This window comes from Streptomyces sp. NPDC047085, assembly GCF_040643735.1.
Classification (GTDB): Bacteria; Actinomycetota; Actinomycetes; order Streptomycetales; family Streptomycetaceae; genus Streptomyces.
This window is the reverse complement of the sequence record NZ_JBEYUW010000005.1, coordinates 336,759-394,055: the sequence shown is the minus strand read 5'-3', so window position 1 is coordinate 394,055 and position 57,297 is coordinate 336,759. Positions and strand designations below refer to the sequence as shown.

The following is a 57,297-nucleotide window of genomic DNA, read 5'->3' as shown; positions in this document are numbered from 1 at the left end:
CACTCGCCCGTGCACGCCCTGCCGCCGCACACCAAGCTGGCCGCCGCGTTCGCCTTCGTCGTGGTCGTGGTGTCGACCCCGCGCGAGGCGATGTGGGCGTTCGCGGCGTACGCCCTCCTGCTCGCGTACGTCGCCCACCGCGCGCGCGTGCCCGCCGGTTTCCTGCTCAGGAGGCTGCTGATCGAGGTGCCGTTCGTCGCGTTCGCGGTGCTCATGCCGTTCGTGGCGGAGGGCGAGAAAGTCCATGTCCTCGGCCTGTCGCTGAGCGTGAGCGGCCTGTGGGGCGCCTGGAACGTGCTTGCCAAGGGCACCCTCGGCGTGGCCGCTTCCGTTCTGCTGGCCGCCACCACCGAGCTGCGTGAGCTGCTGCTCGGGCTGCAGCGGCTGAAGCTGCCGCCGCTGCTCGTGCAGATCGCCTCCTTCATGATCCGCTACGGCGACGTCATCACCGACGAGATGCGCCGGATGCGGATCGCCCGTGAGTCGCGCGGCTTCGAGGCGCGGGGCGTACGGCACTGGGGGGTGCTCGCCAAGTCCGCCGGCGCGCTGTTCATCCGCTCCTACGAGCGCGGGGAGCGCGTGCACCTGGCCATGGTGAGCCGGGGGTACGCCGGTTCGATGCCGGTCATCGACGAGGTGACCGCGTCCCGGGCGCAGTGGTCGTACGCCCTCGCCCTCCCCTGTGCCGCCCTCGTCGTCTGTCTGCTGGGATGGTTCCTGTGACCGCTGTGACCCCCGTGCCCCCTGTGACCGCACCCGCTTCCCTCGAGGTCTCCGGCCTCGCCTTCGCCTACCCCGACGGCCACCAGGCCCTGTTCGGCGTGGACTTCTCGATCGCGCGCGGCGAACGGGTCGCCCTGCTCGGCCCGAACGGCGCCGGCAAGACCACCCTCGTGCTGCACCTCAACGGCATCCTGGGCGGGGGCACCGGCAGCGTGACCGTGGCCGGGCTGCCCGTCGGCAAGCGGCACATGGCGGAGATCCGGCAGAAGGTCGGCATCGTCTTCCAGGACCCCGACGACCAGCTGTTCATGCCGACCGTGCGCGAGGACGTGGCGTTCGGCCCGGCGGCGGCCGGGATCAAGGGAGCCGCGCTGGAGGAGCGGGTGCGCACCGCGCTGGAGCGGGTCGGCATGCGGGAGTTCGCCGACCGGCCGCCGCATCACCTCTCCTTCGGTCAGCGCCGCCGGGTCGCCGTCGCGACCGTGCTCGCGATGGAGCCGGAGATCCTCGTCCTGGACGAGCCGTCCTCCAACCTGGACCCGGCCTCCCGGCGCGAACTCGCCGACATCCTGCGCTCGTTGGACGTGACGGTCCTCATGGTCACGCACGACCTGCCGTACGCCCTGGAGCTGTGCCCGCGCTCGCTGATCCTCAGCGACGGAGTGATCGCGGCGGACGGCCCGACCGGCGAGCTGCTCTCCGACGACACCCTGATGCGGGCGCACCGGCTGGAGCTGCCGTTCGGATTCGACCCGCGGTCCGTGACAATGGGCGCGTGACGCGTCAAGACGAACGGGACGAGAGCCTGGACGAGAACCGGGACGAGCCCCGGCACGAGGACGGGGCCGCCGCGGGGTCGCTGCGACTGGACGACCAGCTGTGCTTCGCGCTCTACGCCGCCCAGCGCGCCGTGACCGCCGCCTACCGTCCGCTCCTCGACGACCTAGGGCTCACCTACCCGCAGTACCTGGTGCTGCTGGTCCTCTGGGAGCGCGGCGAGACCAGCGTGAAGGAGCTGGCGGGTGCGCTGCGTCTGGACTACGGCACCGTTTCGCCGCTGCTGAAGCGGCTGGAGGCGGCGGGTCTGGTGAGCAGGGAGCGCGCGGCGGACGACGAGCGCTCGGTGCTCGTCGCCTGCACCGGGCGCGGGGAGCAGCTCAGGGAGCGCGCGGCGCGCGTGCCGGGCGCCCTGCTCACCACCACGGGGCTCGATGTGCAGGAGATCGCGCGGTTGCGCGAGGAGCTGTGGAGGCTCACCGAACGCGCCCACACGGCGGCCGACCGCCGCTGATCTCGGGTTACCCGCGGTTGCCACCCCTGCCGCCGGAGGCCGACCGACCGGCCAGTACCTTGTGCGCGATGTACTTGTGCACCACTTGATCTGGGAAGGCCGGCCATGCCCGACACCGCAGCTGTCGACACCACCGTGGACACCCGTCCGACGAAGATCATGTACGTCGCCGAGGCCACCGCCCACGGCGGCCGCGACGGCCATGTCACCAGTCAGGACGGACAGCTCGGGCTGAAGGTCGCGATGCCCCCGGAGCTGGGCGGCGACGGCAACGGCACCAACCCGGAGCAGCTGTTCGCGGCCGGCTACAGCTCCTGCTTCCACAACGCGCTGATCCTCGTCGGCAACCGCGCGGGCTACGACCTGACCGGCTCCACGGTGGCCGCGAAGGTCGGCATCGGCCCCAACAGGCAGCGCGGCTACGGCCTGGCGGTCGCCCTCAGCGTCTCCCTGCCGGTCCTGGACCGGGACATCGCGGCGAAGCTGGTGGACGCGGCGCACGAGGTGTGCCCGTACTCGAACGCCACCCGAGGCAACATCGACGTAACGATCGTGCTCGGCTGATCCCACCGAGGAATCGCAGGCGCGGAGCCGGTGTTCCAGGCACTGTCGCAGGCACTCGGAAGGGACGACGGACGTGGACGTGAACGGCACTGTGACCGAGGGCTTCGAGCCGGTCAGGGAGGCGTTCGCAGCGAACTTCGCGCTGCTCGGCGAGCGCGGGGCGGCCGTCGCCGTGTACCGGGACGGCCGCAAGGTCGTGGACCTGTGGGCCGGCACCCGGGACGTCGAGGGCACCGCGCCCTGGGAGCCCGGCACCGCACAGATCGTGCGCTCCGCGACCAAGGGCGTCGCCGCCGCCGCGCTCCTGCTGCTGCACCAGCGCGGTGAGCTGGACCTGGACGCCCCCGTGGGCACCTACTGGCCCGAGTACAAGGCGGCCGGCAAGGAGCACACCCTCGTCCGGCACCTGCTCGCGCACCGCGCCGGTGTGCCGGTGCTGGACCGCCCCCTGACCCCCGAGGAGGCCGTCGACCCGGACCTCGGCGCCGCGGCCGTCGCGGCACAGGCGCCGGTGTGGGAGCCGGGCACGGACCACGGCTACCACGCGCAGACCTACAGCTGGCTCACCGGGGAACTGGTCCGGCGGATCACCGGGCGGCCGGTCGGCGAGTGGATCGCCACCGAGATCGCCGCGCCCGTCGGCGCCGACCTGTGGCTCGGACTGCCCGACGCCGAGCAGGCGCGTGCGGGCCGCGTCGGCGCTGTGGAGCCGCCGGAGACCTCCGGCGCCCTGAGGACCCGCCCCAAGCGTGCGGTCGCCGAGGCCTACGCCGACCCGGGCTCCCTCACCCGCCGCGCCTTCGCCGCGATCACGCCGCTCCCGGACGAGAACGCACCCCTCTATCGCGCCGCCGCGCTGCCCGCCTCCAACGGCATCGCCACCGCCGACGGCCTGGCCCGCTTCTACGCCTCGCTCATCGGCGAGGTGGACGGCGGCACCCGCCTGTTCACCCCGGCGACCATGGAACTCGCCCGCGCCGAGCGGTCCGCCGGACCGGACCGGGTGCTCGTCGTGGGCACCCGGTTCGGCCTCGGCTACATGCTGCACGGCAGCGCGTCCCCGCTGCTCTCCCCCGGCTCCTTCGGCCACCCGGGCCGGGGCGGCGCCCTCGCCTTCGCCGACCCGGAGTCGGGCATCGCCTTCGGCTATGTCACCAACGGCTTCCGCAAGAGCGTGACGGCGGACCCGCGGGCGCAGGCCCTGGTGCGCGCGGTGCGTGCGGCACTCGCGTGACGTGTGCGCGTGACGTATGAGGGCGGCCCCGCGACGGGCCGCCGCGTCACACGTTGATCGGGTGTGAGATCCGTCCGGACGCCGCGTCGATCTCCCCGTGGGCCTTGGTCAGCAGTTGCATGGCCAGTTCGTTGAGGGCGCGGGCGCCCGCTATCTCCTCGCCGACGCGGGGCTGGTTCTCGTCGACGCGGTGACGGCTCGCGTGCCCGTGGGCCCGGACCTCGGTGCCGTCGGGCAAGCGCAACAGGGCGACGGCACGCGTGTGCGTCTCGTCCTCCTTGAACTCCATCTCGACATGCCATCCCACAGCGGTGTGCATCATCTCGATCACCTCCGGAGAACCGCTGATTCCAGGGTCTCTCCGCACGCGGGGAACGTCATGTCGATCGGGGCGCCAATGCCGGCCGGATTCTCGGTTCCTCAGTTACCGGGCTCGGACTTCTCGTCGAAGCTGGCGAAGTAGGCCGCGGCCATGTCCTCCTGGGCGTGGCCCTGGGCGGCGGCCCGGGCGAAGCGTTCGGCGGCCGCCGCGGCGACGTCGAGCCGTACGCCGCCGCGCTCGCCCGCCGCCACGATCAGCCGGGCGTCCTTCTCGGCGGTGGCCACGGCGAACGAGGCCGGGGTCAGCTTCCCGTCGAGCACCAGCGCGGCCTTGCCCCGCAGGTACCCCATGTCCAGCGGGCCGCCCTCGATGAGATCGAAGAAGTCCTGCGGGTCGACGTCGAGGGCCTTGGCGAGGGCGAGCACCTCACCGGCCGCCGCGGTGGCCGCGAGGACCCAGCTGTTGGCGACCAGCTTCAGCCGGCTCGCGCTGCCCGCGGCCCCGTCGTCGCCGGTCCACAGGGTCTTGGCGCCGACCGCGTCGAACACCGGGGTGACGGTCCCCCGGCCCTCCTCGGGCCCGGCGGCCAGCACGGTCAGCTGACCGGCCTCGGCGGGCTGGCGGGTGCCGAGGACGGGGGCGTCGTAGAAGACCAGCCCGTGCTCGCCCGCGAAGCCGGCCAGGTCGCCGACCAGCTCGATCCCGGCGGTGGTGCACTGCGCCCACACCATGCCGGGGCGCAGCGCCCGGGCCGCCTCGCGCAGGACGTCCAGGACGGTGTTGCCGTCGTACAGCATGGTCAGCACGACGTCGGCGCCGTCGACGGCCTCGGCGGGCGTGTCGGTGACCCGGATCCCGTCGGCGGCCAGCGGCTCGGCCTTCGCGCGGGTACGGTTCCAGGCCCTGACGTCGAGTCCGGCGCGGGCGAGGTTGCGGGCCATGGCGGCACCCATGATGCCGGTGCCCAGGACACTGACGGTCGGCTTGTCGGTCATTGACGGCTCCCTGTCGTACGGTTCCTGCCCTTGTCGTCCGAGATCATCTTCGTACGGACGAGGTCAGCTCCGTTGGAAGAACTCCACCTCCGCCAGCGCGAGGTGACGGCCGGGGGTCAGGCCCACGGGCGAGCGGAGGACCAGGCGCACCGTCCTCACGTCGCTGATCCCGGTGGGGATCGTCTGGGGGCCCGGTTTGTCGCTGAGGGTGACCTTCTTGTGATGCTCCTCGCCGTCCTGTGTCGTCACCTCCATGTCCAGCTGGAGTGCGCGTGCCTGGCGGGCGTACTCCTCCGGGGACGAGGACGCGCCGTTGGTGATGATCACGTCGACCAGCCGAAACGGGTCGCGGAAGGTGTAGGTCACCGAGGCGCCCGGCCCGGGCGCGCCCCAGTAGCGGTTGGTCAGCCCGTCCATGGTGTCCGTCGCCGGGTGCCCGCGCACCTCGGCGCTCGCCCTGACGCCGGCCGGGGTCACCGGCTTGGCCTTGCCCAGTTTGTCCCGGGTGTCCTCGAACAGGGCGCGTCCGGCCGGCAGCAGCAGGAAGGCGCCCGTGCACAGGGCCAGCACCACGGACAGGATCACGAAGAACCGGAACGCCCGGCCCGAGCCCGCCCGGGTCCGGCGGCGCAGCGGCCATACCGTCCGCCACCACGGCAGCGGTGCGGGCTTCGCCGCGGGCGTCAGCTCGGCCGCGCAGCGCCGGCAGAACCGGCGTCCCGGCTGATTGAGCGTCCCGCAGGCGGGGCAGGGCCGCCCCGCCCCTTCGTCCGGCGCCGCCACGGGTCGTACGACGGGGCGGGGGGCCACGGGCTTCGCGGGGCGTACGGGTCCGATGGGGTCCGGTGCCGGTGCCGGTGCCTGCGGCGTGCGGGCAGGGATGGTCGGTGCCGGTGCGGTGGGGGGTACGGCGGCCTCGGCTTCGCCTTCGGCCGGGTTGTTCCCACCCGCACCACCCGTGCGGATTTCGTCGTCGGGTGCGGGTGGCCCCTGTGGGGCGTCCTCGCCGTCGGCGGCCATCGGTTCGTTCGTCGTGGCAGCGGCGGGGTCGCGGGTTGCGGGCGGTTCGTTCGCGGCGGACTGGGGCGGTGGGGTGGTCTCGGTGCGGCCGGGGGCGGCGCCGGAGCCTGAGCCCCCGGTATCCGGTGCGCTCGGCTCCCTCTGCTCGCCGCGGCCGCGGCCAGTCAGCCGGTCGCGCAACGATGAGGTGCGGGTGCGCGCGGCGGGCGCCGGGGTGGGCGTGGAGGCGGGCGCGGGCGCGGAGGCGGGCGCGGACGCGGAGGCGGACTCGGACGCGGAGGCGGACTCGGACGGAGGCTCCGAGGACGGGGGCGACGGCTCCGGCGGGGCAGGTGTACCCGAGGCCGACGGCCCCAGTGCCGCACGCGTACCCGAAGCCGACGGCCCCGGCGCTGGAGATGTGTTCGGCGCGGACGGCTCCGGGGCCGCCGGCGAGGGTGAGCTGGAGTCGGACCAGCCCAGGTATGCGCCGCAGTTGCCGCAGAAGTCGTCCGTGGGGCCGTTGGACGCCCCGCACGCGGGACACGCGCGCATGACGTCACCTCCGTTCGTCGTCGGCGGGCGGGCCGGGCAGGACCTCCACCCGGAAGGCCGTGTGCACCGGGCACATGGCCCGGACGATCTCGCGGACCCTGACCACGTCCACCCGCGCCTCGCGGGCCGGCCACACCCGGACCAGGACCTCGGCGCCCGGATCCGGCGGTAGCCCGGCACCGGCGCTGCTCGACCAGGTCGCGCCGCCGTCGCCGGTCACCTCGGCGTGCACGCCGAGCGCGAGGTGCAGGGCCTCGACCAGGCCACGCCTGGTGCCGCGCCACCGGTGCAGCTCCACCGCGCGGACGACCGCCTCGCGGCGCAGTTCCACGGGCCACCGCGGGTCGTCCGCGGCGCCCACCCACGACGCCAGCCAGGCCAGGAAGTCGGCCGGGGCCACCCGCGGGTCGAGGTAGGCGGGCAGGTTGTCGAGGGTCGCGAACACCGGGGCGAGGACGGTGTCCAGACCGGCGGTGAAGCGCTGCGCGAAGTCGTCGTCGGCGTACAGGGCGGGCAGCTGCTCGCCGATCGGGTACCTGCTCGGCAGGCCGGGCACGGCGGCGCGGCTCATCCCCGTGCCTCCGGATCGACGGCCGTGACGACCACCTGGTGCTGGTAGGAGAAGACCAGCGCGCCCGGGGCCACGTCGATGCGGTCCGACGGGGTGCCGCGCCGGCCGGTGACCGGGTCGGCGGGGAACAGCCGGATCTCCTCCACCAGCGCGTTGCCGGTGGCGCGCTGCAGGACGCCGAAGACGTCGCCGTACTGCACCGGCCGACCGAACGGCCACCCGGTGCCGTCCGGACCGCCGTTCAGCGGGTTGAGGTGCCGGAACAGCGCGTCGAGCGCCGCGTCGCGCACCCGGTCGGTGTCGCCCGGCGCCGCCGCGAGCCGGGCCACCACGGTGACGCCCTGGTACACCGGCGGCTCCACCACGAGGCGGGTGCCGATCAGGCGCCGCTCGTCGAGGCTCGTGGTGATCGCCTCGAGCACCTGGTCCGAGGGGATCAGTTGCTCGAAGCGGAGCCGGTCGTCGCCCTCGTCGGCCACCGCGTCCGGGACCACGAGGACCCGTACCGCGCCCGGACCGTCCGCGGCGGGCAGACAGCGGACCCGGCGTACCGAGGGCGCGGCCTGGCGGCTGATGATCTCGTAGTCCTCGGCGGTCACCGCGCGCTCCTGCATCCGCAGCGCCTCCGGCGCCCGCAGCTTGGCGTTGGCGACGGTCTCCCCGGCGACGCCGCCCCGGGCCGCCTCCCGGTTGGTGACCTGGGCCACGTACGGAACGGAGCTGCGCAGCACGGAGATCGCGCCGCGGGCGACGTTGCCCGCCGGGCCGCCGCCGGTGCGGTAGCGGGCCACCCGTATGTGGGCGCCCTTGGGCGGTACGGCGCCGCACTGCCGCAGCGTGCCGTCGGGTTCGCGCAGCGCCGGGGGGAAGGTGAACTCCCCGGTGGTGGCGTCCACGCGGACGTGCCGGTCGGTGGGACCGGAGCGGCCGAAGTGCTCCACCACCTCCCAGCGCTGCCACCCCTCGGCCGAGGACACCTCCACCACGGGGGGCTCGCCGTCGAGGAGGACCGGCGGGCGGCCGAGCCGGAAGATCTGCCCCGAGACCCCTTCCGAGGTGCCGAGCGGCACATTGGTCACGGTCTCCGCGTGCTCGACGGACATGGTGCCGCCCACGGTGAACACGGCCGCCTCGCGCACCGTCGGGGACTCCGAGTAGAACGGCTGGCCCGGCTCCGCCTCGGTCACCCGGCAGCGCAGCCAGCCGGCCCGGGTCCCGCCGATCACCGACGCCGTGTGCCCGGCCGGTACGTACACGATGACCTCGCCGGGCCGGTTCAGCCCGCCGGTGGTGTCGGTGCCGGTCTCGCACCGCTGCCAGCCGCCGCCGTCCCAGGCCTCCCACACGAGCGGGGGCTGGCGCGGGTCCACGCCGACGCCCTCCACGCGGCTGTCCAGGCGCACCGCGACGACACAGCGCGGCACCGCCGTCGGCAGCCCGAACAGCACCGCGTCGCCCGGCTCCGGTGCCGCCTGGAAGCAGGGGATGTCGTGGCCCTCGGCGAGCACGGCGGTCCGGTCGGTCTGCTGGCCGGACCGGTGTGCGGTCAGCAGGCGGATCAACTCGCTGGGGACGATGCGCAGTTCGTCGGTGGTCGTGAACACCACGGCCTCGTCGGTCTCGCCGCCCGCGGTGGTCACCTCGGTGCCCGGGGGCAGCGCGACCGTGTCGGGCTGCGGTGCCGAGAGCCAGAAGTCGACGTCGGCGCCGGCTGCGGTCGGCGGGAACAGACGGATGCCCAACAGGTCCAGGAACGCGGTGTAGTTCTTGTCCGGGACCCGGTTCAGCCGGTACAGCAGCTGGTCCACGAGGTAGGCGAACGTCTCGATCAGGGTGACGCCCGGGTCGGAGACGTTGTGGTCGGTCCACTCCGGGGCGCGCTGCTGCACGTACCGCTTCGCCTCGTCGACGAGTTGCTGGAAGCGCCGGTCGTCCAGGTTCGGGGAGGGCAGGGCCATCAGTCAGCGCCCGCTTCCTCGGCCCCCTCCTCGGAGGGGATCGTGTAGAAGGGAAAGACCAGGTTGCGCCGGTCGTTGGTGGAACGCACGGTGTAGTGCACGTCGATGTAGAGGGTCCCGTCCTCGACCGCGTCGAAGGCGACCACCACCTCGTCCACCGCGATGCGCGGCTCCCACCGTTCCAGGGCCTCGCGCACCTGCTGCGCGATGCGTCCGGCGGTGGCGCCGTCACCGGGGGCGAAGACGTAGTCGTGGATGCCGCAGCCGAACTCGGGACGCATGGGGCGCTCGCCGGGCGCGGTGCCGAGCACCAGGCGGATCGCCTCCTCGATCTCCCGCTCCCGTTCGACCATGGCGATGCCGCCGGTCGGCCCGACCCGCAGCGGGAACGCCCAGCCACGGCCGATGAACCGCTCGCTCATCACACACCGCCGATCTCGACGTTCGGGGCGCCGGTCACGATCATGGCGCCGCACGTCGTCCGGTCGCGTGCCCGCGCGGCCGGCAACCCGCCGATGAGGACGGTGCCGGTGGTGGCCGCGGCCGGGTTGGGCATGATCACGTTGCCCGGTCCCAGGGCCGCGTGCGGCGGTACCACGCAGGTGTGCACGCTGCCCACGACGGCGGCGGGGCGGCCGCCGATCAGCACGGTCGCCACCGCCCTGGCGGCGGCGGGCGGCGGGGTGGCGATCACCCCGCCGTGGTTGGTGGGGTCGCCGGTACGGGCTGCGGCCGGCATGCGGCGCTCCTTTCGGAAGGTGGGGGGACAGAGGTCAGTTGATCCGGATGAGCTTGGCCTTGAGGACACCGAGCAGCCCGCCGTCGACGGTGACGTTCGAGCTGCCGGTGACGCTCACCCTGCGGCCGCCGATCTTCACCCCGACCCTGCCGTTGATGTCCACGTTCGTGCCGGACACGCTCACGTTCCCCCGCCCCGCGTCCAGGGTGATTCCCTTCCGGTCGAGCAGGACGGAGGTGAGGGGTTGTCGGCTGCCCCTCCCGGCGTACACCTTCAGCTCGATGCGGTCCCGCCGGTCGTCCAGGAACACTTCGAGCCGCTCGTCAGCGGTCATCAGCCGCACCCCGGAACGACCGGGTGCCCGCGCGTCCAGCAGCTCCACCCGGTGACCCGAACGCGACACGATGGACCGGCGGTTGACCTTCCCGGTGGTCTTGTCGATCAGCGGGACGTCGTGCTTCGACGGCTTGTCCACGCCGTTGTAGAGCCCGCCGATGACGTACGGGCTGTCCAGCAGGCCCTGTTCGAAGCCCACCAGGACCTCGTCGTTCACCTCCGGGCTCACCACGCCTCCGCCGCCCTTGCCGCCCCACTGCACGGTGCGCACCCAGTCGGTGACGTACGTGTCGTCCAGCCAGGGGAACTTCAGCTTCACGGCACCGCGCTCGGAGCCGCCCGGCTCGCGTACGTCCGTCACCACGCCGATCGCCAGTCCTGGCATGCGCGGGCCGCGAGAGGGCGCGTTGGCGCCGGTGACCAGGCCGGTGAGGGAGCGGTCCGGGCTGGCGCTCACCCACACCGTGGTCCGGTACCCGCCCTGCGGTTCGAGGACGTGCTGCACCGCCGTCGCCGTGTACTTGCCGGAGAACGCCTGCCCGACGTTGCCGAGTGCCACGGGCTTGCCCGCCCGCAGCCTGGGGTTGCCCTCGGCCACCGCCTCCAGCTCGCCGAAGCCCGCGCCGACCTGAGCGGCCACCGCGTCCGCGACGGCGGTCGTCTCGGCCTGGGTGCGGTACGGGGTGTCGGTGACGGTGAGCTTCGACGCCTTGCCGAACCGGGCGGCGAACGCCGGACTCAGGCCCGGCACCACCGTGTCACTGTTCACCGACGGCTGCCGGGACACCAGCGGCCGCTTCGATGTGACGTCCCAGCCGCGCACCTCCACCTGCTGGGCGCCGTCCGCGGCCGACAGCGAGGCCCGCAGCGCCAGCAGGTTCCGCCCGTACTCCAGCACCATCGGGTTCCGGGTGGCCGAGGTCGACGGCGCGGGTGCGCCGGACGCCTTCTGCGGCTTGGTGAACTGGAGCAGCCCCTTGTCGTCGACGCGCACGTGCGCACCGCTCTCGGCTGCCAGGAACTGCAGGAAGTCCCAGTCGGACACGTTCGCCTGGGAGAGCTGCTTGTAGGTGACGGGCGCGGCCTGCACGGTTCCGCAGGCCAGTCCGGCCCCGGCGGCCACCTTGCGGACGATGGCGGCGGCGGTCATGTTCCGGTACGCAACGACCTTCCGGCCGCGCTGGAGGCGGTGCGCCTTGGAGTAGGCGCGGACCACCGTGAACGAGCCCGTGCCGTCCCGGTCCAGCTCCAGCGCCGTCACCTCGCCGTTGAACAGTCGCTCGCGTGCCTGCCCGGTCACGGTGACCACCGACACCCTCAGCGGGGTGCCGATGGTGATGCCGGTCGCCTTCAGGAACTCGTGGTCGGGGTCGCGGAAGGTGAGCACGGCCGCGTCCGGCAGGCCCACGTTCTCGTCCACCACGCAACTCACCAGCTGGGCGGCCCATATCGGCGGCAGTTCGCCGGGCGTCTCGATGACGGGGTCCGCCGCGAACGACCGGCCGCCCCGTTCGGCAGCTGTGGTCACCGCTCCTCCTCACTGCCCTCGCCGCGCATGCCCGGCACGACCAGTTCGGTGCCGGGTACGAGCGCCATCGGGTCGTCGATCTCGTTCGCCTCCGCGATGGCCCGCCAGGCCGTCGCGTCGCCGTACTCCCGCCAGGCCAGCAGGGCCAGGCTGTCGCCCGCCACGACGGTGTGCGTACTGCGGCCGGTGCGCGCGCCGGACGTCGGGTTCTGGCCCGGCGGGTCGACGCTCGCCTCCTCGATCGACAGCGCGCAGGTGGCCCGCAGCGGCTTGCCGTCCACGTCGAAGAGCGTGTACGTCACCGACAGGCTGGAGAGCACCCCGTCGAACGAGGTCGTCCGAGCGGTGCCCCACTCGAACCGCACCCACGGGCTGGCCGGCTTCTTGCGGCCGAGGCTCGCCGGGGTCGGCACGCACGCCTTCATCAGCTTCTCCACCGCCAGTTCCACGGAGTTGTCGTGGGTGGCGGTGGCGTCCAGGAACACCTCGAGACTCAGTTCGCGCGGGCCGCTGCCGACGAACTCGGGCAGCGCCGACTGCCCCGCCATCCGGGACGGGGAGCGCCGCCACTCGGTGGTCTTGCGCAGCTGAAGGGTGGAGGGGTTGAACTGGAGGTTCAGCCGCGCGATCGTCCCGCCGGGCTTCGCGCCGACGGAGGCCGGGGGCTCCTTCAGCGTCAGCTGGGCCCTGGCCCGACTGGAGCGGGACGCTGGGGACATGCCGGGACTTCCTTTCCGGGACGAGGGGCGAACACCGAGGAGTCGGAACCTGGTTGAGGGCTCGTCAGGAAGGGCGAAGCCCCTCGTGGGCGATCTCCAGGGTCTCCACCGCGGCCTGCGAGCTGTTGGGGTCGAAGGACGGGCCCTGCCAGCGCACCGGGACGATCCCGAACACCTGCCAGCTGATGATGCGGGTCAGGTCCGGCCTCAGCGCCACGATCTCGCCGTCCTTGGGCTCCACCCGCCTCAGCGTCTGGTCGAGCCAGCGGGCGATCTTCGCCGTGTCGGCGGTGACCGGCCGGGTGAGCGTGATGTTCGACCAGGTCACGCGGCCGGGAAGCTGCCAGGTGAAGTCGTTGTTGCCGCCCTCCGCGTAGCTCTCCATCTCGACCTCGGCGCCCATGCCGGAGCAGGTGTGGAAGGCGCCCAGGTCGTTGCCGCCGATCGCGAGCCGGAAGAACACGCTCGTCGCGAAGATGTTGTCCGTCATTCGTACGTCATCCGTCCGATCCGTTCCGTGCCCTCAGCGGCGTCCGTCGTAGGGGCGACCCGTGCGTTCCCGGCCGCGCCGCAGCTCGGTGCGCAGCAGCCGGGCCATCGGGTCCAGCAGGCGGCGCGCCAGGTCGTCCAGGTCGATGCCGGGGTCCTGCGGTGCCTCGGCGCGGTGGGCCACGCGCTTGCCGGAGGCGGAAGACGTGGACGTTGTCGAGGACGTGGTGGGCGTGCCGGACGGGTGCTGCCTGCCGCGCGCCGGCGCCGGCTCGGCCGGTACGCCCTTGGACACGGTCTTCCCGGCGCCGGAGACCTCGCGCTGAACCGGGGGTGCCGTCGGGCTGTTCCCTCCGCCGCTCGCCGCCGATCGGGGGCCTGGCGCGACGTTCCTCGGCCGGACCACGGGAACGGTCCCGTCCGGTGCCGGTGCCGACGTGGCCGGCGGGCGGTCCGGGGGCGGCGGCACCTGCGGGGCGGTCACGGGCAGGGGGCGCCCCGGTACGGCGGCGGAGAGCTCCCGGGCGAGCGCCCTGGCGGTCTCCGGCCCTGGAGGTGCAGGCCGTACGACCGGGACGCGCTGGACGTTCCCCGGGGAACCGCTGCCTCGCAGCCCCGAGTTCTCCGGCCCGTACGCGGCCGCGCTCCGCTGTGCCTGAGGCGTGGCCGGGGAACCGGTGCTTCGTACCACCGAGTTCCCCGGTCCGGGCGCGGCCGCGCTCCGCTGCACCTGAGGCGTGGCCGGGGTGCCTGCGGACGGGCTCGGGTTCCGGGACGGCCGCGCGGATGCCCCGGTGGGCGGCTCGGGCTCGCTCTGCGGGGCAACCGGCGCGCCGGGCCAGCGCACGGCCACCACGGGACGGCCGCCGGTGCGGGAGGCAGCGGGCGGTGCCACCCCTTCCGGGGCGCGGGTGTTCACGGTGAGCGGGCGCGCGTGGAGCAACTGGAGGGTGCGGGGTGCCGCGGGGGCGGCGTGCGTTCCTGAGCCGGTCGCGGTGAGAACACGCGGGTCGGCCGCGCCGGAGGGCCGGTCGCCCGCGGTGCCGAGGGAGCGGGGTGCGGACGGCGGCCCGGCGGCAGGGATCCGGCTGCCTTGGGTGCCTTCGGTGCCTTTGCTGCGTTCGGTGCGTTCGGTGCGTTCGGTGCCTGCGTCGGCGAGGGCCCGGGCCACGACGACCGGGCCCGGGGCGCCGGCGTCCTGGGGCCGTTGCCCACCCGGGACCGGTCCGCCGGAGGTCACACCGGAGGGTGGCGCGTTCCCTGCCGGGCCTGCTGAGCCCGCCGTACCTGCTGCGCCTGCCGGCGCCGTGGCCCTGGACGGCGTCACCAGCGGTGTGGCCGGCCCGTCTCCATGGCCGGTGGGGCGGGGTGAGGTGGCGCCCCCGGTGGTGGGCTGGTCCGCGAGGCTGCGCTGGACGTCGACGGCCCCCAGCAGCGGCGCGTCCGGTCCGCTCTCACCCCGCCGAAGGGGTGCGGCCTCGCGGGGCGTCCGGTCGCGATCCGTGGCGGATGGTGCCGGCGCGGCTGCGGCACCCCTGTCCTGGTGGACCGGGGTGCGCTGGACGTCCGGGCCGGGCACCGGACGAGCGGCGCGGGCGCCGGACGCGGTTGAACCGGGCAGGTCGGCGCTCGGCGGCAACGCGGGCAGCGGCGCGCCCAGACCGCCCCGCGCACGTGCGCCGCTCCGGCCCGGGCCGGGCGTCCGGCGCGACTCGTCGGCGCCGTCCGGGGTGCCGTGGCCCGTCCCTTGCCCTCCGCTGTCGCCCGGGCGCGGAGCACCGCGATTCGTCCCCTTGACGCCGCCGTCGGCACGGCCCGGGGCGCCGTGGTTCGTCCCGCTCGCGCCGCTGTCGCCCGAGCGCGAGGCCCCCTGCTTCGTCCCGCTCGCACCACCGTCAGCACGGCGCGAGGCGCCCTGCTTCGTCTCCCTTGCGCCACCATTGGCACGGCGCGAGGCGCCGTGGTTCGTCGTCTTTGCGCCGCCGTCGGCCGAGCGCGTGACGCCCTGCTTCGTCCCGCTCGCACCATCGTCGGCCAAGCGCGAGGCACCGGCTGCGCCTTGCGCTGTGCCTTCGGTGTGCCGCTGGACGACGGGAAGCGCCCGACCGGACACGGATCCGGATCCGGCGCCGGGCGGGGGCTGTGGGGCGGGAGCGGCCTGCGTCGACGGAACGGCCGTGGCGGGCAGTTCGCTCAGCGGGGCGCCGAGGGGTGCGCGGCTCGCCGTGCGGGGGGCGGCACGCTGTACGGGGGCGGTCGAGGGCACCGCCGTACCGGCCGGTTCGGTCGTGGCGGAGGCGGGAGCGGGCGCGTCGGGGGCGGTACCGCCTGCGGTCGCCGGGGTGACGGTGGGCCGCAGGGCGGGGATGCGGCGCGCGGGTCCGGCCGGACGCCGGGCGACGGTCAGCCGAGTCCCCACCGGTCCGAGTCGCACGGCAGGGCGGGACACCTCGGCGCCGGAGGCGCGGGTCGCCTCCGGCCGTCCACCTCCCTGGGCGGACTGCGCCCCGGTCGTCCCCGTTGCCCCCGTCTCACCGCGTCGGGCGGCGGGGCCGGAAGGCGTACGGCCTCCCGGTCCGGCCGACGGCCGGGATGCCCTCCCGGAGTCACGCTCGGGCGTGCCGACCCGTGTCGCCGCGGCGGTCCCGTCGGAGGCGGACCGTGCCACGCCCCCGTCGGCGGCTGCGCCCGGGAGCACCGACACGCGTCGTACCAGCGGAATCTCCCGGACGGCCGCCGGGCGGCCGGTGTCGGCGGGGGTCACGACCGGGGCCGTGCCCGGCGCAGTGGCACGTTGGACAGAGGGAGGTGACGAGGAGAGCACGGCCGGGGAATCCCCTGACGCGAGGCCACGGGTCCGCGGAGCGCCGCTCGAACGCACCTCTCCCGCCCCGCTGTTGCCGCCAGGACGCGCCACCACGGGCTCCGGGCCCGGACCCGCTTCCGCCGCTCCCGTACCGCCGGAGCCGCCAGGGGTGGGCCGCACGGCGGATGCGGAGTCGGAGGGCGGCGGGCCGGGCGGGACCGGACCGGACGGCTCCGACACCGACGGCGCGGGCCCTGACGCCCGCACCCCCGCACGCGCCCGGCGCCGGGCCTGCGGTGTCCGGCCGTCCGGGGTCCGGGCATCCGGAGTCCCGTCGCCCTGCGGCCCCTCCGCCTTCTCCGCCCCCTCCGGGCGCACTGCCCGAAGCAGCAGCGGTCCCCCGCCGGTGTGGGTGGGCCGCGCGGCGGCCGGGCGCGTGACGCCCCGTACGAGGCCGGTCGGGGCCGTGGGGTGCAGGGCGTGCCCGAGGCCGGTGTCGAACGACGGGTTCTGCCAGGCGGCGAGGCCCGCGCGGAAGGTGAGGCCGTCACTGACGCCGAGCGGAGCCCGGGAGAGGGTCAGTTCGGGCGCGGCGGTACGGCGCCAGCCACCGTCCCAGTCGTGCGGCACGGAGGGAACCGGCGCGGAGGGAACCGGCGCGATGGAACCCGAGCCGCCGGGCATGCTCGGGGCCGGGCCCTCGCCGGACGGACCTGCCGCCGGGTCACCGGTGCGCCCCGCGCGCCGCGGACGCTCCGCTGTGTCCGGTCGTCCGGCGGCCCGGCGGCGCAGCCTGTCCCGCCATGCCATGTGCTCAACCGCCTTCGTTCATGCGGGTGTTGATGCGGGCGATCTCGGCCACCCACTGTTGGCGCTCGCCGTGGGTCAGGTCGAGGATCTCCTCGCGTTGCCAGTGGAAGTGGTAGGCGATGTACGCGATCTCCTCCCGGAGCCGGGGAAGGGCGTACGTCACGATTCCCCCAGGCGCCCACCCGAGAGGTCGACCTCGAAGCCGCCGTCGCAGTGCGGGCAGGTCACCGCCGCGCGGGTGTGGCCCTCGCTGTTGACGCGGCGGTAGAAGTCCTGGAGGAAGGCGACGTCGGTGGCGTACATCCGTTCCACGATCCCGGCGTGCACGTCGGTGATGCTGCCGAGCCGGGTGATCACCTGGCTCAGCAGCACGACGCTCAGGTACGCCGGGTTCTCCTTGACCCGCAGGTCGATCTGGGGCCGCAGCTCGTCCCGGGCCGTGGCCAGGCGCATCGCGCCATGGCGATGCACCGTGCCCGCCTCGTCGACGTAACCGCGCGGCAGCTCGAACTCGAACTCGGTGCGCAGACCGTGGTCCTCCCGGGGCGCCGGGGCGGGGGCGGCCGGGGCTGCCGCCGCCTGCTCCGGCGCCGCGGCGGGTGCCGTGACCTGGAGTATCTCCTCCAGGTTGCCCGCCGTCACCGTACGACGCCTCATTCGACGACGATCTCCTCGAACACGATCGTGACGGTCTCGGTGGCCGGGGACGACTCGCCCGCCTTCAAGGACGGGCCTTCCCACCGGGAGGCCCAGCCCTGCATGAGCTGGATGCGGCGGACCGTGTTGCCCTCGGTGTCCTTGATCTCGATGGTGAGGTTCTGCCGCGCGGAGTTCACGGCCCCGTTGTTCAGGGTCTCCTTGATCCACTTGGTGAACTCGCTGCTCTGGTCGAGTCCCCGCGTGATCGTGATCTCGCCGGCCTGCCGGGCGCCCGGCTGCTTGCGGATGATCTGCTTGCCCTCCGAGGTCACCTGCTTGACCTCGACGACATCCTCTTCGACGGTGAACCCGCTGATCTCCTGGATCGACTCGACCAGGTAGCCGCCGAGCTGCACGCCGAAGACATGGGTGGAAAGAGCATCGCCCGTTGCCATGACTGTCCGTCAACCTTTCCTTGCAGACCCGCGGGTCACTCGTCGATGAGGCTGGTGCTGTCGGAGAACTGGGCCAGCCGGAAGACCACGAACTCGGCGGGCTTGACCGGCGAGACGCCGATCTCACAGACGACCCGGCCCTGGTCGATGGACTCCTGCGGGTTGTTGTCGCGGTCGCACTTCACGTAGAAGGCCTCTTCGGCGGTGCGGCCGAACAGGGCGCCCCGGCGCCACTCCTCGCTGAGGAACGCCGTGACGTTGCGCCGGATGCTCGACCACAGCCGGTCGTCGTTCGGCTCGAAGACGACCCACTGGGTGCCCAGGAGGATCGACTCCTCCAGGTAGTTGAAGAGACGGCGCACGTTCAGGTAGCGCCAGGCCGGGTCGGAGGAGAGGGTGCGGGCGCCCCAGATCCGGATGCCCCGGCCGGGGAAGGCCCGGATGCAGTTCACGCCGATCGGGTTCAGCAGGTCCTGCTCGCCCTTGCTGAGCCGGAGCTCCAGGTCGACCGCGCCGCGGATCACCTCGTTGGCGGGCGCCTTGTGCACGCCGCGCTCGGCGTCGCTGCGCGCCCACACACCGGCGACGTGACCGCTCGGCGGGACGACGGTGTTGCGTCCGGCGGCCGGGTCGAAGACCCGCACCCACGGGTAGTAGAGGGTGGCGTACCGGGAGTCGTAGCCCGCCTCGTCGTTGCGCCAGGTGCGCACCTGCTGGGCGGAGAGCCCGGGCGGGGCGTCCAGGACGGCGACCCGGTCGCCCATCTGCTCGCAGTGCGAGATCACGGCGAGCTGCACGGTGCGCACGCCCTCGGCGTCGATGTCGCCGCGCTGGTAGGCGCTCATCAGGTCCGGCACCGCGACCATGGTGATCTCGTCGATGGTCTCCAGGCCGCCGAACCCGGTGCGGGCCCCGGCGTCACCGACGTACTCGGCCGGGTCGAGGCGGGACACCGCGCCGGAGCCGGACGCGGCCGGCGCGGCCGGGGCGTCGGCCAGCGCCACGGTCTGGTTGGCGGGCCTGCTCTGGGTGGCACCGCGCTGTTCGGTGACCTCGATCAGCTTGGAGGCGCGGGCCTGGGTGACCAGGTAGCCCTTGACGTTCTTGCGGGCGGAGGCCTCGTACGTCTCCGCCACCTGGTCGCCCTGTCGGACCAGGATCTTGAAGCGGTCCTCCGGCGGGTTCTCGCCGTCCGCGTCGGCGACCTCCACCGACACCCCGGTGGCGCCGGGCCTGGCCGCGATCAGGAAGCCGCCGAACTCCGCCGGCTCCACGGCCTTGGTCTCCTGTCGCTTTGCGCCCTGGGCCACCGGCGCTGCGGCGCCCTCGGCGGATCCGCCGATCCGCACGATGTACGCGGCGCCGCCGCCGTTGGCGAAGTAGCCGTAGACCGCGTGGGGCAGGTAGGCGCCCTCGGTGAAGCCACCGAACAGCTGGGTGTACTGATCCCAGCCGGTGACCAGCGTCGGCGCGTGGAACGGGCCGGTCTCGGCGAAGCCCACGAACGCGGCGACGGCGGTGCCGACCCCTTCGATCGGCCGGGCACCGGACTGCACCTCCTCCACGTACACGCCCGGGGTGAGGTACGTCGGCATGCTCGCTCCTTCGCGTCCTACGGGTCTGTCAGCTGTGTCCAGGCCGAGTCTGTGCGGGAGGTCCGCCGGGGCGACAGGGACGCGTAGACCTGGCCAAGGGCAAGATCGCTGCCTTTGGCTGCCCACTCGGGCGGTCCGGCCGCCGCCCGGACTTGCCCTCGTTCTGCCCGTACGGGCCTGGACGTCCCGGTCGCCCGGGCGGTCCACTGGGGGGCCGGAGCAGGGGTGCGGCCGACGAGGAGGCAGCGAAGTGCGGACGTCCGGGGCGCACACAGAGCAGACCGAGATCCGGCAGGCCACGCGCGGCCCGGCCGCCGCTGCCCGCCGGGAGACGTCCTCGGGCGGCGCCGCCACGCCGCCGCCGCTCACCACCGACGCGCTCCGGGCGGCGCAGCGCGGCGCGGGCAACGCCGCGGTCACCGCCATGATCGCCCGGCGCGCCCGGCGCGCGCCCGCCCAGGAGCAGCTGGACGCCCAGGAACAGCCGGACGCCGGGGTGCACGAGGACCCTCGCTCGGTGCATCAGCACGCCGGGGGACACGACCGGGAAGCCGCGGCGCAGCCAGGCGCCGCCGACGCGGTGAACTCCGTGGTGCGCTCCACCGGCAGCCGGCTGCCCGCCTCGCTGCAGCGGGAGATGGAAGCCCGCTTCTCGGGCGAGGACTTCTCCGACGTCGCGATCCACACCGGCGCCGCTGCCCGGCGTTCCGCCGAGGCGGTCGGGGCCGAGGCGTACACCACCGGCACCCGTCACATCGTGTTCCGCGGCACGATCGACAAGAAGACCCTCGCGCACGAACTGGAGCACGTCCGTCAGCAGCGTGCAGGGGCTGTGGCCGGTACCGACGACGGCAGCGGCCTGAGCATCAGCGACCCCTCCGACCGGTTCGAACGGTCGGCCGAACGCAAGGCCGAGCAGGTGATGCGGGGCGGAGCGGACGTCCAGCGCTCGGTCGCGGACCACACCGCCGACGCCGCGCACCGGGCGACCGGGGCGTCGGCCGAGGTGCAGCGCATGCCCCCCAAGAAGAAGCAGTCGAAAAAGCAGGCGGGGGGCAACCCACCCGCGGAAGCGGCCACTTCCTCGAAGACCGTGTTCGAGGAAATAATGGAGTACTTCGAGGGACGCAGCGAAGAATTCAAGGCAAAGAAGCAGAACGAGAAGGAGCTCCTCCTCGAAGAGATCGGAATCGTACCCGGAAGCGATCTTTTCACGCTCGACGAAGTGAAGAACGACGAGTCAATGATGGACGCTCTCCTTGCGGAGATCGAAACCGCGAAACACGCGTCCGGGTTCGCGGGTACGGGCGGCGGCAGCAGTGACTGGGCGGCAAGCGCGGTCACTTCGGCACATGCGGGGATGCGGGTGGACCATCCGCACTGGGGCGACAAGACAACCCTCCATCACAAGATCTCCCGTAGCGAGTTGGACGCTGTACTCGCCTCGGCCGAGAGGGACAAGGCGAACGCGAAACCGCTGTTCGAGTTCCTGGACGATGTACGGACGGTACTCGACTCGAGCGCGGGGGACAAAAAGGCCCTGCACAACATGCCGGCCAACCTGGAAATGGGCCCGGCGAGCGACACGAGGATCGGCGACCCGGGATCCGGAACCGACTTCAATTACACGCCTGAGGGTGCGATGACGCCGCGGTCGAGCGAGTTGAAGGACGCACTGAGCTTGGCGAACGCGGCCACCGTCGACTGGGAGGCCGTTGCGGACAAGTTGAGGGAGGCGCAGCGCCTTCACCAAAAGGAGTACGGAGGCGCGATCCTCTCCCCGCCCGCCCTCGAACGGTGGAAGAAAGCGGGCGACAAGTGGAAGAAGGCCTCCGACTGAGGTCTTCCGCGCCGCCCCCGGCTCAGGCGTCGAGGGCGTCCGCCAGGTAAGACCCGAACTCGCCCTCCAGGACCAGCCGTCCCAGCTTGCGGTACTCCTGCGCGACCGCCCTCACCAGTTGCCGCATGGTGAGCGGGTTGCCGGACTCGGCCGCGAGGTAGGCCGCGGTCACCGCGCAGGCGCGGATGGAGCCGCCGGCGAGTTCGAAGCGGTCGGCGCAGAAGGCGAGGTCCAACTCCTCGGCGCGGGGCAACCGGTCGCCCAGGCAGCGCTCCCACAGGGCGAGGCGCTGGCCGGAGTCGGGCACCGGGAAGTCGGCGATCACATCCAGCCGTCGGGTGAACGCCTCGTCGAGGTTGGCCCGCAGGTTGGTGGTCAGCACCGCGATCCCGTCGAAGGACTCCATGCGCTGCAGCAGGTACGCCGACTCGATGTTGGCGTGCCGGTCGTGCGCGTCCTTCACCTCCGAGCGCTTGCCGAAGATCGCGTCGGCCTCGTCGAAGAGCAGCACGGCGTTGACCGCCGACGCCTCGGTGAAGATCCGCTCCAGGTTCTTCTCGGTCTCCCCCACGTACTTGTCCACCACTGTGGACAGGTCCACCACGTACAGGTCCATGCCCAGGTCGGCGGCGACGACCTCGGCAGACATGGTCTTGCCGGTGCCCGATTCCCCTGCGAAGAGCGCGATCACGCCGCGTCCCCGGCCGCCACCGGGCCGCATCCCCCACTGCCCGAGCACCTGCTCGCGGTGGCGGGCGCGCAGCGCGAGTTCGCGCAGCCGCCGGTGGGTGGCGGGCGGCAGCACCAGGTCGTCCCAGCCGACGCCCGGCTCCACCCGGCGGGCGAGCCGTTCGAGCCCCGCGCCGTTCTGGGCCCGTACGGCGATGCGCAGATCGTCGGGGCGGACCGGGCGACCCGCGAGGGCGGCCGTACGCACCGCGACGTCGGCTGCGCGGCGCAACTGCCCGGAGTCGAGGCGATGCGCCGCGACCGCTTCGGCGAGCGCCGCCACGTCACCGGTCACAAGGCCGTCACCCGAGATGGCGTCGGCCGCCCCTTCGAGGGCGTACCGCCAGCGCGCGGCCTGCCGTTCGGGCGAAGGCGCCGGCACGGTCAGGACTACGGGGGTGTCGGCCGCCCACTCCGGGGCCCAGCCGACGGCGCCGTGTGTGATCAGGGGGATGCCCCGCAGCGCCGCGCACAACGCCCCGAGCGTGCGAGCCCGTTCGGCGGGTTCCCCGGGGAGCGCCTCCAGGGGGCCGAGGACGACCCCGGCGCCGGTCAGGCGGGCTTCGAGGGCGGCTGTCCGGGCGAGTTCCGGTACGTCGGCCGAGCGCCGGGCGAGGGCCACCGCGTCCAGGACGAGCGGTGGCAGCCCGGCCGCGCGCAGGGCGGCGACGGCGAGACCCGCCGCATCGCCGCCCCGGCTGCGCAGATGGACGAGGCCGACGCCGGTGCCGGCCGCGGCCGCCGTGCGGTGGACGTCGGCCGCCTCGGCGGTGGGGTCCTCGCGGGCCTCGCCGAGTATCCCGGCGAGCCGGGCGTCGGGCCGGGCACTGCCCAACAGATGCCCGGTGACCCGGTCCGGCACCACCAACACCCGTGACAGCGGCGGCCGTTCTGGCTCGGTGACCTCCACCAGTCCCCCCGCGATCAGCGGCGCTCCGGGGGCGAGCCGGAACCGGGCGGACGCCGCCCCGGCGAGCCCGCACAGTTCCAGGGCGAGCCCGACCGTGGAGCGACGGCGGGTCAGGTCGTCGTTGAGGTAGCCGTAGAGCCTCTCGAACCGCGCGTCGAGGTCGGGTGCCACCGCGACCAGGAGCAGGTCCAGGTCCAGCGGGGACAGCCCGAACCTGCGGGCGAGGCCGTCGAGGACGGAACCGGCCGGTGGGTGCCAGGGCTCGCCGGCGGGTACGTCGAGGCCGCCGGGCTCGTCCAGGATGCGGGCCGCCGCCTCAGGGCTGAGGTACTGACCCCGGTACGGGTCGTCGGGGTCGGGGTCGCCGGCCCGGCGGGCCGCCACCGCGTGCCGCACGCGCTCCTCGACCACACGAAGTCGCGTCCACAGGTGGTCCACGTCGTCAGGGACGGCCTCGGCGCGGAGTCGGACAGCGCTTCGGGCAGCCGCGTCGGCTTCGGTACCGGAGGGGCCGGCCACCTCGGCTTCGCTTTCGGCTCGGGCGTCCGCGACATCTTCGGCGATGTCTGTCACGGCTGGCGCTCCCCCCTGCGGCGGCGTCGGGCGGGGGCCGGCGGCCGTTCGCGCGGGCCGGTGAAGCCCTCCGGGCCCGGATCGCCGACCTCCGTGTAGCGCAGCCGGCGCCCGGACGTCGCTTCCTCGCCCTCGCGCCCGGCCGCGGAACGGACGACCAGGCCCTCGGTGACCGGTGGTGCGGCGGCCGTGGTCACGCCGGCGAGCGGTGCCCGCACCTGCACCGCGAGGGAGGCCTTCATCTCCCCGCCGAGCGCCGACCACACGTCGGAGGCGGCCGGTGCGTCGAGCGCGCCCCCGGCGGTGTCCAGTCCCACGGTCAGGCCGAGTTCGGCGAGCGTGCCGGTGAGCAGCCGCGCGGGAAGAGTGTCGTTGGCCACCAGGCAGGTGAGCACCTGCGAGAGCAGCCGGTGTTCGTCCTGCGGGCGGGTGGCCCACGCCGTGACCAGGTACGTCAGCTCGAACCAGCGAGGCGGGCTGCGCCGCGCCACGAGGTACCCGTCCTCGTCGTACACCTCCCCGGCGCCGCTGCCGCGCCGGGTGGCGTCCTCGCGGATGTGGTACAGGAAAACGCACACCGTCGGGGCGCTGCGGCGCGCCGCCCAGTCCCGGGTGGGGGCGTCGAAGACCACGTCGACGCCCGATGCCTCAAGGCCCGACTCGCCGAGCAGGCGGCGCAGCCCCTCGTCGACCTCGTGGATCACCGGCGGGTCACCTCGTCGGGCGGCTGCACGCTGCCGCTGACCACCAGGAAGTCGGTGGTCACGGGGGAGAACCCGGGGCCCTTGGCGGTGATGACGCGCGGTCCCGTCTGGTCCTTGGCGAGGATGAGCAGCTGGCCGATGAACGTGCCGTCCGGCTTCGGAACGGTCGGCGCCGCGGCCGCGGTGATCCCCGGCTTCCAGGTGAACCGCACCGGCGCGCCCGGCGGGAAGTCCTTGCCGCGCACCGAGGTGACGAACCCGGGCTTGCCGATGTCCGGCACCGCGATGATGCGCGGCTGCAGGATGCGCAGCCGCTGCCGTGCGGTGTTGTCGCTCTTGTCGGCGTCCGTCCCGGTGGTGGTGAGGACGCCGGTGACACGGCCGGTCAGCGCCTTGTCGGGGCTGAGCACGACCCGTACGACGGTGCTCGCTCCCGGCTCCAGGTCCGGCAGCGCGCACACCCAGGAGCGGTCGCAGCCCTCCGGCGGCCCGCTGTTCGGTATGCCCTTGGGCAGGCCGATACGCAGCCGCAGCCCGGTCGCCAGCGCGTTGCGGCCGTTGCGCACGGTGTACGTCACCACCACGCGTCCTCCGACGTAGCCGGGGTTCGGCTGGGCCCTGACGCGCACCCCGGGCCCGGCCTCGGGCTCCGGCGGCTCGGGCGGCACGGTGGGCGGCGGGGTCGGGCGCGGCGTCGGGGTCGCCGTCGGACTCGGGGACGGGGACGGGGACGGCGGGGTGGCCTCGCGCACCGGCACCACGGTCCGGCCCGCGTTGTCGCTGGGCCGCGGATCCAGAACCGTTCCGGTGACCGACCAGTCGACCGGTGCGTCGCCGACGGTGATCCCGGTGAGGGTGACGTCCACCGGAACGGTCGTGCCGGGCGGCACCACGCCGACGGTGCACTGGAGGGAGGTGGCATCGCAGGTGCCGCCGGGCCAGGTCATCCGAGTGACCCGCACACCGGTGGGTGGGGCGACGGTCAGCCGGGTGCCGGGGGAGGCCGCGGGACCGTGGTTCACCACGTCGACACGGACCGTGGTGGAGTGGCCGACGGTGACCTCCGGGGCGGTGCCGGGCGCCCGGACGGCGAGGTCGACGGACTGCTGGACGGTGGGTTCCTTCTGCCGGCCCGGGAGCTCGGTCGTGAGCTTCGTGAGCCTGCCGGACGCGATGTCCAGGAGCTTCAGTTTCTCCGGCGAGTTGACCTCACGCAGGGGGCGGGCGCTGATCACCAGCCCCTTGCCGTCGGCCGTCCAGGCGGCGTCCCTCGGCTGGAACGGGCCGGTGTTCTCCGGCAGCTCCTGGCCGCAGGCGCCGGGCAGGTCGCGGGCTGCCGTGGGCAGCAGCACCCGGCAGTCGTCGCCCGACAGCGACGTCAGGAGGATGCCGTTCCGCTCGTCGATCCGGCCGGCGCCGTTCTTGCGGTTGAAGGCGATGCTCAGCCCGTCCGGGGAGAACGCCGGGCTGTCGTCGATGACTTCGCAGTCGCCCGGGCAGATCGTGGCGCTCAGGTCGCGCTGCTGGGACAGGTTGTTCACGGGCACGGTCCAGATGTGCTTGTCGCCGCCGCCCCCGTTGATCTCCATGTTGCGGGTGAACGCCAGGGTGGTGCCGTCGGAGGACCAGGTGGGCTGGGCGTCCTGGCCCTGGAGCTGCCCGGCCGGCGGGGTGACCTCGCCGGTGATCGCGCCGGTGGCGACCTCCGCGATCAGGATGCGGCTGGGTCCGGCGGCCTCGCCGACACCGCCCGGCGAAGTCCGGGTGAAGGCGAGGTACTTGCCGTCCGGGGAGAACGTCGGGTCGGTGTCCCAGTCCGTCGGGCCGCGCCCCGCGAGCGGCAGGGGCGCCGCGTGGGAGCCGTCGGCGTCCGCCACCCAGATCCGCTCGATCCGCCGGCCGTCGGCGTTGTTCTCGAAGCGGGTGACGACGATCCGGCGGCCGTCGGGCGTGTAGTTCTGCCGCTCGGTCCACGGGTCGTACCCGGCCGCGGGCTGGAACAGCGGGTCCTTGGCGGGATCGGTGTTCGTGTCGGCCGCCGGGTCCTCGTCGAGGATCGTCAGCCCCAGGTCACGGGGGTCGGCCCCGTCCATCCGGATGTCCTGCAGCGTCACCACGTGCGGGTTGGCCGCCGTGGTGCGCTCCACGACCACACCTCCGCCGTCGAGCGGCCCGAGCCAGGTGGGCGAGTGGACCTCCCGGTTCTCGTTGAGCACCAGCGAGGGGACCTGGTCGGAGTGGGCGGTCGCCCGGAACACGTGGTCCCAGTCGCCCTCGCACTCACAGGTGATCTCCGGGCTCAGGAACAGCACACCGTCCCCGTCGGGCAGCCACGCTGCCCCGTGGGCACGCCACTGTGCCCGCGCGCCTCCGAGGAGCGGCTCGTCACCGGTGCCTTCCGCGTTCGTCACCCGCAGCCGGGACACGGACTTCCCGTCGACAGTGGTCGTCGCGGTGTACGCGATCCAGTTCCGGTTCTCGTCGTCGTTCACCGGGTTCCACGCCGGTTCGCCGGCCGCGCCGTTCGCCGGGTCGGTGACCCGGGTGGCGGTGCCGCCGTTCAGGGGCCGGACGTAGATCTGCCGGCCAGTCACCAGGTCGCTGTCGCTGGAGTACGCGAGACGCTGCCCGTCGGGGGACACGGTCGGGCACTCCTCGTCGGCGGGCGTGTCCGTCAGCCGGGTCAGGCCGGTGCCGTCGGTGCGCACCAGCCACAGGTCGCGCTGCGTCCCGCCGTCCGGGCCGCCGGGTGCGGCCGCGTCGAACACCACGGCCCGGCTGTCCGGCGTCAACCGGGGGTGTGCCGCGTCCATGCCCCTGGTGAGCCGGCGCACCGAACCGTCGGCGGACCGCAGGTAGATCTGCGGCTTCTTCTCGTCGCGGCGGCTTGCGAAGACCATCCGGTCGCCGAGCGCGGACGGCTGGACGTCGTTGTGGGCCGGGCCCGCGCCGAACAGCGGTGTGCTGGAGGTGGTGGTGGCGACCCGGCCGAGACTGCGGTGCCGGGTACCGGCGTACGCGACCCGGGTGGCCGCGGCGTCGGCCGGCCTCGCCTGGGGTTCGGCGCTGCCCGGCCCGGCGGCCGCGGCCACCCCGAGCAGGGGGACGAGCAGCAGCAACGACGAGCCGAGTCTCCCCAGGCGGTACCGCCCGCCGGAGCCAGCGGTTTCCATCACGGTCCCCTTCGCAGTGTGGTGCGGCATCCGGATGTGCCCCCGCCACCCTGCACCGGCCGCGTGCGGCGCGGCAGGGCGGCGGGGCCGTACCCGGGGGAAGCGTGGGGTGCGCTTTCGGGCAGTGCCCGGTTCCCGGCCGTCGCCCGGCCGGCTGTCCGACCGGCCCTCGGCCCGACCCGACGGCGCCTGCGTCAGATCAGCCCGTTGCGCAGTGCATAGCCGACCGCGTGGGCCCGGTTGCGCAGCTGCAGCCGGGTGATGATCTCGTGCAGGACGTTCTTGACGGTTCGTTCGGAGTACGCGGTCTTGCGGGCTATCTCCGCGGTGTCCAGGCCCTCCGACACCAGGCGCAGCATGTCCGCCTCGCGCGTCGTCAGGGTGGACAGGGACAGGCTCCCCTGGTCGAGCGCCGAGCGCTGCAGTCTGCCGACGTGGGAGAGCAGCTTGCCGAGCAGGTCGCCGGGCAGCACTCCCTCGCCGTTGGCCAGCGCCAGGACCAGGCGCAGGAGCTGGTCCTGATCGGCCTCGGCGCGGCGCAGCACCGCCGCCACGCCGCACTCGATGACGCGTTGCAGCGCGCCGGCCGCGAGGGTGCCGACCACGAGGCCCGTGTGCGTGGCGTTGTTGTGCCGCAGCCGGTTGAGCAGGGCGGCGACGTCGTCGTCGACGCTGTCCACGACCACCAGTGACACCTGGGCCCGGTCCGCGTCGGCCTCGTCCACCAGGTCGATCTCGGGGCGCTGGCGCAGCTGCTGGACGACGCCGATGCGCAGGACGGGATCGGCGGCGTAGACGGCCACGGTCACCCGGTTCGGGCGAGCTGGGCGGGAGGTCCGGTGAGTCGAGTCGATCCGAGCGGCAGTATGGGACATGGCGTCGGACATAACAGGGCCGTTCTCCTCAACACGGGACATGGGATACCTGTTTCATGAGTTCGTGGGGGGTAAGAAGTGCAGTTCGAGGCGACCACGGGAGGGCGGCGCACGAGAGGCGGCGCGCCACATCAACGACCCGCTGTCACAAAGACGTTCGATTTGACTTCCCGGGCACCGTGACTGCCCGGGTGTTGCCCTCGCGCTCCTCGCCGCGCTCCGGAGCGCTCTCCTACCGTGCTGGCGTGACGCCTTCCGCAGCCTCTTCCGGACCCGGTGCGCCCGGCCTCGACATCCCGGCCGTGACGGTGACGCCTGGTGACATCGCCACCACCACCCTGACCGTGCGCAACGACAGCGACATCGTCGAGGCGTACAACCTGGAGGTCGTCGGGGACTGCGCCCCCTGGACCACGGTGGAACCCGCGCGTGTCTCGCTGTACCCCGGCACCTCCGAGACGGTGACGCTCCGTCTGGCGCCGCCGCGCTCCCCGGAGATCCGGGCCGGCGACAAGCCGCTCGGCGTGCGGGTGCTGCCGACCGAGCACCCCGAGTCGGTGCGGGTCCTCGAAACCACCGTGCATGTCGAGGAGTTCCACGAGCTGCGGACCGAGCTGGCTCCGCGCCGCCGGCGCGGCTGGCTGCGCGGCCGCTACCGGCTGGCCGTGCGCAACCAGGGCAACACCCCGGTGCGGGTGCGTTTCACTCCCGGCCAGGCCGGCGAGGAGCTGGGGTTCGCCTTCACCCCGGCGGAGCCGAAGCTGGAGCCCGGCGAGTCGACGGAGGTCGTGCTGCGGGTCCGCACGGGCAAGCCCGTGTGGTTCGGCAGCCCCGTGGTGTGGCCGTTCACCGTGGACACCGCCGAAACCGGGAACCAGGAGGAGGCGGCGGAGACCGGACGGGACGAGCACGCCGTACGGGCGCTGCTGGACGCGGAGTTCGTCCAGATACCCATCTTCCCGAAGTGGCTGCTCGCGCTGCTCGCCGCGCTGCTCGCGCTGTTGCTCGCCTGGTTCGCGCTGGTCCGTCCGGCGGTGCGCAGCGCCGCCAAGCAAGCGGCCCACGAAGCGGTCCAGCCCCGTCCCACGCCCGCCGGGGACCAGGGTGCCGGGGACTCTGCGGGCACCGGTGGGAGCAACAAGCCCGGCGGCAAGGCGTCGGGGGCACCGTCCGGAACCGGCGGTGACGGCACCTCGGGTGACGGCGGCTCGGGCGGCGACGGCACCTCCGGCGGCGACGGCCGGCAGAGCTCGGCGACCATCGACCTGAAGACGTCCGGCGGGCAGACCAGGACCGGTACCTACAAGGTGCCCAAGGACAGCGTCTTCGGGGTCACGGACATCGTCGTCGCCAACTTCCAGGGCGACGAAGGGGTGCTGACGATCACGTTCGGTGAACGCAAGATCACCACGATCGCGCTGGAGACCTTCCGGAACCAGGACTACCACTGGGTGACCCCCATCAAGATCCCCGCGAACGACACCGTGACCATCAACGTGACGTGCGCGAAGCCGGGCACACCGGCCACCGGCCGTCAGGCACAGGGGTGCCACGAGGTCCTGAACGTCAGCGGAGTGCTCAGCCGCACCGGCGAATGAACCGGGCCTTCCGATTCCGGGCCATTGTCGATCGTTACCGACGGTTTATGTAAAGGCTTAGATTTTGTTCCGGCCGGAAATCGGCAATCCAGGACCAAAAACCACACCCGCACCGAACGGAACAGGTCACTGCCGCACGCCGGGGCGCTCGCTACCCGGCACGCAGCATCAGCCCGATTCCCACGACCAGCAGACCGGCCGCCGCGATCCGCGGTGCGCCGAAGCGTTCCTTGAAGAACAGTGCGCTGATGGCCGCGCCCACGATGATCGAGGACTCGCGCAGGGCGGCGACGGGCGCGAGGTCGGCGCGGGTCTGGGCCCACAGGACGAGGGCGTAGGCGGCGACGGACAGGGCGGCGCCGAGGAGGCCGAGGGAGGCGTACGGCTGGAGCAGCCGGAGGGTGTCACCCCGCGTGCGCGCGTACATGTACGCCGGGATGACGACTCCCTGGACGGTCAGCAGCCAGGCGATGTAGCCGAGCGGCGAGTGGGAGGCGCGCACGCCCAGGCCGTCGATCACCGTGTACCCGGCGATCGTCAGACCGGTCGCCAGGGCGGCACCGATCGCGGCCCAGTCGGGCCGCCGCCCGCGCAGCCCCCACAGGCTGACCAGGGTGAGCCCGAGGCACGACACGACGATCCCGGCGGCCGCCCACGCTCCGGGCACCTCGTGCGCGAACACCGCCGCCAGCACGGTCACCACCAGCGGCGCGCTCCCGCGGGCGATCGGGTACGCCTGCCCGAAGTCGCCCAGCCGGAACGAGGTCATCAGCAGCACCATGTAGACGATGTGCACACCCGCGGAGGCGAACAGGTACGGCCAGGCCGGCCCCGCCGGAAACGCCACGAACGGCCCCACCGCGAGCCCGAAGAGCACGCCACCGCCGCAGATCAGCGTGAACCCGACCAGCTTGTCGGTGATCCGGTGCGCGATGGCGTTCCAGCTGGCGTGGGTGACGGCCGCGAGCAGGACGGCGGCCGTGACCAGTGGGGTCACGCGGTCTGCTCGCGCACGTCCACGAGGGTGGCGCCCGCGTGGGCGACCAGCTCCTTGGGTTCGATCGGGAAGACGGTGTGCGGTGTGCCGGCCGCCGCCCACACCACGTCGTGCGCGAGCAGCGAGCGGTCGGCGAGGACACGGGTGCGGGTGCGGTGCCCGAAGGGCGGGACGCCGCCGATGGCGTACCCGGTGGTCTCGCGGACCACGACCGCGTCGGCCCGGCCGACCTGGCCGGCCCCGAGTTCCTCGCGCACCCGCTCCACGTCCACGCGGGACGCCCCGTCCATCAGCACCAGCACCGGGACCCCGTCGGCGGCGAAGATCAGCGACTTGCAGATCTGGCTCAGCTCGCAGCCGATCGCGGCGGCGGCCTCGGCGGCCGTACGGGTGGCCTCCGGGAACCGTCGGGTGCGGGCGAGCACGTCGTCCAGGCCGAGGGCGCGCAGGGCTTCGGCGAAGCGTGGGTGGGCTCCGGACTCTTCGGCGTCAGTGGCGGCTGTCGTCATGCGGGGCACGCTAGTGGTGGCTGTACGGTGCACGCGACCGGGTTTCCCCACCTCGTGCCGTCAGCCCACCCGCAGCCAGGTCCACACCGCGAGGCCGGTCGGTACCGGGCAGGCCAGGGCGCCCAGCAGGAGCAGCCGGGTGAGCGGCGCGAGACGGCGGACGCCGGGGGCGAAGGCCAGCGCGAGCAGGGCGCCCGCGGCGCCGGCGACGGTCAGGGCGTACGGCAGTACAAAACCGCGGGCCTCCGCCCAGGACATGCCGTCCGCCAGACCCCACAGGGTCACCATGCCCACCAGGAACGTCAGCCACCCGAGCGAGGTGAGCGTGAGGATCCAGAGCACGGCGGCCAGCAGGCCCACCGTGGTCTCGCGGCGGCTGTTCCGCGGCGTCGGCCGCGCGGGGCCGTACAAGGTCGCATACGTCTCAGGGTTCACGGGATGATCCTGCGCGGAGGGCCGCCGGTGCGGCATGGGCGCGGCTACTCAACAAGGGCCCGGGTACTCAGGCGCGGCGGGCCCCGGGTACTCAGGCGCAGAAGAAGCCGGTGAGGGCGCCCCGTCCCCACGGAACCCTCACCGGCGGTCTTTCACGAGTCGTACGAGTCGTACGAGTCGTACGAGTCGTACGTCAGGCTCGGACCAGCTCCCGCTCCTCGTCGGGGTTGGCGTTCCTGCGGCGGTCCGACTCGGCGCGCAGGCCCTCGCCCTCGACGTCGACGTTGGGCAGCGCGCGGTCCAGCCACTTCGGCAGCCACCAGGCCTTCTTGCCGAGCAGCGCGAGTACCGCCGGGACGATGGCCATGCGGACGATGAACGCGTCGAAGAAGACGGCGACGGCGAGGCCGAAGCCGATCATCTTGACCATCGACTCGCTGGAGCCGATGAAGCCGGAGAAGACGGCGATCATGATGACCGCGGCGGCGGTGACGACGCGGGCGCCGTGCCTGAAGCCGGTCACGACGGCCTGGCTCGGCTTCTCCCCGTGGACGTACGCCTCGCGCATCCGGGTCACGAGGAACACCTCGTAGTCCATGGCGAGACCGAAGACCACGCCGACCATGAAGATCGGCATCATCGACATGACCGGGCCGGTCTCCTCGACGTTCATCAGGCCGGACAGCCAGCCCCACTGGAAGACCGCGACCACGGCGCCGAGGGCCGCGAGCACGCTGAGCAGGAAGCCGAGGGCCGCCTTCAGCGGGACGAGGATCGAGCGGAAGACCACGATCAGCAGGAGGAAGGCCAGGCCGACGACCAGGGCGAGGTAGGGCAGCAGGGCGTCGTTCAGCTTCTGCGAGACGTCGATGTTCATCGCCGTCGAGCCGGTGACCAGCACCTTCGCATCGGTCGCTGAGGTGATGTCCGCGCCCTTGCCGCGGATGGCGTGGACCAGGTCCTCGGTGGTCTTCGAGGACGGCTTGGAGTGGGGTATGACGGTGATCGTCGCGGTGTCGCCGGCCTTGTTGGGCACCGCCGGGGTGACCGTGACGACGTCCTCGAGGCCCTTGATCTCCTTGCCGACCTTGGTGAAGGCCTTCTTCGGGTGGGCGCTGTCCTTGGCGTCGACCACGACCATCAGCGGGCCGTTGAAGCCCGGTCCGAAGCCCTCGGACAGCAGGTCGTAGGCGCGGCGCTGGGTGGTGGAGACCGGCTGGGAGCCGTCGTCGGGCAGGCCCAGCTGGAGGGAGGCGGCCGGGACCGCCGCCGCGCCGAGGCCGATGATGCCGAGGAGGAGGACGGCGAAGGGGCGCCGGACGACGAAGCTCGCCCAGCGGGTGCCCATGTTGGGGCGGCCCGGCTGCTTCGGCTTGCGGCCGCCGCCGAGCAGCTTGCTCTTCTCGCCGGCGGGCTTGACCTTGCGGCCCGCGTAGCCGAGCAGCGCCGGGATCAGGGTGAGCGCGATGAGGACCGCGATGGCGACGGTGCCCGCGGCGGCGACGCCCATCTTGGTCAGCATCGGGATGTTGACCACGGACAGGCCGACCAGGGCGATGACGACGGTCAGGCCCGCGAAGACCACCGCCGAGCCCGCCGTGCCGACGGCCCGGCCGGCCGCCTCCTCGCGCTCGCGGCCCTCGGCCAGTTCGGCGCGGTAGCGGGAGACGATGAACAGGGCGTAGTCGATGCCGACGGCGAGGCCGATCATCGACGCCAGGGTGGAGGTGGTCGTCCCCAGGTCCAGGGCGCTGGCGAGCGCGGTGATCGTGGAGACACCGATGCCGACACCGATGATCGCCGTCAGCAGCGGGAATCCGGCCGCGAGCAGTGAGCCGAAGGTGATGACGAGGACGACGGCCGCGATCGCGATGCCGATGACCTCGCTGTTGCCGGTCTCGGGCGTCGTCTGCAGCGCGTCACCGCCGACCTCGACGGTCAGTCCGGCATCCCGCGCGTCCTGCGCGGCCTCCTTCAGCGCGTCCCGGGTGGAGTCCTTCAACTCCATGCCGGAGACCTTGTACTTCACGGAGGCGTAGGCGATCGTGCCGTCCTTGCTGACGGCGTGCCCGGTGTAGGGGTCGGCGACGGAGGCGACCTCGGAGCCGCTCTTCAGCTCCTTGACCGTCTTCTTGACGGCCGCCTTGTTGGCGTGGTTCGTCATCTTCTCGCCGCTCGGCGCCTTGAAGACGACCCGCGCGGTCGCGCCGTCGGCGCTCATCCCGGGGAAGCGCTGTTCCAGCAGGTCGAAGGCCTTCTGCGCCTCGGTGCCGGGGATCGAGAAGGACGTGTTGCCGGCGGCCGGCGCGGAGGCGGCGCCCACCCCGGCGAGGGTGAGCAGCGCGACCCAGATGAGGGCGACGAAATGCCGTCGCCTGAAGGCGAGCCGGCCGAGTTTGTAGAGGAACGTGGCCACGAGGGCGTACTCCCGGTCAGGTCGTGGGTTGGGCAGGGGCGATCAGCCCGACGACGTGAGCGGTGACGTCAGGTGGTGGGCTTGCCGGGGAGAGTGATCAGGGGGTGATCAGAGGGTGGTGCTCAGGAGGTGGTGACGCCGAGGGCGGGGAGGACGACGGCGTCGATGTACGACCGCAGGAACGCCTGGGTCGGCGGCTGGTCGTCGATGAGCCCGCGCGTGGCGAACGCGCCGATCATCATGTGCACCACGAACTGCTGCGCCGGATTGTCCGGTTCGACCTCACCGCGGTCGATGGCGCGCTGCAGTACCCGGCGGAACTCCGCCATCTCGGGTTCGACCAGCTGCTCCCGGAACGCCTTGAGGAGGTCCGGGTTGGTGTGCGTGGCCATGGCCAGGCCGCGCATCAGGGCGTTGTTCTGCTCCATGACGCAGTCGTCCTCGCGGGTGACGAGGGCGTGGAAGTCGCCCCGCAGCGACCCGGTGTCGACGTCGGCGATCCTGCCCGGCTTGCTGTGCCGGATCGCCTTCGCGACCAGCTCGGCCTTGCCGCCCCACTGGCGGTAGAGCGTGGCCTTGCTGGACCGGGTGCGGGCTGCCACGGCGTCCATGGTGAGGGCGTCGTAGCCGACTTCCCGGAGCAGGTCGAGCACGGCCTCGTACAACTCGGCCTCGCGCTCGGGAGTGATCCGACTGCGGCGCGCGGTGGCGACCTCAGGCATCCGTCTCACCCTTCCCCGTTCCGAACGACACGGTTTCGTACGTGACGAATGTACCGCACCCCCGATACGAAACGAAACCGTTTCGTACGTGTTCTGGGTCACGGGTGTCTGCTCCGCATAAGTTGCTGGGCCCCCAACACCGGAAAAGCATGGGGAGGTGAGCTATCTGCGCCTTCCCCACCTCAGCGGCGACCTGCTGTGCTTCGTGGCCGAGGACGACCTCTGGCTGGCCCCCCTCGACACCCCGGGCCGTCCCTGGCGGCTCACCGTGGACCGCACCAAGGCCGGTCACCCCCGCTTCTCGCCGGACGGCCGCCACATCGCCTACACGAACTGGCACAGCCTGGAGCCCGAGATCCATCTCGTCGGCGTCGAGGGCGGACCCTCGCGGCAGCTGACGTACTGGGGCACCGCCGACACCCAGGTCTGCGGCTGGACGCCCCCCGAGGCCGACGGCCACAGCGACATCCTGGCCGTCGCCTCGCACGGGCAGCCGTTCTCCTACTTCGCCTGGGCCTACAAGGTCCCCACCAACGGCGACCCGGGCGGCCGCCTGCCCTGGGGCCCGGTCGCCGACATCCAGGTCGCCGACGTCTACGGCGAGCACAAGACCCTGCTGCTCACCGGCACCGCCCCGCACGAACCGGCCTCCTGGAAGCGGTACCGGGGCGGCGCCACGGGCAGGCTGTGGCTGCACGGGCAGCGGCTGCTGCCCGACCTCGGCGGCCATCTGTCCTCCCCCATGTTCGTCGCCGGCCGGATCGCCTTCCTCTCCGACCACGAGGGCATCGGCAACCTGTACTCCTGCGCCCACGACGGCACCGACCTGCGCCGCCACACCGACCACGACGCCTTCTACGCCCGCCACGCCTCCACCGACGGCGAGCGGGTGGTCTACCAGTGCGCGGGCGACCTGTGGATGGTGGACGACTTCTCCCCCAACGGCGTACCGCACAAGCTGGACATCAGGCTCGGCGGGCCCAGCCCCGGACGGCGGCCCTACCAGGTGCCCGCCTCGCAGAACCTGGACGGCATCTCCGTGGACGAGACCGGCCGCGCCAGCGCCGTCGTCGTCCGCGGCAGCCTGTACTGGCTCACGCACCGCGACGGCCCCGCCCGCACGATCGCGGACACCCCCGGCGAACGGATCCGGCTCCCGGAGATGCTGGGCTCGACCGGACAGGTCGCCTACGTGACGGACGCCGGGGGCGAGGAGGCCGTCGAGATCGCCCAGCTCCCGCGCGCCAGCGGCGACACCCCGCCGCGCCGGCTGGCCCAGGGCGAACTGGGGCACGTGCTGGAGACGGCCTGCGACCCCCAGGGCGAACGGCTGGCCGTCGCCTCGCACGACGGACGGCTGCTGCTCATCGACGTGAACGAGGGCGAGGAGGGGGCCGAGCCCACCGAAGGCTCCGGCGAGACCCCCGGCCAGGTCACCGAGCTGATCCGGTCCCTCAACGGCCCCGTCCGCGACCTCGCCTTCTCCCCGGACGGCGCCTGGCTCACCTGGTCCCACCCGGGCATCGGCCGCTCTCTGCGGAAGATCAAGCTGGCCCGCATCAAGGACCGGCTCATCGTGGACGTGACCAACGGCCGCTTCGAGGACGAGAACCCCGTCTTCACCCGCGACGGCCGCTACCTCGCCTTCCTGTCCTGGCGCGGCTTCGACCCGGTGTACGACGTCCACACCGGCGACCTGTCCTTCCCGCTGGGCTGCCGCCCCTACCTCGTCCCGCTCTCCTCGGCGACCCCCTCCCCGTTCGCCCTCAACCCCGAGGGCCGGCCGGCCGCGGGCGGGCTCGACCCCGTCGAGGACGAGGAGACCGGCGAGGCCGGCACGGTGACCGTGGAGGTGGAGGGCCTGGAGAACAGGGTCACGCCGTTCCCGGTCATCGCCTCCAAGTACTCGGCGCTGCGCCCGGTCGCCGGCGGCGGCCTGGTCTGGCTGCGCTGGCCGATCTCCGGCGCGCTCGGCGAGACCTTCGTCAACCCGGCCGACGTCAGCGGCCGGCCCACGCTGGAGTACTTCAACATCACCAAGGCGAAGAAGTCCGAACTCGTAAGCCACCTCGACTGGTTCGCGGTGAGCGGGGACGGCACCCGGCTGGTCGTGGTCGACGAGGGCGAGCTGCGGGCCGTGCCGTCGACCGAGCAGGGCGACAGCGACACGACCGTCTGGATCGACCTGCGCCGCATCCTGCACGAGGCCGACCCGCCCGCCGAGTGGCGCCAGTCCTTCGCGGAGGCCGGCCGCCTCATCCGCGACTACTTCTGGGACCCGGGCATGTGCGGCATCGACTGGAACGCGGTGCTCGACCAGTACCGCCCGCTGGTCGAACGGGTCTCCACACCCGACGAGTTCGCCGACCTGCTGCGCGAGGTCCTCGGCGAACTCGGCACCTCCCACGCCTACGTCACCGCCGCCCGCCGCAACGAGGGCCCGCCCCACTACCAGCGCTGGCAGGGACACCTCGGCGCCAACCTCGTACGCCGCGACGGACAGTGGGTGGTCAAGCGCATCCTCCCCGGTGACTCCTCCGACTCCAAGGCCCGCTCCCCGCTGGCCGGTACGGGCATCCGCGAGGGCGCCGTGCTGACCCACGTGGACGGCAGGCCCGTCGACCCGGTGACCGGCCCCTACCCTCTCCTGGCGGGCTCGGGCGGCACGACCGTCGAGCTGACGTTCACTCCGCCGGAGGGGGAGGCCGGCGGACCGCGGCGCGTCGCGGTGGTCCCGCTCATCGACGAACGCCCGCTGCGCTACCAGGACTGGGTGACCAAACGCCGCGCGGTGACCCGGGAGTTGAGCGGCGGCAAGTGCGGCTACCTGCACATCCCCGACCTGGGCGGCTCGGGCTGGGCCCAGTTCAACCGCGACGTGCGCATGGAGGTGTCCCGGCCCGCGCTCATCGTGGACGTGCGCGGCAACGCGGGCGGACACATCAGCGAGCTGGTCATCGAGAAGCTGACCCGCACCATCCTCGGCTGGGACCTCACCCGCGACGCCCAGCCGGTGTCGTACGCCTCCAACGCCCCCCGTGGCCCGATCGTCGCCCTCGCCGACGAGGCGACCTCCTCCGACGGCGACATGATCACCGCCGCCATCAGACTCCTCAAACTCGGCCCGGTGGTGGGCCAGCGCACCTGGGGCGGCGTCGTCGGCATCACCGGCCGCCACCGCCTCGGCGACGGCACGGTCATCACGGTGCCGATGAACGCGGCCTGGTTCGACGCCTACGGCTGGTCCATCGAGAACCACGGCGTCGACCCCGACGTGGACATCCTCCGCACCCCCCTCGACTGGGCGGAAGGCCGCCACGTGGAAATGGACCACGCCGTCCAACTCGCCCTGGACCTCCTCGACTCCAACCCCGCCGCCGTCCCCCCCGACTACACCGACACCCCCAACCGCTCCCGTCCCACCCTCCCGCCAAGGACAACTTGAAAGCCAGGGACCAAGGACAACTTGAAAGCCAAGGGCGCCAGGAACTTACCCAGGGGCGCGGGGAACTGCGCGACAAGCCACGACGAACCCGCACCCGACAACGGCGGCCGCGCACCCTCAGGGGCGCGGGGAACTGCGCGACAAGCCCCCACCCACCCGCACCCGACAACGCAACCAAGACCACACAACAAAAGCGTGGGGCACCCCAATTTCAAGGGGCACCCCACGCCTCACGGCCAAAGCCGAGCGCAGCGGCTACGCGTCGTAGTCCCGGTCGAACCGGTCCTCCATCTGCTGCTCCGTGTCCTCGATGTCACGGAAGTTCTGGTGCTGACGCCCGCTCTGCGGACCCCGCTGCGGCTGACCGCCCTGCGGCCGGCCCCGCTGCGGCTGGCCGTGCTGCTGGCCGTGCTGACCGGCCTTCTCACGAGCCTGCTCGGTCTTCTGCTTCGCCTGGTCCTGCCACTGGCCGGACTTGTCCTTCATACCCATGTGGGTTCACTCCCGATCTGGGTGAGTGGGGGGATTGGCCCCTCCGTGGGGCCTCGACCAGACTCACACGGGCGAACACACCCCGCATGTCGATCAGTTACGGTGCGTAGCCCGTGCCTCCTCATCGGCCGCCCCACCTGCGCCGACGAGCCCGGACCGCATCCCCTGGAGCCGCGGCGCGAACCGTTTCATCTCGCGCTGCCCGACCGTACCGATGATCCCCGGCAGGTATCCGCGCACACCCTGCATCCCGCGCAGCCACCACTGCCCGTACACATGCGCCGAGCGCCGCTCGATACCGTCGGCGATCCGGTCCACCGCCGGTCCCAGCGGGTACGTCTTGTTCGACGGCCACGGCAGCCGCTGCCGCAGCTCCCGCATGACGTCGTCCTGGTCGGCGCCGCGCACCATGTCCGTGTCGGTCCACGACAGATACCCGACGCCGACCCGCACGCCCTGGTAGCCGACCTCGGCGCGCAGACTGTGCGCGTACGCCTCCACACCCGACTTGGACGCGCAGTACGCCGACATCATCGGCGCCGGCGTCATCGCGGCGAGCGAGGCGATCTGCAGCAGATAGCCACGGCTCTCGACCAGCACCGGCAGGAACGCGCGGGCGGTCACCGCCGAGCCGATCAGGTTGACCTCGATCACCCGCCGCCAGGCCGCCGGATCGGAGTCGATGAACGGACCGCCCGTCGCCACACCGGCGTTGGCGACCACGATGTCGACCTTCCCGAACCGCGCCTTCACCTCCCGCGCGACCCGGCTCATCGTCTCGTGGTCCGTGACGTCGGCGTACCAGTACGCGCTGTCGCTGTGCAGCCGCTCGGAGACCTCCTTCAGCGCCTCCTCCTCCAGGCCGACCAGCGCCACCTTGGCACCGCGCGCGGAGAGCTTGCGGGCGAGCAACTCGCCGACGCCGCGGGCCGCTCCGGTGACGACGGCGACCTGTCCTTCGAGGCTGACCCTGCTCATGCGCCCTCCTTGATCTGCACGGGGTGGGACTCGGGGGTGTGGGACTCGGGAGTGCCGGGGGCGTCCCCCGTGACGTACGTGGTGACCAGTTCCCGGATCCGGCCGGTCACCTTCTCCGGGGCCTCGACCGGGGTCATGTGACCGACGCCCGTCAGCTCGGTGAGACCGACACACTGGGGCAGCGCCGCGACCAGCGCGCGGGCGTGCACCGGGGGCGTGAGCCGGTCGGAGGCGCCGTGCACCACCGCGGTGGGCACACGCAACTCCCGCACGCCGTGGTCGAGGTCGAGCGCCGCCAGCACGGCGGCCCAGGCATGGCGCACGGCGCGCGGGCAGGCGTGCACGATCCGCGCGCAGGCCTCCACCATGTGCGGGGCCGAACCGGCGCCCATGGTGGCGTACTTGAGGATGCCCTTCGCGACCGGAGTGACCGGCCCGAGCGGGGCGGGCGAACCGAGGATGCGGCCGGTGATCCAGGTGCGCACCCGTCCGGCACGCATCGGCACCACGCGCGACTCGGCGACCAGTCGAGAACTGCCGGTGCTGCACAGCAGGACGGCGGCGGCGTGCTCCAGGAAACGGGGGCGCCCGGCGGCCGCCATGACGGTCATGCCGCCCATGGAGTGGCCGACGATCAGGGCCTTCTGTCCGCGCGGGAGGGTCTCGGCGAGCACCGCTTCGAGGTCGTCCGCGAGCGCGGTGGTGGTGCAGGCGGGGCTCGCGGGACTGCGCCCGTGGCCCCTCTGGTCGTACGCGATCACCCGGTGGTCGGTCGCCAACTCCCTTATCTGCGCGGCCCAGAAGGCGGTCGAGCAGGTCCAGCCGTGGGAGAGGACGACGGGGGGCGCGTCCTCGGGTCCGTGCACCTCGACGTGCAACCGGGCCCCGTCGGCGGAGGTCGCGGTGAGGGTGCGCGCGGGAACCGGCGGGGCGTAGGGGCCGCTGGTGACGGAGGTGAGACGGCTCATGCGGCGGCCCCGCTCTTCTTCGCGCCCGTGCCCGGCTTCCCCGCAGCCGACTTCCCCGCGGCCTTCTCGGCCACGCTCTTCCTGGCCGCCGGCTTCTCCGCCGTCTTCCGGATCACCTCGTACTCCGCGAGGTCCACCCGCCGGGTGGCGCGCCGGAACTCCGTTGTCGTACCGGGCCAGATGGTGGTGTTGCGGCCGCTCGCGTCGAGGTACCAGCTGGTGCAGCCGCCGGTGTTCCACACGGTCCGCTTCATCCGCTCCTGGACCTTGTGGTTCCAGGCGTCGACGGCGGCGGGCCGGGCGTCGAGGGCGGTGCGGCCGCCGAGGACGTCGAGCTGGCGCAGGTAGTCGGCCATGTAGTTCAGCTGGGACTCGATCATGAGGATCATGGAGGAGTTCCCGAGGCCGGTGTTGGGCCCGATGATCGTCATCCAGTTCGGGAAGCCGGCGGCCGAGGCGCCGCGCAGCGCCTGCATCCCGCCCTTCCAGGACTCCGCGAGGGTGAGGCCCTCGGCACCCACCACGCGCTCGGCGATGGGCATGTCCGTGACGTGGAAGCCCGTACCGAAGACGATCGCGTCGACCTCGGCCTCGGTGCCGTCGGCCGCGACGACGGTGGAGCCCCGGATCTCACTCAGCCCACTGGCCACGACGTCCACGTTGGGCCGGGCGAGCGCCGGGTAGTACTCGCTGGACAGCAGGATCCGCTTGCAGCCGATGCGGTAGTCGGGGGTGAGCTTGGCGCGCAGGGCCGGGTCCTTGATGGCACGGGCCATGTTGCGCTTGGCGAGCTGCTCGACCAGGCCGAGTTCCTCGGGGTGCTTGGTGAAGGCCTGCACCTGGAGCTCGCGGATGCCCCACAGCAGGCCGCGCCGCAGCTGGGTGGTGAAGGGCAGCGTCCGGTGCAGCGCGCGCTCGGCGCCGCTGATGGCGCGGTCCATGCGCGGCATCACCCACGGCGGGGTGCGCTGGAAGAGGGTGAGCCGGCCGACCTGGCGCTGGATCGCGGGCACGATCTGGATGGCGGAGGCGCCGGTGCCGACCATGGCGACGCGCTTACCGCGCAGGTCGTAGCCGTGGTCCCAGCGGGCCGAGTGGAACACCTTGCCCGGGAAGGTGTCCAGCCCCGGGATCTCGGGGATCTTCGGGTCGGACAGCGGCCCGGTGGCGGAGACGACGACGTCGGCGGTCAGCGGCCCGCTCGCCGTCTCGATGTTCCACCGCAGCCGCTCCGCGTCCCAGCTCATCAGCTTCACTTCGGAGTCGAAGCGGATGTGCGGCCGCAGCCCGAAGACGTCGGTGACGTGCTCCAGGTAGGCGCGGATGTGCTCCTGCCCGGAGAAGGTGCGCGGCCAGTCGGGGTTGGGCGCGAAGGAGAAGGAGTAGAGGTGGGAGGGCACGTCACAGGCGCACCCGGGGTAACTGTTGTCCCGCCAGGTGCCGCCGACGCCGTCGGCCCGCTCCAGGACGACGAAGTCGGTGATCCCCTCGCGGCGCAGCCGCACGGCGGCCCCCAGACCGCCGAAGCCGGACCCGATCACCGCCACCCGTACATGCTCGTGCTCGGCCATCCCGAAGCCTCCACGCATCACCATCGACTCTGCCAGTGAACACTGGCGCAATGGGACTGTAGAGCAGCCCCGTACCGAGCGGTAGGGGTCGGGGAAAGGAAAGTTACCGGCGGTACAACATAGGCTTCGGACGTGGCAGACGACGGCGAACACAACGGACAGGAAAGCGGGCAGGAAAGCGGACCGGCCGGCGCCCCGCGCGAGTACCGCATGGAGGAGCTGGCCCGCCTGGCCGGCATCACCGTGCGCACCCTGCGCTTCTACCGCGAACGCAAGCTGATCCCGCCCCCGCGCCGCGAGGGGCGCCTCGCCTGGTACGACGACCACCACCTGGCCCGCCTGCGCACGATCTCGGCGCTCCTGGAACGCGGCCACACCCTGAACGGCATCGCGGAACTGGCCGAGGCCCTCGACCACGGCCGGGACGTCGCCGACCTCCTCGGCGTCACCCCCACCGAGGAGGAACCGGTCCGGCTCACCCCCGAGGAACTCGCCGCCCGCTTCGAGGGCGAGGTCACCCCCGAGAACCTGGCCGCCGCCATGGACCTGGGCTACCTCGGCACCGACGGCGACGAGATCGTCCACATCAGCCGCCGCCTCCTCGACGTCTCCTCGGCCCTGGTCCGCGAGGGCATCCCCCTCGCCGAGGTCCTGACGGCCGGCCGGCGCGTCCGGGAACACGCCGACGCCCTGGCCGAGCTCTTCGCCGACCTCATCCTGCGCCACGCCCCCGAAGAAGACCTCCACCGCCTGCGCCCCCTCGCCCGCAGCGTGGTGGAAGCGGAACTCTCCCTGGCCCTGGACCGCCGCATGAACAAGCGGGACTGAGGGGCGGCGCGACCGGGGGACGCTACAGGTCGTACACCACGGTCACCGGCGCGTGGTCGGACCACCGCTCGGCGTGCGTGGCCGCGCGCTCGACGAAGCCCTTGACCGCCTTCCCGGCGAGCCGGGAGGTGGCCACGTGGTAGTCGATGCGCCAACCTGTGTTGTTGTCGAAAGCCCGCCCCCGGTACGACCACCACGTGTACGGCCCCTCGACGTCCGGGTGCAGGGCTCGGACGACGTCGACGTAGCCGCCGTCCTCCGCGGTGAGCACGCGGCCGAGCCACTCCCGTTCCTCGGGCAGGAAGCCGGAGTTCTTGGTGTTGCCGCGCCAGTTCTTGAGGTCGGCCTGCTGGTGGGCGATGTTCCAGTCGCCGCAGACGAGGACCTCGCGGCCGTCGGCGGCGGCGCGCTCGCGCAGGTCCTTGAGGTGGGCGAGGAACGCGTCCATGAAGCGGACCTTCTCGTCCTGCCGCTCGGTGCCGACCTCGCCGGCGGGCAGGTAGAGGGAGGCGACGGTGACGCCGGGCAGGTCGGCCTCGACGTAGCGTCCGCTGCCGTCGAACTCGGCCGAGCCGAAGCCGACCCGGACGCGGTCGGGCTCGCGGCGCGTGTAGAGGGAGACGCCGGCGCGGCCCTTGGCGGCGGCCGGGGCGTGCACGACGTGCCAGCCGTCGGGCTCCCGGACCTCCTCGGGCAGCTGGTGCGGCTCGGCGCGGACCTCCTGCAGGCAGACGACGTCCGCGGAGGTCTGGGCGAGCCACTCCACGAAGCCCTTCTTGGCGGCGGCCCGCAGTCCGTTCACGTTCACCGAGGTCACAGTCAGCACCAGGGCACGATACCGGCACACTGGGAAAGTCCGATGCCCTGTCCATTCGCATAGAAGTACGATTTCACGCATGCATATTCGCCGTGTTCGATTCGATCACCCCGACGCCGTCAAACTCAACGACGAGGTCCAGGCCGAGTACCACCTGCGCTACGGCGACGGCGGCGACGCCACCGTCCTCGACGCCGCGGACTTCGACCCGCCCCGGGGCGTGTATCTGATCGCGTACGACGAGCACGACCGCCCGGTCGCCACCGGCGGCTGGCGCAGCCAGGACGACAACGGCGAGGGCAACGAGGACGGCGACGCCGAACTCAAGCGCATGTTCGTCGTCGCCGAAATGCGCGGGCTGGGGCTGGCCCGCCGCATCCTCGCGGAGCTGGAGGAGGACGCCCGCGCGGCCGGCCGCGTCCGCATGGTGCTGGAGACCGGTACGAAGCAGCCGGAGGCCATCGCCCTGTACACGTCCACCGGCTACGAGCCCTGCGTCAAGTTCGGCTACTACCGCCACTACGAGGACAGCCGCTGCTACGCGAAGCGGCTCTGAACGTGCTGAAGCCCCGGTCGGATTTCTCCGACCGGGGCTTCATGCTGCGTGGACCTGAGGGGATTTGAACCCCTGGCCCCCTCGATGCGAACGAGGTGCGCTACCGGACTGCGCCACAGGCCCTTGCAACGAGTGAAACTCTAGCATCCCTCTCGGGGTGCTTGGAAATCCGTTCCCTGACTGGTCAGGGCGCGCTTCCACTGGCGTGACGGCGGTCACTCGTTGGCGGCGCGTGGGCGGTCGCCGTCCTCGTACTGGTCGAACAGGGGCGTGCGTCCGCGCTCGCGTGCCCGGCGCGCGGAGGCGGCCCGCCGCGCGTCGTTGCGGGGGCCCGCCGCCGGCTTGTCCTCGGCCGGGGGTGCCGGTTCGTCGGCCGTCGCCTCGGGCGCGTGTCCCGTCTCCTGCTCCGGCGCGACCGGGCTGGAGCGCGCCGAGCTCCAGGTGTCGGGGGCGCCGAGGTCCACGTCGGAGGTGGCCCGGGGTGCGACGGGGGCGGTGACGTAGGTCGGCAGCGGTACCGGCACCGGGTCCCAGCTGTCGCCGTGGCCCGGCCGCCGCTGCCGCTCGCGCTGCTGGTCGACCCACTCGGCGTGGTCGGTCTGCTCGACGAGGGCGCGTCGGTCGGCGGCGAGGGACGCGGAGAGGGCGGGGTCGGTCGCGGGCTCCGAGCCCTCGTCCGGTTCGTCGGCGCCGGGGTCCGCGGCGAGGGGCGCGCGCCGACGCGGCTGGCGCACGTGCTCTCGCAGCCGCTGGGCCGCGGCCTCGGCGCGCCGGCGGTCCATCTGGTAGGCGAACCGGCGGCGCTCCTGCGCGCGCAGGTAGGCGATGTACGTGCTGAGCAGGACGGCGGGTACGCCGGGCGCCCACAGGAAGGCGAGTCCGCCGACGGCGGCGACGATCGCGCCGAGGGTGAAAGTGAGGAAGAGCATCACGGTGGTGCGCCGTCGGCGTGCGAGGACCTTCGAGCGCTGGGCGCGTGCCGCGGCCGCCTGTGCCGAGGGCGCACGCCGTGCGGCCGGCACACGCTTTCGCGCGGGCACGGAAGGGGACTTGGGCGCGGGTTCCGCCGCCTGGTCGCGTGCTCCCGCCTGCTCACGTGTCGCCGCCTGGTCGCGTGCCGCCGCTTTGTCGGGTCGTACCGCCGCCTGGTCGCGCGCCGGTTCGGCTCGCCCGGGTACCTCCGGCTCGGCGTCCGCGCGGACCTGACGGCGCGTCGGAGGCATGGCGAAGGCCCGGACGTCCACCGAGTCGGTGACGGCGTCCGGATCACCGGCGTCCTGCTCCCCCTCCTGGGCGGAGCGCGCCCGCAGGTCCCTGGCGTACCGGCGCTCCATCCCCGCCCGTCCGGACAGCAGCCGGATGGCGGTGCTGAAGCGTTCCGTCGGACGGGCCTCGTTCAGCTCGTCCTGCCTACGGAGCCACATCGGCACCAAGTAGGCGGCCCAGGCCCCGACAATGACTGCGTAGATGAGGCCGCTGCTGCTCACGCCTCACACGGTAGAGGGGTTTGCGTGAGGCCATCTGCCAATTGGGCCGGTGTGTCGCACGATCTGGCTGATATTTCGAGCTTTTTTTGCGACCGATGCGATCAGCGGACCACCGAAGTCGCGAATTGAATGCCCGGAGGCAGTCACCGACCGATCAATTTCGAACACATATTCAATTTCCAGGGGTCGGCATCCGCCTACAGGGGATTCCCCGGGGTGTCCTGCGTCTGCGACGCCCTCCGAGAGCGTTCCCGCTGCCAGCGTCCGAGCAACCCCTCGGGCACTTCTTCCGCCGTGAGCGCGTAGACGAGGTGGTCGCGCCAGGCTCCGTCGATGTGCAGATATCGCGGCCGGAGCCCCTCCTCGCGGAATCCGAGTTTCTCCACGACCCGGCGGCTGGGCCGGTTCTCGGGGCGAATGCAGACCTCGAGGCGGTGCAGCCCGACGGTGCGGAAACAGTGGTCCACCGCGAGCGCGACGGCCGTCGGCATCACCCCGCGCCCGGCCACGGCCTCGTCCACCCAGTAGCCGACGTGCCCCGAGCACATCGACCCCCAGGTGATCCCGGCGACCGTCAACTGCCCGACGAGCCGCCCCTGGTACTCGATGACGAACGGCAGCATCCGGCCCGCGTGGGCCTCGGAACGCAGGTGCCGGACCATCTGCCGGTAGGTCGGCCGGTGCGTGATCGGCCCGCTCGGCGTGGGCGGCGGAATGGTCGCCTCCCAGGGGCGCAGCCAGTCCCGGTTGCGCCGGTTCACCTCGCGCCAGGCCCGCTGGTCGCGCAGCTTTATCGGGCGGAGGACGACGTCTCCGTCCACCAGCACGACGGGCCAGGATGGGCTGTTCAGCTCGCACCCCCATGACTGGGTCTCGGGTGGTCGCCGCCGCGGATCTGCTCCACGGCGTGCGCCAGCAGCGGCTCCAGCACGGCGAGGCCGTCCTTCACCCCGCCGGTGGAGCCCGGCAGATTGACGATCAGCGTCCGCCCCGCCACCCCGGCCAGGCCCCGGGACAGCGCGGCGGTCGGCACCTTCTCCCGTCCGAACGCACGGATGGCCTCCGCGATGCCCGGCACCTCGTGGTCGATCACGGCGCGGGTCGCCTCGGGCGTGCGGTCCGTGGGCGAGATGCCGGTGCCGCCGGTGGTGACGATGGCGTCGTACCCGGCGTCGACACCGGCGCGCAGCGCCGCCTCCACGGGAGCGCCGTCGGGGACGACCTCGGGGCCGTCGACGTCGAAGCCGAAGGCCTTCAGGCCGTCGGCGATCAGGGGTCCGCCCCGGTCCTCGTAGACCCCGGCGGCGGCCCTGTTCGAGGCGGTGACCACCAGAGCGCGGTAGGTCATGCCCGGCTCCAGTGACCCGACTTGCCGCCCGTCTTCTCCTCCACGCGCACGTCCGTGATGACCGCTCCCTTGTCGACCGCCTTCACCATGTCGATCACGGTCAGCCCGGCGACCGCCACGGCGGTGAGAGCCTCCATCTCGACACCCGTGCGGTCCGTCGTCTTCACGGTCGCCGTGATCTCCACGGCGTCGTCCGCGACCGACAGATCCAGTGTCACACCGGACACCGACAACGGGTGGCACAGCGGGATCAGGTCCGGGGTCCGCTTGGCGCCCATGATCCCGGCGATCCGCGCGGTGGCCAGGGCGTCGCCCTTGGGCACGCCCTCGCCGCGCAGCAGCTCGACCACGTGCGGTGACACCAGGACCCGGCCGCTCGCGCGCGCGGTGCGGGCGGTCACGTCCTTCTCGGAGACGTCGACCATGCGGGCCGCGCCCGCCTCGTCGAGGTGCGTCAGTCGATCCTGCGTACTCATGGTGTGTGGCGCTTCCCGGTCGCGGCCCGTCGCAGTGCGGTGCACAGGCCTGTTGTGCGCGACACGGTACCGCCAAGCCGGGACGGGCACCGGGGCAGGACCCCCCGGGCGGGCCCGGGGGGCTGCCCGCGCGCGTGCGGCCGGTCGCGGGTCAGCCGAGCAGGACGACCTCGACCTCCGTGCCGGGCTCGGCGGAGTCGATGTCCTCGGGGAGGACGATCAGCGCGTCGGCGTGCGCCAGCGCCGCGATCAGGTGGGAGCCGGCGCCGCCCACGGGGGTCACCTCGCCGTCGGCGTACGTCCCGCGCAGGAACTGCCGGCGTCCCTTGGGCGAGCGGAGTGCCTTCTCCGTCCGCAGGGTGGCCCGGGTGCGGGGCCGGTGGATGTCGTCCAGGCCCATCAGGGCGCGGATCGCGGGGCGGACGAACAGCTCGAAGGAGACGTACGACGAGACGGGGTTGCCGGGCAGGGCCAGCAGGGGGGTGTGGTCGGGGCCGATGGAGCCGAAGCCCTGGGGCTTACCGGGCTGCATGGCCAGCTTGCGGAACTCGACGCCGCTGCCCGCCTCGTCCTCGTCGCCGACGTGCGCCAGCGCCTCCTTGACGACGTCGTACGCGCCGACGCTCACCCCGCCCGTGGTCACCATCAGGTCGGCGCGGACGAGCTGGTCCTCGATGGTGGACCGGAGGGTGTCGGCGTCGTCGGCGACGGCGCCCACCCGGTAGGCGATGGCGCCCGCGTCCCGGGCGGCCGCGGTGAGGGCGAAGCTGTTGGAGTCGTAGATCTGGCCGCTGCCCAGGGCCTCGCCGGGCTGGACGAGTTCGCTGCCGGTGGACATGACGACCACGCGCGGGCGCGGGCGCACGCGTACCGTGCCGCGGCCGATCGCGGCCAGCAGCGCGATCTGGGGCGGGCCGAGGATCGTGCCGGCCTCCAGGGCGCGGTCGCCGGCCTTCACGTCGCTGCCCTTGTCGCGTACGTGCGCGCGTGCCTCGGCGGGGCGGTGCACGCGCACCTGCCCCTCGGCGCCGTCGGGGGCCAGGCTGCGGGCCCGCATGCCGCTCACGGGCCCCTCGCCGAGTCCGCCGTCGGTCCACTCGACGGGGACTACGGCCTCGGCGCCGGGCGGCAGCGGGGCGCCGGTCATGATGCGCGCGGCCTGCCCGGGGCCGACCCGGACGAGGTCGCCCGCGCCCGCCGCGACGTCCCCGACGACCTCCAGGACGGCCGGGAACTCCTCGCTCGCGCCCGCGACGTCCGCGACCCGCACCGCGTACCCGTCCATGGAGCTGTTGTCGAACGGGGGCAGGGACACCGGCACCATCACGTCCTCGACCAGGACGCAGCCCTGGGCGTCGAGGAGTTGCAGCTCGATGGGGTCGAGCGGGCGGACGGTGCTGAGGATGTCCTCCAGGTGCTCGTCCACCGACCACAGGTGGTCCGGGCCGGCGGGGCGGGTCGCGGCGCTGCTCAACGTTCCTACATCTCCTCGGCTACGTAACTGCGAAGCCAGGTCCGGAAGTCCGGGCCCAGGTCTTCACGTTCGCACGCGAGTCGGACAATGGCACGCAGGTAGTCGCCACGGTCTCCGGTGTCATAGCGGCGGCCCTTGAAGACGACGCCGTGCACCGGGCCGCCGACCTTCTCGTCCTCGGCCAGCTGCTGGAGGGCGTCGGTGAGCTGGATCTCGCCGCCGCGGCCGGGCTCGGTCTTGCGCAGTATGTCGAAGATGTGCGGGTCGAGCACGTAACGGCCGATGATCGCGTAGTTCGAGGGGGCGTCCGCCGGGTCCGGCTTCTCGACCAGGCCGGTCACCTTGACGACGTCGCCGTCGGCGGTGGTCTCCACGGCCGCGCAGCCGTAGAGGTGGATCTGCTCGGGGGCGACCTCCATGAGGGCGATCACACTGCCGCCGTGCTGCTCCTGGATCTCGATCATGCGCTGGAGCAGGGGGTCGCGGGGGTCGATCAGGTCGTCGCCGAGGAGGACGGCGAAGGGCTCGTGGCCGACGTGCGGGGCGGCGCACAGCACGGCGTGGCCGAGGCCCTTGGGGTCGCCCTGACGCACGTAGTGCATCGTGGCCAGGTCGCTGGACTCCTGCACCTTCGCGAGCCGTTGGGCGTCGCCCTTCTTCTGGAGCGCCGATTCCAGCTCGTAGTTGCGGTCGAAGTGATCCTCGAGGGGACGCTTGTTGCGTCCGGTGATCATGAGGACGTCGTCGAGCCCCGCCGACACGGCCTCCTCGACCACGTACTGGATCGCCGGCTTGTCCACGACCGGCAGCATCTCCTTGGGAGTGGCCTTGGTGGCCGGCAGGAACCGGGTACCGAGACCTGCTGCGGGAATGACAGCCTTGCTGATCCTGGGGTGCGACTGAGTCATGCCCGCAACCTTATCCGGTGCCTTTGTGCACAATCTGTGGCTCCGGTTACCTGACCCACATATGAGCACACCGAGAAGGATGCAAGAGCGACCAGTGGAACACGACGGACGCACGACCGAGCCTGACAAGCGTATGTTGCGACGGGAGTTCCTCGCGGTGAGGAACAGGTTGACGGCGGATGTCGTCGACGAGACGGGCGAGGCGCTGGCCCGGCGCGCCCTCGAACTGCCGGAACTCGCGGACGCGCGCACGGTGGCGGCGTACGTCTCCGTCGGCACCGAGCCCGGCACGCTCGCGCTGCTGGAGGCGCTGCGCGCGCGGGGCGTGCGCGTCCTGCTGCCCGCGCTGCTGCCCGACAACGACCTCGACTGGGGCGAGTACACCGGCCCGGACTCCCTCGCGCGGGTACAACACGGCGGGAAGATGGCGCTGTTCGAGCCTTCGGGAGCGCGCCTCGGCCCGGACGCCGTGATCTCCGCGGACGTCGTCCTGCTGCCCGGGCTCGCGGTGGACGCCCTCGGGATGCGGCTGGGCCGCGGCGGAGGGTCGTACGACCGCGTGCTCGCGCGTCTGGAGCGCGCGAAGGCCCGCCCCGCGCTCGTGGTGCTCCTCTACGACACGGAGGTCGTCGCACGCGTCCCGGCGGAGGCGCACGACCGGCCGGTGCACGCGGTGGTGACCCCGTCGGGCGTGCGCCGCTTCACGAGCCCCTGATCCCGTTCCCCGTCCCCCGCGCCCCGCGTCTCACGTCCCGCATGTCGCGTCTCACACGGAACGGCCCTCCACGCGCGCGTGCAGGGCCGTTCCGAGCGGTGTCGCGTCAGCGGGTCACGGCTTGAGGACGAGGGTGTCGCCGGTGCTCTTGTCGACCGCCTTCTCGGAGAACGACCAGGGCAGCAGCTCGCCGTCGACCCACTTGCCCGTCTGATCCGTGTAGTGGGCGTTGTAGGCGTGGCCCGAGGCGCCCGTCAGGTTGATCCACTTGGACTTGTCGAGGTCGGCGAGGTTGACCACCATCCGCATGGACGGCACCCAGATCACGTTGTAGCCGCCGGCGGCGTTCCAGCCGGTCGCGTCGACGGTGGCCTCGCCGCCGCCGAGGTTCCAGGGGCCGCGGTTGAGCATGTACTGCAGGAATCCGGGGCCGGCGGTGCCGAGCGTCTGGTTCTTCAGGAACAGGCGGTGCAGCCGGCCCCAGCTCCAGGTGTCGATGTCCTTGCCGAGCTTGGCGGTCAGCTCCCAGCGGGCGTCGATCATGGCGCGGGCGAACAGCTGGTCCCGGTTCTCCGCCGCCGGGCGGGTGCCCGACTTCGGGGTCTTCCACCAGTCGCTGTCCGGCTTGTCCATCAGCTTGCGCACGACCTCGAACCAGCGGTCGCCGCCGTCCGGCTGCGCCTGGTCGGCGTCGCGCTTTCCGCACTCGCGCACCTTGGTGTCGTCGTCGACCGGACCGGTGCTGTCGATCTTGTCGACCCACAGGCACTGGCCCTTGACCCGCAGCTCCTTGGGGAGCTTGTTGCCGAAGGCGAGCTTGAGGACGTTGCGCCAGACGGCGTTGAAGTACGCGGCCGCCGCCGAGTCGGCGTCCTGGGTGTAGTCCCAGCCCTCCAGCAGCTTCTGCGCGTCTCGGACGTTCTTGTCGGCGAGGTTGATCTTCAGCAGCTTGGGCACCAGGAGCTTGGCGATCTCGCTGCTGTTGTCCAGCTGCATCTGACGCATGTCGTCGGTGGAGATCTTGCCGCCGTCCTTGATCTTGGACTCGATCAGGTCGGTGATGCGCTGGCTGCGGGCGCCGTAGCCCCAGTCGGTGGTCAGCGTGTATGGGTACTTCTTGTCGATCACGGCCTGGTTGGCGGTGACGATGTAGCCCCGCTTGGGGTTGTACTCGTAGGGCAGCTCGTCCTGCTTGACGAAGCCGGTCCAGCGGTACTTCGAGTCCCAGCCCGGTGCCGGTACGGAGCCGTCGTGGCCGGAGGAGCGGGTGGGGATCTTGCCGGGCAGGGTGTAGCCGATGTTCTCGGTGTCGGCGTAGATCAGGTTCTGCGAGGGCACGTCGAACAGGGCCGCCGCCGCGCGGAAGTCGTTCCAGTCGGACGCCTTGTCCATGGCGAACACGGCGTCCATGGAGGTGCCCGGGTCGAGCGCGGTCCACCGCAGGGCGATGCCGTAGCCGTCGCCGCGGTCGGGTGCCGCGGCGTTGACGGTGGCCCGCTTGCCGACCTGGACGAGCTCGTCGTCGCGGTCGGACAGCAGCGGCATCCCGTCGGCGGTCTGGCGCACCACGATCGTCTTGGAGGCGCCGCCGGCGACCTCGATGGTCTCCTGGCGGGTCTTGAAGGGCCGGACCTTGCCGTCGTACAGGTAGCCGTCGCCGGAGAGCTTCTCCAGGTAGAGGTCGGTGACGTCGACCCCGGAGTTCGTCATGCCCCAGGCGACGTCCCCGTTGTGGCCGATGATCACACCGGGCATCCCGGCGAACGTGTAGCCCGCGACGTCGAACTGGCACTTGTCGGAGACGGTCCGGCAGTGCAGGCCCATCTGGTACCAGACGGACGGCAGCGCCGGGGACAGGTGCGGGTCGTTGGCGAGCAGCGGGTGGCCGGTGATGGTGTACTGCCCGGAGACGACCCAGGAGTTGGAGCCGATGCCCTGGCCGTTCACTCCGACGGCGGTGGGCATGTCGTCCAGGACCTTGTAGAGGCCCCCCAGCTGACTTGTGAGCGCCGAACCGGAGGCGGACGAGGTCGAGGAGCCGGTCGTGCCGGTCGCGCCCTGAGAGCCGCCCGTGGCGCCGCCCTGCGAACCGGTCGTGGTGCCGGTGCCGGTCGTGGTGCCGCCCTGCGATCCGCTCGTGCCGCCGTTCTGCTGGAAGCTCTTGGCCAGCTCGCTGTACTGGCCCTCCTGGACTATCGGCTTGTTGCGGCCGTAGGGGTACGCCGGGTAGAGGTCCTGGATCTGCTGCGGGCCGAGGCGGCTGGTCATCAGCGCGCGGTCGATCTCGTCCTGCATGTTGCCGCGCAGGTCCCAGGCCATCGCCTTCAGCCAGGCGACCGAGTCGACCGGGGTCCACTTCGCGGGCTTGTAGTCGTTGGTGAAGCCCAGGGCCGCGTACTCCAGGGAGATGTCCTTGCCGTCCTTGCCCTGCAGGTAGGCGTTGACTCCCTTGGCGTACGCCTGGAGGTACTTCTTCGTGGAGGCCGACAGCTTGGTCTCGTACTCCTGCTCGGCGATCCGGTCCCAGCCGAGGGTGCGCAGGATCTCGTCGTTCTCGACCTGGCTCTGGCCGAACATCTCCGACAGGCGCCCGGAGGTCAGGTGGCGGCGCACGTCCATCTCGTAGAACCGGTCCTGCGCCTGGACGTAGCCCTGCGCCATGAACAGGTCCTCGTCGGACGAGGCGTAGATCTGCGGGATGCCGTAGCCGTCCCGCTTCACGTCGACGGGTCCGGAGAGGCCGTCGAGCGTGATCGAACCCGTGGTCTGCGGGAAGGAGGCGCGGACGGTGCTGATCGACCAGTAGGCGCCGCCGGTGATGCCCGCGATGACGGCCAGCACCAGCACGAGCACGATAAATCGGGCTTTGCGCCCCTTCTTCCTGCCGGACTTGCCGGGCTTGTCACCCGTTGTGGCGGTGGTGTTGGGGGGCATCGCTGTCCTTGCTGTCCTAACGCGAGCGGCAGGTCGGGCTGTGACTTTGAATGAGCGCTGGAGCAACCATAGGCGCAGGGCCCCGTGCCGCTTGACGCGGAGTCGGGAACCGGCGCGCACGAGCGTTCGATCCTGCCTCGGCGAGTGTCAAGAAAGCGTCAACAGTTAGGTAACATAACGAAGTACTTGGGCGCGGTGCGCCGCAGCCTCGGGTCTTGTGTACGTGTGCCCTCGCGCCCCCGGGCGCGGGCCAAGGAAGGGAACCGCCGCTGACCGTCCACCACCTCAACCAGCTCCTGCTCGTCTGCTCCCTCGTCCTGCTGGTCGCCGTCGCGGCCGTCCGGATCTCCTCCCGCAGCGGGCTCCCCAGCCTGCTCGTGTACCTGGGGATCGGCATCCTCATCGGCCAGGACGGGATCGGGCACGTCCACTTCAACAACGCCGCGATGACCCAGGTCATCGGGTACGCCGCCCTGGTCGTGATCCTCGCCGAGGGCGGTCTGGGCACGAAGTGGAAAGAGGTCCGGCCGGTCCTGGGGTCCGCCTCGGTCCTGGCGACGGCGGGCGTCGCGATCAGCGTCGGGATCACGGCGGCGGGCGCGCACTATCTGGTCGGGCTGGAGTGGCGGCAGGCGCTCATCATCGGCGCGGTGGTCTCCTCGACGGACGCGGCGGCCGTCTTCTCGGTGCTGCGGAAAATCCCCCTCCCCGCGCGCGTGACGGGCACGCTGGAGGCGGAGTCCGGCTTCAACGACGCCCCGGTGGTCATCCTGGTCGTCGCCTTCACCACGGCAGGCGACATCGAGCACTGGTACGTCCTGCTCGGCCACATCGCGCTGGAACTCGCCATCGGCACCACCGTGGGCCTCGCGGTCGGCTGGGCCGGCGCCTGGGGGCTCAAGCGCGTCGCCCTGCCCGCCTCCGGCCTCTACCCGATCGCCGTGATGGCGATCGCCCTCACCGCGTACGCCGCCGGCGCGCTCGGACACGGCAGCGGCTTCCTGGCCGTCTACCTGGCCTCGATGGTCCTCGGCAACGCCAAGCTCCCGCACTGGCCGGCCACCCGCGGCTTCGCCGAGGGGCTCGGCTGGATCGCCCAGATCGGCATGTTCGTCCTGCTCGGCCTGCTCGTCACCCCGCACGACCTGGGCGACGACATCCTGCCCGCCCTGATCATCGGGCTGGTGCTGACCGTCGTCGCCCGCCCGCTGAGCGTGGTGCTGAGCCTGGCGCCGTTCCGGGTGCCGTGGCCGGAGCAGGCCCTGATGTCCTGGGCGGGGCTGCGCGGCGCCGTGCCCATCATCCTGGCCACCATCCCGATGGTGAACGGCGTCACGGGCAGCCGGCACATCTTCAACATCGTCTTCGTGCTGGTCGTCGTCTACACCCTGGTCCAGGGGCCGACCCTGCCCTGGCTGGCGCGCGCGCTGCGCCTGGGCAAGGAGGGCGAGGCGGCCGACCTCGGCATCGAGTCGGCGCCCCTGGAGCGGCTGCGCGGACATCTGCTGTCCATCACCATCCCCGAGGGCTCCCGGATGCACGGGGTGGAGGTCAACGAGCTGCGGCTGCCGCCCGGAGCCGCCGTCACCCTCGTCGTCCGCGAGGAAGAATCGTTTGTTCCGCTGCCCACGACCGTGCTGCGGCGCGGGGACGAACTGCTCGTGGTCACCACGGACCCCGTCCGCGACGCGGCCGAACGCCGCCTGCGCGCGGTCGCCCAGGGCGGCAAGCTGGCGGGCTGGCTGGGCCTGGACGGACCCGGGTCGGGACGTAGGCACTGACCCCGAGAAGTGCTCGTTAAGGGGACGTTTCGTACGGTTCACACGCCGTGAAATCCCAGGTGGACCACATCCGAGGTGCTCGTTTTCACAGTCGTACGAACGGGTTGCCCCTGTACGATGAAGGCGCACTCAGATCGAACCAACTCTGCCTGACGCAGAGCTGGCGCGACCGTATGGCGGCCGGGACGCCCCCACCCACAGTGGCGCCGGTATCTACCGCAGTCCGCGCAAGAGGACAGCTCTCGGCGCCCGGGCCCGCACACAGGCCCCCGCTACCAGGCGGCAGAAAGGCACGGGCCGTGGGATCCACGGTCACCACCACCGCACCGGAGAACACCTCACCGGCCTCCCCCCGCCCGGGATACGGCGGGCTGCTGCGCACCCGCGGCGCCTGGACGTTCCTGCTCCCCGGCTTCGCGGCGCGCCAGCCGTTCGCGATGCTCACCATCTCGATCGTGCTGCTCGTGCAGCACACCACCGGCTCCTACGGCGCCGCGGGCGCCGCCGCGGCCGTGACCGGGGTGTCCATGGCGCTGTTCGCGCCCTACAGCGGCCGCCTCGCCGACCGTTACGGCCAGCGCACCGTGCTGATCCCCGGCGTTCTCGTGCACGCCCTGTCGGGCCTGTCCCTGACGGCGCTCGCGCTGGCGCACGCGCCCCTGTGGGCCCTGTTCGCGGCGGCCGTGCCGACCGGCGCCTCGGTGCCGCAGGTCGGCCCCATGGTGCGGGCCCGCTGGGGCGTGAAGCTCCAGGGTTCGCCCCTGATGACCACCGCGGCGGCGTTCGAGTCCGTCACGGACGAGCTGACCTTCGTCGTCGGCCCCCTGCTGGCCACCGCGCTGTGCACCGCCGTCTCCCCCGCCGCGGGCCTGGTCACCGAGGCCGCGCTGACGCTCGTCGGCGGCCTGTTGTTCGCCGCCCAGAAGAGCACGCAGCCGCCGGTGACCGGCGAGAGCGGGCACGCGCGCGTGCGGCACGACTCCGCCTTGCGCATCCCGGGCGTGCGCGTACTGGTGGTCACGTTCCTCGGCATCGGCTCGGTCTTCGGCGGCATGCAGGTCTCGCTGGCGGCGTTCACCGAGTCGATCGGCGACCCCGGTCTGAACGGCGTCCTGTACGGCGTCTTCGCCGCGGGCAACATGCTCTCCGGCATCGCCTGCGGCGCGATCGTCTGGAAGGTCGCCCCGCAGCGGCGCCTGCTGGTGGGCTACACGGGGCTCGCGCTGACCGCGTCCGCGCTGTGGACGGCGCACTCGGTGCTGCTGCTGGCCGGGCTCGGCCTGCTGGTCGGCATGTGCATCGCGCCCGCGCTGGTCACCGGCTACACACTGGTCGAGTCGCTGGTCCCGGCCGGCGCCCGCACGGAGGCGTTCACCTGGCTGACCGGCGCCGTCGCGCTCGGACAGGCGGCCGCGGTCACGGTCGCCGGACAGCTGGAGGACCGCCTGTGGGACGGCGCCGGATTCCTGGTGCCGATGGCCGGGACCCTGCTGGCGCTGGCGACCCTGGTGGCGCTGCGCTCGCGCCTTGTGGTCCAGTCCCGGAACCGCACGGTCGCACGTGGCGTCGGTCACCGCGTGCCGGTGACGGTGGACTGAGCCGCTGGAATACGTCACTATTGATGGTCGTTAGCACTCATCGAGTGAGAGTGCCAGGAGGAAGACAAGTGCCGACCTACCAGTACCAGTGCAAGGAGTGCGGCGAGGGCCT

At 72.5% G+C, this 57,297-nt stretch carries 50 protein-coding genes and 1 tRNA gene (2 of these 51 running past the window's edge); 14 read left to right on the top strand and 37 right to left on the bottom strand.

Features of this window, described 5'->3' with window-relative positions:
* From cbiQ to ABZ865_RS20480, 5 genes are all read left to right on the top strand, one after another.
* On the top strand, positions 1–723 hold the 3' portion of the coding sequence (gene cbiQ / locus ABZ865_RS20500) for a cobalt ECF transporter T component CbiQ (protein ID WP_361231921.1). It extends 39 nt beyond the left edge of the window; 723 of the gene's 762 nt are visible here — the last part of the coding sequence; its start codon lies beyond the left edge, outside the window; the stop codon is at positions 721–723.
* Positions 711–1,502 (top strand): ABC transporter ATP-binding protein, encoded by a 792-nt coding sequence (locus ABZ865_RS20495; protein WP_361231918.1) that lies wholly within the window; start codon positions 711–713, stop codon positions 1,500–1,502. Before cbiQ ends, ABZ865_RS20495 begins: the two co-directional genes overlap by 13 nt.
* Before the next feature lie 26 nt (positions 1,503–1,528).
* The gene (locus ABZ865_RS20490; protein WP_361232288.1) at positions 1,529–2,014 is read left to right on the top strand and encodes a MarR family transcriptional regulator; all 486 of its coding nucleotides are present in this window, start codon (positions 1,529–1,531) and stop codon (positions 2,012–2,014) included.
* Positions 2,015–2,119: 105 nt separating this feature from the next.
* Positions 2,120–2,578: an organic hydroperoxide resistance protein gene (locus ABZ865_RS20485; RefSeq protein ID WP_361231916.1), complete on the top strand. Its 459-nt coding sequence runs from the start codon at positions 2,120–2,122 to the stop codon at positions 2,576–2,578.
* Positions 2,579–2,651: 73 nt separating this feature from the next.
* Entirely contained in the window at positions 2,652–3,812 is a 1,161-nt protein-coding gene (locus ABZ865_RS20480; RefSeq protein ID WP_361231914.1) for a serine hydrolase domain-containing protein, read from the top strand.
* Between the two features lie 46 nt (positions 3,813–3,858).
* Here ABZ865_RS20480 and ABZ865_RS20475 read toward each other — a convergent pair whose 3' ends face one another.
* The 15 genes from ABZ865_RS20475 to ABZ865_RS20405 form a co-directional block, all read right to left on the bottom strand.
* Positions 3,859–4,134, bottom strand: a complete 276-nt coding sequence (locus ABZ865_RS20475; protein ID WP_361231912.1) for a DUF1876 domain-containing protein — start codon at positions 4,132–4,134, stop codon at positions 3,859–3,861.
* A gap of 98 nt (positions 4,135–4,232) precedes the next feature.
* Positions 4,233–5,129 (bottom strand): NAD(P)-dependent oxidoreductase, encoded by an 897-nt coding sequence (locus tag ABZ865_RS20470; protein ID WP_361231910.1) that lies wholly within the window; start codon positions 5,127–5,129, stop codon positions 4,233–4,235.
* 63 nt (positions 5,130–5,192) lie between these two features.
* Positions 5,193–6,149: a zinc ribbon domain-containing protein gene (locus ABZ865_RS20465; RefSeq protein ID WP_361231908.1), complete on the bottom strand. Its 957-nt coding sequence runs from the start codon at positions 6,147–6,149 to the stop codon at positions 5,193–5,195.
* A 538-nt stretch (positions 6,150–6,687) separates the two neighbouring features.
* Entirely contained in the window at positions 6,688–7,254 is a 567-nt protein-coding gene (locus ABZ865_RS20460; protein ID WP_361231906.1) for a phage tail protein, read from the bottom strand.
* Positions 7,251–9,212, bottom strand: a complete 1,962-nt coding sequence (locus ABZ865_RS20455; protein WP_361231904.1) for a putative baseplate assembly protein — start codon at positions 9,210–9,212, stop codon at positions 7,251–7,253. The genes ABZ865_RS20460 and ABZ865_RS20455 overlap by 4 nt, the downstream gene beginning before the upstream one ends.
* Positions 9,212–9,634 carry a GPW/gp25 family protein gene (locus tag ABZ865_RS20450; RefSeq protein WP_361231902.1) on the bottom strand — a complete coding sequence of 141 codons (423 nt, stop codon included), beginning with the start codon at positions 9,632–9,634 and terminating at the stop codon, positions 9,212–9,214. Before ABZ865_RS20450 ends, ABZ865_RS20455 begins: the two co-directional genes overlap by 1 nt.
* Positions 9,634–9,951 carry a PAAR domain-containing protein gene (locus ABZ865_RS20445; RefSeq protein ID WP_361231900.1) on the bottom strand — a complete coding sequence of 106 codons (318 nt, stop codon included), beginning with the start codon at positions 9,949–9,951 and terminating at the stop codon, positions 9,634–9,636. Before ABZ865_RS20445 ends, ABZ865_RS20450 begins: the two co-directional genes overlap by 1 nt.
* A 34-nt stretch (positions 9,952–9,985) precedes the next feature.
* On the bottom strand, positions 9,986–11,815 hold the full coding sequence (locus tag ABZ865_RS20440; RefSeq protein WP_361231898.1) for a VgrG-related protein: 1,830 nt from the start codon (positions 11,813–11,815) through the stop codon (positions 9,986–9,988).
* Positions 11,812–12,534: a LysM peptidoglycan-binding domain-containing protein gene (locus ABZ865_RS20435; protein WP_361231896.1), complete on the bottom strand. Its 723-nt coding sequence runs from the start codon at positions 12,532–12,534 to the stop codon at positions 11,812–11,814. The genes ABZ865_RS20440 and ABZ865_RS20435 overlap by 4 nt, the downstream gene beginning before the upstream one ends.
* Positions 12,535–12,598: 64 nt before the next feature.
* On the bottom strand, positions 12,599–13,024 hold the full coding sequence (locus tag ABZ865_RS20430) for a phage tail protein (protein WP_361231894.1): 426 nt from the start codon (positions 13,022–13,024) through the stop codon (positions 12,599–12,601).
* A gap of 33 nt (positions 13,025–13,057) precedes the next feature.
* Positions 13,058–16,639 (bottom strand): hypothetical protein, encoded by a 3,582-nt coding sequence (locus ABZ865_RS20425; RefSeq protein ID WP_361231892.1) that lies wholly within the window; start codon positions 16,637–16,639, stop codon positions 13,058–13,060.
* A gap of 4 nt (positions 16,640–16,643) precedes the next feature.
* Positions 16,644–16,802 (bottom strand): DUF6760 family protein, encoded by a 159-nt coding sequence (locus tag ABZ865_RS20420; protein WP_163014002.1) that lies wholly within the window; start codon positions 16,800–16,802, stop codon positions 16,644–16,646.
* Positions 16,799–17,296 (bottom strand): hypothetical protein, encoded by a 498-nt coding sequence (locus tag ABZ865_RS20415; RefSeq protein ID WP_361231889.1) that lies wholly within the window; start codon positions 17,294–17,296, stop codon positions 16,799–16,801. The genes ABZ865_RS20420 and ABZ865_RS20415 overlap by 4 nt, the downstream gene beginning before the upstream one ends.
* Positions 17,293–17,733 carry a phage tail protein gene (locus ABZ865_RS20410; RefSeq protein WP_361231887.1) on the bottom strand — a complete coding sequence of 147 codons (441 nt, stop codon included), beginning with the start codon at positions 17,731–17,733 and terminating at the stop codon, positions 17,293–17,295. Before ABZ865_RS20410 ends, ABZ865_RS20415 begins: the two co-directional genes overlap by 4 nt.
* A 35-nt stretch (positions 17,734–17,768) precedes the next feature.
* Positions 17,769–19,328 (bottom strand): phage tail sheath family protein, encoded by a 1,560-nt coding sequence (locus tag ABZ865_RS20405; RefSeq protein WP_361231885.1) that lies wholly within the window; start codon positions 19,326–19,328, stop codon positions 17,769–17,771.
* A gap of 424 nt (positions 19,329–19,752) precedes the next feature.
* On the opposite strand from ABZ865_RS20405, the gene ABZ865_RS20400 reads away from it, so the two are divergent.
* A complete protein-coding gene (locus ABZ865_RS20400; RefSeq protein WP_361231883.1) occupies positions 19,753–21,168 on the top strand; it encodes a DUF4157 domain-containing protein in 1,416 nt (471 codons plus the stop codon).
* A 22-nt stretch (positions 21,169–21,190) separates the two neighbouring features.
* On the opposite strand, the gene ABZ865_RS20395 is transcribed toward ABZ865_RS20400, so the two are convergent.
* From ABZ865_RS20395 to ABZ865_RS20380, 4 genes are all read right to left on the bottom strand, one after another.
* Entirely contained in the window at positions 21,191–23,245 is a 2,055-nt protein-coding gene (locus ABZ865_RS20395) for an ATP-binding protein (protein WP_361232285.1), read from the bottom strand.
* A gap of 131 nt (positions 23,246–23,376) precedes the next feature.
* The gene (locus ABZ865_RS20390) at positions 23,377–24,084 is read right to left on the bottom strand and encodes a DUF4255 domain-containing protein (RefSeq protein WP_361231881.1); all 708 of its coding nucleotides are present in this window, start codon (positions 24,082–24,084) and stop codon (positions 23,377–23,379) included.
* Positions 24,081–27,257 carry a hypothetical protein gene (locus ABZ865_RS20385; RefSeq protein WP_361231879.1) on the bottom strand — a complete coding sequence of 1,059 codons (3,177 nt, stop codon included), beginning with the start codon at positions 27,255–27,257 and terminating at the stop codon, positions 24,081–24,083. The genes ABZ865_RS20390 and ABZ865_RS20385 overlap by 4 nt, the downstream gene beginning before the upstream one ends.
* 194 nt (positions 27,258–27,451) lie before the next feature.
* Positions 27,452–28,132, bottom strand: a complete 681-nt coding sequence (locus ABZ865_RS20380; protein ID WP_361231877.1) for a LuxR C-terminal-related transcriptional regulator — start codon at positions 28,130–28,132, stop codon at positions 27,452–27,454.
* A 245-nt stretch (positions 28,133–28,377) separates the two neighbouring features.
* On the opposite strand from ABZ865_RS20380, the gene ABZ865_RS20375 reads away from it, so the two are divergent.
* Entirely contained in the window at positions 28,378–29,730 is a 1,353-nt protein-coding gene (locus tag ABZ865_RS20375; protein ID WP_361231875.1) for a hydrolytic protein, read from the top strand.
* 151 nt (positions 29,731–29,881) lie between these two features.
* Here the strand turns inward: ABZ865_RS20375 and ABZ865_RS20370 are convergent, their stop codons facing one another.
* The 5 genes from ABZ865_RS20370 to ABZ865_RS20350 all read right to left on the bottom strand — a co-directional run bounded on the left by ABZ865_RS20370 (position 29,882) and on the right by ABZ865_RS20350 (position 34,809).
* Positions 29,882–30,727: a DMT family transporter gene (locus ABZ865_RS20370; RefSeq protein WP_361231873.1), complete on the bottom strand. Its 846-nt coding sequence runs from the start codon at positions 30,725–30,727 to the stop codon at positions 29,882–29,884.
* Positions 30,724–31,236, bottom strand: a complete 513-nt coding sequence (locus ABZ865_RS20365) for a YbaK/EbsC family protein (RefSeq protein WP_361231871.1) — start codon at positions 31,234–31,236, stop codon at positions 30,724–30,726. The genes ABZ865_RS20370 and ABZ865_RS20365 overlap by 4 nt, the downstream gene beginning before the upstream one ends.
* A gap of 60 nt (positions 31,237–31,296) precedes the next feature.
* A complete protein-coding gene (locus tag ABZ865_RS20360) occupies positions 31,297–31,671 on the bottom strand; it encodes a hypothetical protein (protein WP_361231869.1) in 375 nt (124 codons plus the stop codon).
* 193 nt (positions 31,672–31,864) lie between these two features.
* Entirely contained in the window at positions 31,865–34,087 is a 2,223-nt protein-coding gene (locus tag ABZ865_RS20355) for an MMPL family transporter (protein WP_361231867.1), read from the bottom strand.
* 122 nt (positions 34,088–34,209) lie between these two features.
* Positions 34,210–34,809 carry a TetR/AcrR family transcriptional regulator gene (locus tag ABZ865_RS20350; RefSeq protein ID WP_361231865.1) on the bottom strand — a complete coding sequence of 200 codons (600 nt, stop codon included), beginning with the start codon at positions 34,807–34,809 and terminating at the stop codon, positions 34,210–34,212.
* Positions 34,810–34,966: 157 nt separating this feature from the next.
* Between ABZ865_RS20350 and ABZ865_RS20345 the strand changes: the two genes are divergently transcribed.
* Positions 34,967–38,254 carry a S41 family peptidase gene (locus ABZ865_RS20345; protein WP_361231863.1) on the top strand — a complete coding sequence of 1,096 codons (3,288 nt, stop codon included), beginning with the start codon at positions 34,967–34,969 and terminating at the stop codon, positions 38,252–38,254.
* A 255-nt stretch (positions 38,255–38,509) separates the two neighbouring features.
* Here ABZ865_RS20345 and ABZ865_RS20340 read toward each other — a convergent pair whose 3' ends face one another.
* The 4 genes from ABZ865_RS20340 to ABZ865_RS20325 form a co-directional block, all read right to left on the bottom strand.
* Positions 38,510–38,746 (bottom strand): hypothetical protein, encoded by a 237-nt coding sequence (locus ABZ865_RS20340; protein ID WP_361231861.1) that lies wholly within the window; start codon positions 38,744–38,746, stop codon positions 38,510–38,512.
* 93 nt (positions 38,747–38,839) lie between these two features.
* The gene (locus ABZ865_RS20335) at positions 38,840–39,724 is read right to left on the bottom strand and encodes an SDR family oxidoreductase (protein WP_361231859.1); all 885 of its coding nucleotides are present in this window, start codon (positions 39,722–39,724) and stop codon (positions 38,840–38,842) included.
* On the bottom strand, positions 39,721–40,692 hold the full coding sequence (locus ABZ865_RS20330; RefSeq protein ID WP_361231857.1) for an alpha/beta hydrolase: 972 nt from the start codon (positions 40,690–40,692) through the stop codon (positions 39,721–39,723). Before ABZ865_RS20330 ends, ABZ865_RS20335 begins: the two co-directional genes overlap by 4 nt.
* Positions 40,689–42,263 carry an NAD(P)/FAD-dependent oxidoreductase gene (locus tag ABZ865_RS20325; RefSeq protein WP_361231855.1) on the bottom strand — a complete coding sequence of 525 codons (1,575 nt, stop codon included), beginning with the start codon at positions 42,261–42,263 and terminating at the stop codon, positions 40,689–40,691. The genes ABZ865_RS20330 and ABZ865_RS20325 overlap by 4 nt, the downstream gene beginning before the upstream one ends.
* A 210-nt stretch (positions 42,264–42,473) precedes the next feature.
* On the opposite strand from ABZ865_RS20325, the gene ABZ865_RS20320 reads away from it, so the two are divergent.
* Complete coding sequence (locus ABZ865_RS20320; protein WP_361232282.1) at positions 42,474–43,091, top strand: MerR family transcriptional regulator; 618 nt, start codon at positions 42,474–42,476, stop codon at positions 43,089–43,091.
* A gap of 22 nt (positions 43,092–43,113) precedes the next feature.
* Here the strand turns inward: ABZ865_RS20320 and ABZ865_RS20315 are convergent, their stop codons facing one another.
* Entirely contained in the window at positions 43,114–43,917 is an 804-nt protein-coding gene (locus ABZ865_RS20315; RefSeq protein ID WP_361231853.1) for an exodeoxyribonuclease III, read from the bottom strand.
* Positions 43,918–43,987: 70 nt separating this feature from the next.
* On the opposite strand from ABZ865_RS20315, the gene ABZ865_RS20310 reads away from it, so the two are divergent.
* Positions 43,988–44,464 (top strand): GNAT family N-acetyltransferase, encoded by a 477-nt coding sequence (locus ABZ865_RS20310; RefSeq protein WP_361231851.1) that lies wholly within the window; start codon positions 43,988–43,990, stop codon positions 44,462–44,464.
* Positions 44,465–44,513: 49 nt separating this feature from the next.
* On the opposite strand, the gene ABZ865_RS20305 is transcribed toward ABZ865_RS20310, so the two are convergent.
* The 7 genes from ABZ865_RS20305 to galU form a co-directional block, all read right to left on the bottom strand.
* Positions 44,514–44,587 (bottom strand) — tRNA-Ala (locus ABZ865_RS20305).
* Between the two features lie 92 nt (positions 44,588–44,679).
* A complete protein-coding gene (glpR, locus tag ABZ865_RS20300; RefSeq protein WP_361231848.1) occupies positions 44,680–45,951 on the bottom strand; it encodes a gephyrin-like molybdotransferase receptor GlpR in 1,272 nt (423 codons plus the stop codon).
* 197 nt (positions 45,952–46,148) lie between these two features.
* The gene (locus tag ABZ865_RS20295) at positions 46,149–46,778 is read right to left on the bottom strand and encodes a GNAT family protein (RefSeq protein WP_361231846.1); all 630 of its coding nucleotides are present in this window, start codon (positions 46,776–46,778) and stop codon (positions 46,149–46,151) included.
* A 20-nt stretch (positions 46,779–46,798) separates the two neighbouring features.
* Positions 46,799–47,299, bottom strand: coding sequence for a MogA/MoaB family molybdenum cofactor biosynthesis protein (locus tag ABZ865_RS20290; protein ID WP_361231844.1), 501 nt, complete (start codon positions 47,297–47,299; stop codon positions 46,799–46,801).
* Positions 47,296–47,775 carry a cyclic pyranopterin monophosphate synthase MoaC gene (moaC, locus tag ABZ865_RS20285; protein WP_361231842.1) on the bottom strand — a complete coding sequence of 160 codons (480 nt, stop codon included), beginning with the start codon at positions 47,773–47,775 and terminating at the stop codon, positions 47,296–47,298. Before moaC ends, ABZ865_RS20290 begins: the two co-directional genes overlap by 4 nt.
* A 151-nt stretch (positions 47,776–47,926) precedes the next feature.
* Entirely contained in the window at positions 47,927–49,249 is a 1,323-nt protein-coding gene (gene glp, locus ABZ865_RS20280; protein ID WP_361231840.1) for a gephyrin-like molybdotransferase Glp, read from the bottom strand.
* 5 nt (positions 49,250–49,254) lie between these two features.
* On the bottom strand, positions 49,255–50,157 hold the full coding sequence (galU, locus tag ABZ865_RS20275; RefSeq protein WP_361231838.1) for a UTP--glucose-1-phosphate uridylyltransferase GalU: 903 nt from the start codon (positions 50,155–50,157) through the stop codon (positions 49,255–49,257).
* 133 nt (positions 50,158–50,290) lie between these two features.
* On the opposite strand from galU, the gene ABZ865_RS20270 reads away from it, so the two are divergent.
* Positions 50,291–50,872 (top strand): 5-formyltetrahydrofolate cyclo-ligase, encoded by a 582-nt coding sequence (locus tag ABZ865_RS20270; RefSeq protein WP_361231836.1) that lies wholly within the window; start codon positions 50,291–50,293, stop codon positions 50,870–50,872.
* A gap of 114 nt (positions 50,873–50,986) precedes the next feature.
* Here ABZ865_RS20270 and ABZ865_RS20265 read toward each other — a convergent pair whose 3' ends face one another.
* Positions 50,987–53,806 (bottom strand): penicillin acylase family protein, encoded by a 2,820-nt coding sequence (locus tag ABZ865_RS20265; protein ID WP_361231834.1) that lies wholly within the window; start codon positions 53,804–53,806, stop codon positions 50,987–50,989.
* 215 nt (positions 53,807–54,021) lie between these two features.
* Between ABZ865_RS20265 and ABZ865_RS20260 the strand changes: the two genes are divergently transcribed.
* From ABZ865_RS20260 to ABZ865_RS20250, 3 genes are all read left to right on the top strand, one after another.
* Positions 54,022–55,587, top strand: a complete 1,566-nt coding sequence (locus ABZ865_RS20260) for a potassium/proton antiporter (RefSeq protein WP_361231832.1) — start codon at positions 54,022–54,024, stop codon at positions 55,585–55,587.
* Positions 55,588–55,886: 299 nt separating this feature from the next.
* A complete protein-coding gene (locus tag ABZ865_RS20255; protein ID WP_361231830.1) occupies positions 55,887–57,185 on the top strand; it encodes an MFS transporter in 1,299 nt (432 codons plus the stop codon).
* A gap of 68 nt (positions 57,186–57,253) precedes the next feature.
* On the top strand, positions 57,254–57,297 hold the beginning of the coding sequence (locus ABZ865_RS20250; protein WP_361231828.1) for an FmdB family zinc ribbon protein. Its footprint extends 274 nt past the window's final position; 44 of the gene's 318 nt are visible here — the first part of the coding sequence; its start codon is at positions 57,254–57,256; its stop codon lies beyond the right edge, outside the window.

Coding starts and splice junctions, on each gene's coding strand:
- ABZ865_RS20495 (WP_361231918.1), top strand. CDS start 711: ATGGTTCCTGTGACCGCTGTGACCCCCGTGCCCCCTGTGACCGCACCC.
- ABZ865_RS20485 (WP_361231916.1), top strand. CDS start 2,120: ATGCCCGACACCGCAGCTGTCGACACCACCGTGGACACCCGTCCGACG.
- ABZ865_RS20475 (WP_361231912.1), bottom strand. CDS start 4,134: ATGATGCACACCGCTGTGGGATGGCATGTCGAGATGGAGTTCAAGGAG.
- ABZ865_RS20470 (WP_361231910.1), bottom strand. CDS start 5,129: ATGACCGACAAGCCGACCGTCAGTGTCCTGGGCACCGGCATCATGGGT.
- ABZ865_RS20465 (WP_361231908.1), bottom strand. CDS start 6,149: ATGGCCGCCGACGGCGAGGACGCCCCACAGGGGCCACCCGCACCCGAC.
- ABZ865_RS20460 (WP_361231906.1), bottom strand. CDS start 7,254: ATGAGCCGCGCCGCCGTGCCCGGCCTGCCGAGCAGGTACCCGATCGGC.
- ABZ865_RS20455 (WP_361231904.1), bottom strand. CDS start 9,212: ATGGCCCTGCCCTCCCCGAACCTGGACGACCGGCGCTTCCAGCAACTC.
- ABZ865_RS20450 (WP_361231902.1), bottom strand. CDS start 9,634: ATGAGCGAGCGGTTCATCGGCCGTGGCTGGGCGTTCCCGCTGCGGGTC.
- ABZ865_RS20445 (WP_361231900.1), bottom strand. CDS start 9,951: ATGCCGGCCGCAGCCCGTACCGGCGACCCCACCAACCACGGCGGGGTG.
- ABZ865_RS20435 (WP_361231896.1), bottom strand. CDS start 12,534: ATGTCCCCAGCGTCCCGCTCCAGTCGGGCCAGGGCCCAGCTGACGCTG.
- ABZ865_RS20430 (WP_361231894.1), bottom strand. CDS start 13,024: ATGACGGACAACATCTTCGCGACGAGCGTGTTCTTCCGGCTCGCGATC.
- ABZ865_RS20425 (WP_361231892.1), bottom strand. CDS start 16,639: ATGGCATGGCGGGACAGGCTGCGCCGCCGGGCCGCCGGACGACCGGAC.
- ABZ865_RS20415 (WP_361231889.1), bottom strand. CDS start 17,296: ATGAGGCGTCGTACGGTGACGGCGGGCAACCTGGAGGAGATACTCCAG.
- ABZ865_RS20410 (WP_361231887.1), bottom strand. CDS start 17,733: ATGGCAACGGGCGATGCTCTTTCCACCCATGTCTTCGGCGTGCAGCTC.
- ABZ865_RS20405 (WP_361231885.1), bottom strand. CDS start 19,328: ATGCCGACGTACCTCACCCCGGGCGTGTACGTGGAGGAGGTGCAGTCC.
- ABZ865_RS20400 (WP_361231883.1), top strand. CDS start 19,753: ATGATCGCCCGGCGCGCCCGGCGCGCGCCCGCCCAGGAGCAGCTGGAC.
- ABZ865_RS20385 (WP_361231879.1), bottom strand. CDS start 27,257: ATGGAAACCGCTGGCTCCGGCGGGCGGTACCGCCTGGGGAGACTCGGC.
- ABZ865_RS20380 (WP_361231877.1), bottom strand. CDS start 28,132: ATGTCCCATACTGCCGCTCGGATCGACTCGACTCACCGGACCTCCCGC.
- ABZ865_RS20365 (WP_361231871.1), bottom strand. CDS start 31,236: ATGACGACAGCCGCCACTGACGCCGAAGAGTCCGGAGCCCACCCACGC.
- ABZ865_RS20350 (WP_361231865.1), bottom strand. CDS start 34,809: ATGCCTGAGGTCGCCACCGCGCGCCGCAGTCGGATCACTCCCGAGCGC.
- ABZ865_RS20340 (WP_361231861.1), bottom strand. CDS start 38,746: ATGGGTATGAAGGACAAGTCCGGCCAGTGGCAGGACCAGGCGAAGCAG.
- ABZ865_RS20335 (WP_361231859.1), bottom strand. CDS start 39,724: ATGAGCAGGGTCAGCCTCGAAGGACAGGTCGCCGTCGTCACCGGAGCG.
- ABZ865_RS20330 (WP_361231857.1), bottom strand. CDS start 40,692: ATGAGCCGTCTCACCTCCGTCACCAGCGGCCCCTACGCCCCGCCGGTT.
- ABZ865_RS20325 (WP_361231855.1), bottom strand. CDS start 42,263: ATGGCCGAGCACGAGCATGTACGGGTGGCGGTGATCGGGTCCGGCTTC.
- ABZ865_RS20320 (WP_361232282.1), top strand. CDS start 42,474: ATGGAGGAGCTGGCCCGCCTGGCCGGCATCACCGTGCGCACCCTGCGC.
- ABZ865_RS20310 (WP_361231851.1), top strand. CDS start 43,988: ATGCATATTCGCCGTGTTCGATTCGATCACCCCGACGCCGTCAAACTC.
- ABZ865_RS20290 (WP_361231844.1), bottom strand. CDS start 47,299: ATGACCTACCGCGCTCTGGTGGTCACCGCCTCGAACAGGGCCGCCGCC.
- moaC (WP_361231842.1), bottom strand. CDS start 47,775: ATGAGTACGCAGGATCGACTGACGCACCTCGACGAGGCGGGCGCGGCC.
- galU (WP_361231838.1), bottom strand. CDS start 50,157: ATGACTCAGTCGCACCCCAGGATCAGCAAGGCTGTCATTCCCGCAGCA.
- ABZ865_RS20270 (WP_361231836.1), top strand. CDS start 50,291: ATGTTGCGACGGGAGTTCCTCGCGGTGAGGAACAGGTTGACGGCGGAT.
- ABZ865_RS20265 (WP_361231834.1), bottom strand. CDS start 53,806: ATGCCCCCCAACACCACCGCCACAACGGGTGACAAGCCCGGCAAGTCC.